Source organism: Achromobacter sp. K91 (assembly GCF_003576205.1).
GTDB classification, from domain to species: Bacteria; Pseudomonadota; Gammaproteobacteria; order Burkholderiales; family Burkholderiaceae_B; genus Achromobacter; species Achromobacter aegrifaciens.
Window position 1 is genome coordinate 1 of the sequence record NZ_QWFB01000050.1, and the last position, 55,933, is coordinate 55,933.

51 protein-coding genes and 2 tRNA genes are annotated in these 55,933 nt (G+C 65.6%); 30 read left to right on the forward strand and 23 right to left on the reverse strand.

Annotated features, from left to right (window positions below; genetic code table 11):
* The first annotated feature begins 182 nt into the window (after positions 1–182).
* Positions 183–1,076 carry a LysR family transcriptional regulator gene (locus DXK93_RS24350; RefSeq protein WP_054457583.1) on the forward strand — a complete coding sequence of 298 codons (894 nt, stop codon included), beginning with the start codon at positions 183–185 and terminating at the stop codon, positions 1,074–1,076.
* A gap of 3 nt (positions 1,077–1,079) precedes the next feature.
* On the opposite strand, the gene DXK93_RS24355 is transcribed toward DXK93_RS24350, so the two are convergent.
* Positions 1,080–2,276: a M20 aminoacylase family protein gene (locus DXK93_RS24355; RefSeq protein ID WP_119451413.1), complete on the reverse strand. Its 1,197-nt coding sequence runs from the start codon at positions 2,274–2,276 to the stop codon at positions 1,080–1,082.
* A 75-nt stretch (positions 2,277–2,351) separates the two neighbouring features.
* Between DXK93_RS24355 and DXK93_RS24360 the strand changes: the two genes are divergently transcribed.
* The gene (locus DXK93_RS24360) at positions 2,352–4,052 is read left to right on the forward strand and encodes an AMP-binding protein (RefSeq protein WP_054457581.1); all 1,701 of its coding nucleotides are present in this window, start codon (positions 2,352–2,354) and stop codon (positions 4,050–4,052) included.
* Between the two features lie 5 nt (positions 4,053–4,057).
* Here the strand turns inward: DXK93_RS24360 and DXK93_RS24365 are convergent, their stop codons facing one another.
* Positions 4,058–4,933, reverse strand: a complete 876-nt coding sequence (locus DXK93_RS24365) for an inositol monophosphatase family protein (protein WP_054457624.1) — start codon at positions 4,931–4,933, stop codon at positions 4,058–4,060.
* A gap of 142 nt (positions 4,934–5,075) precedes the next feature.
* Here DXK93_RS24365 and mnmC point away from each other — a divergent pair, with 142 nt between their 5' ends.
* The 6 genes from mnmC (at position 5,076) to DXK93_RS24395 (ending at position 12,406) form a co-directional block, all read left to right on the forward strand.
* A complete protein-coding gene (gene mnmC / locus DXK93_RS24370; protein ID WP_119451415.1) occupies positions 5,076–6,947 on the forward strand; it encodes an FAD-dependent 5-carboxymethylaminomethyl-2-thiouridine(34) oxidoreductase MnmC in 1,872 nt (623 codons plus the stop codon).
* 272 nt (positions 6,948–7,219) lie between these two features.
* The gene (locus tag DXK93_RS24375) at positions 7,220–9,445 is read left to right on the forward strand and encodes a TIM-barrel domain-containing protein (protein WP_119451416.1); all 2,226 of its coding nucleotides are present in this window, start codon (positions 7,220–7,222) and stop codon (positions 9,443–9,445) included.
* A gap of 199 nt (positions 9,446–9,644) precedes the next feature.
* The gene (locus tag DXK93_RS24380; protein ID WP_054457578.1) at positions 9,645–10,733 is read left to right on the forward strand and encodes a methionine ABC transporter ATP-binding protein; all 1,089 of its coding nucleotides are present in this window, start codon (positions 9,645–9,647) and stop codon (positions 10,731–10,733) included.
* On the forward strand, positions 10,690–11,343 hold the full coding sequence (locus tag DXK93_RS24385; RefSeq protein WP_042796433.1) for a methionine ABC transporter permease: 654 nt from the start codon (positions 10,690–10,692) through the stop codon (positions 11,341–11,343). The genes DXK93_RS24380 and DXK93_RS24385 overlap by 44 nt, the downstream gene beginning before the upstream one ends.
* A gap of 55 nt (positions 11,344–11,398) precedes the next feature.
* Positions 11,399–12,196, forward strand: coding sequence for a MetQ/NlpA family ABC transporter substrate-binding protein (locus tag DXK93_RS24390; protein WP_054457577.1), 798 nt, complete (start codon positions 11,399–11,401; stop codon positions 12,194–12,196).
* 134 nt (positions 12,197–12,330) lie between these two features.
* Positions 12,331–12,406 (forward strand) — tRNA-Lys (locus DXK93_RS24395).
* A gap of 192 nt (positions 12,407–12,598) precedes the next feature.
* On the opposite strand, the gene DXK93_RS24400 is transcribed toward DXK93_RS24395, so the two are convergent.
* The 6 genes from DXK93_RS24400 to DXK93_RS24425 all read right to left on the reverse strand — a co-directional run bounded on the left by DXK93_RS24400 (position 12,599) and on the right by DXK93_RS24425 (position 20,113).
* Entirely contained in the window at positions 12,599–14,233 is a 1,635-nt protein-coding gene (locus DXK93_RS24400; protein ID WP_119451417.1) for a methyl-accepting chemotaxis protein, read from the reverse strand.
* Positions 14,234–14,415: 182 nt separating this feature from the next.
* Positions 14,416–16,158 (reverse strand): diguanylate cyclase, encoded by a 1,743-nt coding sequence (locus DXK93_RS24405; protein WP_054457575.1) that lies wholly within the window; start codon positions 16,156–16,158, stop codon positions 14,416–14,418.
* Positions 16,159–16,229: 71 nt separating this feature from the next.
* Positions 16,230–16,496, reverse strand: a complete 267-nt coding sequence (locus DXK93_RS24410) for a transposase (protein ID WP_054457574.1) — start codon at positions 16,494–16,496, stop codon at positions 16,230–16,232.
* 88 nt (positions 16,497–16,584) lie between these two features.
* Positions 16,585–17,676 carry a M14 family metallopeptidase gene (locus DXK93_RS24415; protein ID WP_119451418.1) on the reverse strand — a complete coding sequence of 364 codons (1,092 nt, stop codon included), beginning with the start codon at positions 17,674–17,676 and terminating at the stop codon, positions 16,585–16,587.
* Positions 17,676–18,767, reverse strand: coding sequence for a M14 family metallopeptidase (locus DXK93_RS24420; protein WP_054457572.1), 1,092 nt, complete (start codon positions 18,765–18,767; stop codon positions 17,676–17,678). The genes DXK93_RS24415 and DXK93_RS24420 overlap by 1 nt, the downstream gene beginning before the upstream one ends.
* Positions 18,767–20,113, reverse strand: coding sequence for an MFS transporter (locus DXK93_RS24425; RefSeq protein ID WP_054457571.1), 1,347 nt, complete (start codon positions 20,111–20,113; stop codon positions 18,767–18,769). Before DXK93_RS24425 ends, DXK93_RS24420 begins: the two co-directional genes overlap by 1 nt.
* Positions 20,114–20,740: 627 nt before the next feature.
* Between DXK93_RS24425 and DXK93_RS24430 the strand changes: the two genes are divergently transcribed.
* Complete coding sequence (locus DXK93_RS24430) at positions 20,741–21,706, forward strand: LysR substrate-binding domain-containing protein (RefSeq protein WP_054457570.1); 966 nt, start codon at positions 20,741–20,743, stop codon at positions 21,704–21,706.
* Between the two features lie 25 nt (positions 21,707–21,731).
* On the opposite strand, the gene DXK93_RS24435 is transcribed toward DXK93_RS24430, so the two are convergent.
* Complete coding sequence (locus DXK93_RS24435; RefSeq protein ID WP_054457569.1) at positions 21,732–22,535, reverse strand: helix-turn-helix transcriptional regulator; 804 nt, start codon at positions 22,533–22,535, stop codon at positions 21,732–21,734.
* A 109-nt stretch (positions 22,536–22,644) separates the two neighbouring features.
* Here DXK93_RS24435 and DXK93_RS24440 point away from each other — a divergent pair, with 109 nt between their 5' ends.
* Genes DXK93_RS24440 through DXK93_RS24460 form a run of 5 tightly spaced genes read left to right on the forward strand, consistent with a single transcriptional unit; the run spans position 22,645 to position 27,063 of the window.
* Positions 22,645–24,288, forward strand: a complete 1,644-nt coding sequence (locus DXK93_RS24440; protein WP_054457568.1) for an FAD-dependent monooxygenase — start codon at positions 22,645–22,647, stop codon at positions 24,286–24,288.
* On the forward strand, positions 24,285–24,488 hold the full coding sequence (locus DXK93_RS24445) for a hypothetical protein (protein ID WP_054457567.1): 204 nt from the start codon (positions 24,285–24,287) through the stop codon (positions 24,486–24,488). The genes DXK93_RS24440 and DXK93_RS24445 overlap by 4 nt, the downstream gene beginning before the upstream one ends.
* Positions 24,489–24,518: 30 nt before the next feature.
* Positions 24,519–25,496: a tripartite tricarboxylate transporter substrate binding protein gene (locus DXK93_RS24450; RefSeq protein ID WP_054457566.1), complete on the forward strand. Its 978-nt coding sequence runs from the start codon at positions 24,519–24,521 to the stop codon at positions 25,494–25,496.
* A gap of 8 nt (positions 25,497–25,504) precedes the next feature.
* Positions 25,505–26,047, forward strand: a complete 543-nt coding sequence (locus DXK93_RS24455; RefSeq protein ID WP_054457565.1) for a VOC family protein — start codon at positions 25,505–25,507, stop codon at positions 26,045–26,047.
* Entirely contained in the window at positions 26,044–27,063 is a 1,020-nt protein-coding gene (locus DXK93_RS24460; protein ID WP_119451419.1) for a fumarylacetoacetate hydrolase family protein, read from the forward strand. Before DXK93_RS24455 ends, DXK93_RS24460 begins: the two co-directional genes overlap by 4 nt.
* Before the next feature lie 11 nt (positions 27,064–27,074).
* On the opposite strand, the gene DXK93_RS24465 is transcribed toward DXK93_RS24460, so the two are convergent.
* From DXK93_RS24465 to DXK93_RS24475, 3 genes are all read right to left on the reverse strand, one after another.
* Positions 27,075–27,362, reverse strand: a complete 288-nt coding sequence (locus tag DXK93_RS24465) for an MSHA biogenesis protein MshH (protein ID WP_119451420.1) — start codon at positions 27,360–27,362, stop codon at positions 27,075–27,077.
* Positions 27,363–27,472: 110 nt separating this feature from the next.
* The gene (locus DXK93_RS24470) at positions 27,473–27,892 is read right to left on the reverse strand and encodes a hypothetical protein (protein WP_054457562.1); all 420 of its coding nucleotides are present in this window, start codon (positions 27,890–27,892) and stop codon (positions 27,473–27,475) included.
* Entirely contained in the window at positions 27,889–28,329 is a 441-nt protein-coding gene (locus DXK93_RS24475; RefSeq protein ID WP_054457561.1) for a Fur family transcriptional regulator, read from the reverse strand. The genes DXK93_RS24470 and DXK93_RS24475 overlap by 4 nt, the downstream gene beginning before the upstream one ends.
* A gap of 104 nt (positions 28,330–28,433) precedes the next feature.
* Here DXK93_RS24475 and DXK93_RS24480 point away from each other — a divergent pair, with 104 nt between their 5' ends.
* Positions 28,434–29,216, forward strand: coding sequence for an AraC family transcriptional regulator (locus DXK93_RS24480; protein ID WP_119451421.1), 783 nt, complete (start codon positions 28,434–28,436; stop codon positions 29,214–29,216).
* Positions 29,217–29,404: 188 nt separating this feature from the next.
* Positions 29,405–30,268: a carboxylesterase gene (locus DXK93_RS24485; RefSeq protein ID WP_119451422.1), complete on the forward strand. Its 864-nt coding sequence runs from the start codon at positions 29,405–29,407 to the stop codon at positions 30,266–30,268.
* Positions 30,269–30,276: 8 nt separating this feature from the next.
* Here the strand turns inward: DXK93_RS24485 and DXK93_RS24490 are convergent, their stop codons facing one another.
* Positions 30,277–30,738: a YkgJ family cysteine cluster protein gene (locus DXK93_RS24490; protein WP_059373686.1), complete on the reverse strand. Its 462-nt coding sequence runs from the start codon at positions 30,736–30,738 to the stop codon at positions 30,277–30,279.
* A 239-nt stretch (positions 30,739–30,977) separates the two neighbouring features.
* Here DXK93_RS24490 and DXK93_RS24495 point away from each other — a divergent pair, with 239 nt between their 5' ends.
* Complete coding sequence (locus tag DXK93_RS24495) at positions 30,978–31,583, forward strand: DNA-3-methyladenine glycosylase I (RefSeq protein ID WP_119451423.1); 606 nt, start codon at positions 30,978–30,980, stop codon at positions 31,581–31,583.
* 19 nt (positions 31,584–31,602) lie between these two features.
* Here DXK93_RS24495 and DXK93_RS24500 read toward each other — a convergent pair whose 3' ends face one another.
* Positions 31,603–33,525, reverse strand: a complete 1,923-nt coding sequence (locus tag DXK93_RS24500) for an LTA synthase family protein (protein WP_119451424.1) — start codon at positions 33,523–33,525, stop codon at positions 31,603–31,605.
* A 346-nt stretch (positions 33,526–33,871) separates the two neighbouring features.
* On the opposite strand from DXK93_RS24500, the gene DXK93_RS24510 reads away from it, so the two are divergent.
* Positions 33,872–35,959: an AsmA family protein gene (locus DXK93_RS24510; RefSeq protein WP_119451425.1), complete on the forward strand. Its 2,088-nt coding sequence runs from the start codon at positions 33,872–33,874 to the stop codon at positions 35,957–35,959.
* A 3-nt stretch (positions 35,960–35,962) separates the two neighbouring features.
* On the opposite strand, the gene DXK93_RS24515 is transcribed toward DXK93_RS24510, so the two are convergent.
* Both DXK93_RS24515 and DXK93_RS24520 read right to left on the reverse strand, forming a co-directional pair.
* Complete coding sequence (locus DXK93_RS24515; RefSeq protein ID WP_119451426.1) at positions 35,963–37,552, reverse strand: sensor domain-containing diguanylate cyclase; 1,590 nt, start codon at positions 37,550–37,552, stop codon at positions 35,963–35,965.
* 4 nt (positions 37,553–37,556) lie between these two features.
* Entirely contained in the window at positions 37,557–38,174 is a 618-nt protein-coding gene (locus DXK93_RS24520; RefSeq protein ID WP_054457553.1) for a TetR/AcrR family transcriptional regulator, read from the reverse strand.
* A gap of 115 nt (positions 38,175–38,289) precedes the next feature.
* On the opposite strand from DXK93_RS24520, the gene DXK93_RS24525 reads away from it, so the two are divergent.
* From DXK93_RS24525 to DXK93_RS24550, 6 genes are all read left to right on the forward strand, one after another.
* Positions 38,290–39,036, forward strand: a complete 747-nt coding sequence (locus tag DXK93_RS24525) for an SDR family oxidoreductase (protein WP_119451427.1) — start codon at positions 38,290–38,292, stop codon at positions 39,034–39,036.
* A gap of 151 nt (positions 39,037–39,187) precedes the next feature.
* A tRNA-Lys gene (locus DXK93_RS24530) sits at positions 39,188–39,263 on the forward strand.
* 196 nt (positions 39,264–39,459) lie between these two features.
* Positions 39,460–39,975 (forward strand): sigma-70 family RNA polymerase sigma factor, encoded by a 516-nt coding sequence (locus DXK93_RS24535; RefSeq protein WP_054457552.1) that lies wholly within the window; start codon positions 39,460–39,462, stop codon positions 39,973–39,975.
* Complete coding sequence (locus DXK93_RS24540; RefSeq protein ID WP_125472061.1) at positions 39,972–40,940, forward strand: FecR family protein; 969 nt, start codon at positions 39,972–39,974, stop codon at positions 40,938–40,940. Before DXK93_RS24535 ends, DXK93_RS24540 begins: the two co-directional genes overlap by 4 nt.
* An 86-nt stretch (positions 40,941–41,026) precedes the next feature.
* Positions 41,027–43,459, forward strand: a complete 2,433-nt coding sequence (locus DXK93_RS24545) for a TonB-dependent siderophore receptor (RefSeq protein WP_119451429.1) — start codon at positions 41,027–41,029, stop codon at positions 43,457–43,459.
* Positions 43,460–43,559: 100 nt separating this feature from the next.
* A complete protein-coding gene (locus DXK93_RS24550; RefSeq protein ID WP_119451430.1) occupies positions 43,560–44,216 on the forward strand; it encodes an HAD family hydrolase in 657 nt (218 codons plus the stop codon).
* Positions 44,217–44,242: 26 nt separating this feature from the next.
* Here DXK93_RS24550 and DXK93_RS24555 read toward each other — a convergent pair whose 3' ends face one another.
* Positions 44,243–44,722: an Lrp/AsnC family transcriptional regulator gene (locus DXK93_RS24555; RefSeq protein WP_054457549.1), complete on the reverse strand. Its 480-nt coding sequence runs from the start codon at positions 44,720–44,722 to the stop codon at positions 44,243–44,245.
* Positions 44,723–44,887: 165 nt separating this feature from the next.
* Between DXK93_RS24555 and DXK93_RS24560 the strand changes: the two genes are divergently transcribed.
* The 6 genes from DXK93_RS24560 to DXK93_RS24585 all read left to right on the forward strand — a co-directional run bounded on the left by DXK93_RS24560 (position 44,888) and on the right by DXK93_RS24585 (position 50,771).
* Positions 44,888–45,682: an HpcH/HpaI aldolase/citrate lyase family protein gene (locus DXK93_RS24560; protein ID WP_119451431.1), complete on the forward strand. Its 795-nt coding sequence runs from the start codon at positions 44,888–44,890 to the stop codon at positions 45,680–45,682.
* A gap of 42 nt (positions 45,683–45,724) precedes the next feature.
* Positions 45,725–46,927: a pyridoxal phosphate-dependent aminotransferase gene (locus DXK93_RS24565; RefSeq protein WP_119451432.1), complete on the forward strand. Its 1,203-nt coding sequence runs from the start codon at positions 45,725–45,727 to the stop codon at positions 46,925–46,927.
* A gap of 30 nt (positions 46,928–46,957) precedes the next feature.
* Positions 46,958–48,142 carry an acetylornithine deacetylase gene (argE, locus tag DXK93_RS24570; RefSeq protein ID WP_119451433.1) on the forward strand — a complete coding sequence of 395 codons (1,185 nt, stop codon included), beginning with the start codon at positions 46,958–46,960 and terminating at the stop codon, positions 48,140–48,142.
* Positions 48,143–48,183: 41 nt separating this feature from the next.
* Positions 48,184–49,500: an MFS transporter gene (locus DXK93_RS24575; protein WP_233564608.1), complete on the forward strand. Its 1,317-nt coding sequence runs from the start codon at positions 48,184–48,186 to the stop codon at positions 49,498–49,500.
* Positions 49,501–49,733: 233 nt separating this feature from the next.
* Positions 49,734–50,381 carry an OmpA family protein gene (locus DXK93_RS24580; RefSeq protein WP_054457545.1) on the forward strand — a complete coding sequence of 216 codons (648 nt, stop codon included), beginning with the start codon at positions 49,734–49,736 and terminating at the stop codon, positions 50,379–50,381.
* Between the two features lie 69 nt (positions 50,382–50,450).
* Positions 50,451–50,771, forward strand: a complete 321-nt coding sequence (locus DXK93_RS24585) for a 4a-hydroxytetrahydrobiopterin dehydratase (protein ID WP_119451434.1) — start codon at positions 50,451–50,453, stop codon at positions 50,769–50,771.
* Here DXK93_RS24585 and DXK93_RS24590 read toward each other — a convergent pair.
* From DXK93_RS24590 to DXK93_RS24615, 6 genes are all read right to left on the reverse strand, one after another.
* Positions 50,768–51,256, reverse strand: a complete 489-nt coding sequence (locus DXK93_RS24590; protein WP_054457543.1) for a MarR family winged helix-turn-helix transcriptional regulator — start codon at positions 51,254–51,256, stop codon at positions 50,768–50,770. The two genes, DXK93_RS24585 and DXK93_RS24590, sit on opposite strands and share 4 nt — an antisense overlap.
* The gene (locus tag DXK93_RS24595) at positions 51,253–51,480 is read right to left on the reverse strand and encodes a hypothetical protein (protein ID WP_054457542.1); all 228 of its coding nucleotides are present in this window, start codon (positions 51,478–51,480) and stop codon (positions 51,253–51,255) included. Before DXK93_RS24595 ends, DXK93_RS24590 begins: the two co-directional genes overlap by 4 nt.
* A complete protein-coding gene (locus tag DXK93_RS24600; RefSeq protein WP_119451435.1) occupies positions 51,477–53,102 on the reverse strand; it encodes an FAD-dependent oxidoreductase in 1,626 nt (541 codons plus the stop codon). The genes DXK93_RS24595 and DXK93_RS24600 overlap by 4 nt, the downstream gene beginning before the upstream one ends.
* A gap of 121 nt (positions 53,103–53,223) precedes the next feature.
* Complete coding sequence (locus DXK93_RS24605; protein WP_054457540.1) at positions 53,224–53,922, reverse strand: DUF6776 family protein; 699 nt, start codon at positions 53,920–53,922, stop codon at positions 53,224–53,226.
* A 147-nt stretch (positions 53,923–54,069) separates the two neighbouring features.
* Positions 54,070–54,756, reverse strand: coding sequence for an N-acetylmuramate alpha-1-phosphate uridylyltransferase MurU (gene murU / locus DXK93_RS24610; protein WP_119451436.1), 687 nt, complete (start codon positions 54,754–54,756; stop codon positions 54,070–54,072).
* Positions 54,756–55,796, reverse strand: a complete 1,041-nt coding sequence (locus DXK93_RS24615) for an aminoglycoside phosphotransferase family protein (RefSeq protein WP_119451437.1) — start codon at positions 55,794–55,796, stop codon at positions 54,756–54,758. The genes murU and DXK93_RS24615 overlap by 1 nt, the downstream gene beginning before the upstream one ends.
* Between the last annotated feature and the right edge of the window lie 137 nt (positions 55,797–55,933).

The window sequence follows — 55,933 nt, forward strand, 5'->3', positions numbered from 1 at the left end:
AGATGTGTATAAGAGACAGGGGTGGCGGGCAGGGGGACGGCGGTGCTGGAAGAGGTACTCATGGCTGGCCTTTTGGCGGAGGCATATCTAAATAACTTCACGAAATATTAATTTCCCGCCTACTATTTGAAAAATCTTTATTTCAGATATGTAATATCAGGAATTCTGATAATTTAGCGACCATGACTCCTGACCAGCTGCTTACCTTCGCCGCCGTGGCCGACGCCGGCAATATCAGCCGCGCAGCGCAGTTGCTGAACCTGTCCCAGCCTGCCGTTTCCGGCCAGCTACGGATGCTGCAGGAATGGTTCGGCGAACCCCTGTACCGCCGCAGCGGGCACGGTATCGCGCTGACCGAAGCCGGCGAGCGCCTGGCCGAGCAGGCGCGCCAGCTGCGCCAGGTGTACCGGCAGGCCCAGGCGGTGCGCGAATCCTGGCGCGGGCTGGAAACCGGCGATCTGCGCCTGGGCGCCAGCACCACCCCCGCCAGCTACCTGCTGCCCAGCCTGGTGGCGGATTTCCGCCTGGCCTTCCCGGCGGTCAGCCTGCATCTGTCGGACGGCAACACGCGCGAAATCGTCGAGCGCCTGCCGGCCCTGGACCTGGCGTTCATCGAGGGCGACGTGCCCGCAGGACTGCCCGCCGACACGGCCGTGCATGCCTGGCGGCAGGACGAAGTGGTGGCGGTGGTGCGTGCGGACCACGCGCTGGCCGGCAAGGGGGCGGTCACGCTGCGCGATCTGGCGGCTTCAGCGCTGGTCATGCGCGAGCCCGGTTCGGGCGTGCGCCGGCTGGTGGAGCGTGCGTTTGCGGATGCGGGCCTGGCGCCGTCCGTGGGGCTGGAGCTGGCCGGCGTGGAGGGCGTGAAGCAGGCAGTGCGTGCCGGGCTGGGCGTGGGCTTCGTGTCCGTCATGTCGATGCGCCATGAGGATGGCGCGCTGGCGGCCTTGCGCCTGTTGCCCAAGCCGCTGACGCGGACCCTGAGCATCCTGGTGCCGCACGCGGACGCGGCCGCCCGCGCCGCCGAACGCTTCCTGGCGATGTGCCTGGCGGTCGGGGCGGCGGACGGCGTTTGAGGGTCAGGCCTTGGCCAGGCGCTTGAGCGCCAGCTGCACCCAGTATGTGCCGCCCAGCGGCAGCAGTTCGTCGTTGAAGTCGTAGCTGCCATTGTGCAGCATGCAGGGGCCCAGGCCGTGGCCGCTGTCGCGATGTTCGCCGGTGCCGTTGCCGATCCACACATAACAGCCCGGCAGTTCCTGCAGCATGAAGGCGAAGTCTTCCGCGCCCATGGTGGGCTGCACGTGATCGTTGACGTTGGCCTCGCCCACGATGTCGCGCAGCACGTCGGCGCAGAACGCGGCTTCCTCGGCGTGGTTGATGGTCGGCGGATAGTTGCGCTGGAACGTGAACTGCACTTCGCAGTCCATCGCTGCGCAGGTGTGGCGCGCGATCTCTTCCATACGGCGTTCGATCAGGTCCAGCACGTCCAGCGTGAAGGTGCGCACCGTGCCGCGCAATTCGGCGTGGTTGGGCACGACGTTGTCGGCGCTGCCGGCGTGGATCTGCGTGATGCTGAGCACCGCCGCGTCCAGCGGATTGCGGTTGCGCGTGATGATGGTCTGCAGCGATTGCGCCAGCTGCACGGCCGCCATGACGGGATCGATGCCCAGGTTGGGCATGCCGGCGTGGGTGCCCTTGCCCTTCACGATGATGGAGAACTCGTTGCTGGAAGCCATGATGGGGCCGGCGGTCAGGCCGAACTGGCCGGCTTTCATGCCGGGCCAGTTGTGCATGCCGAATACCGCTTCCATGGGGAAGCGCTTGAACAGGCCGTCGTCGATCATGCGCTTGGCGCCGCCGCCGCCTTCTTCCGCGGGCTGGAAGATCACGTAGACCGTGCCGGCGAAATCGCGGTGCTGCGACAGATATTGCGCAGCGGCCAGCAGCATGGCCGTGTGGCCGTCGTGGCCGCAGGCGTGCATCTTGCCGGCGTTAGTGCTGGCATGCTCGAAGGTATTGGCTTCTTGCATGGGCAGCGCGTCCATGTCGGCGCGCAGGCCCACGGCGCGGTCGCCCGGCAGATTGCCGCGGATGATGCCGACCACGCCGGTGCCGCCCAGGCCGCGGTCGATTTCGATGCCCCATTCTTCAAGCTTCGCCGCCACCACGTCGGCGGTGCGGAACTCCTCGAACGCCAGTTCGGGATGCGCGTGGATGTCGCGTCGGATCTTGGAAATGTCGTGATGCCACGCGACGATGGGTTCGAGCAGTTTCATGGGGCTCTCGGGCGAAAAAAGGGAACGCAACAAGGGTATCATCAATCAAAAACCAATTTAATGGAGACAAATACCATGACGCGTCCGTGGCTTGCCCATTATCCGCAGGGGGTTCCGGCGGAGATATCGACAGACGGTTATGCCTCCCTGACTGACTTGCTGGACCGGGCCTGCAAGCAGTACGCCTCGCGCATCGCGTGCACCGCGATGGGCAGCAACATCACTTATGCGCAACTCGATGCGCACGCGCAGGCGTTCGCCAGCTGGCTGCAAAGCGTCGGCCTTTCCAAGGGCGAGCGCGTGGCACTGATGATGCCCAACGTGCCCGCCTATCTGGTCAGCATGCTGGGCACGCTGCGTGCGGGGCTGGTGGTGGTGAACGTGAATCCGCTCTACACCGCCGAAGAGCTGCAGCGCCAATTGCTGGACAGCGGCGCGTCGGCCATCGTCATCCTGGAGAATTTTGCGCATACCTTGCAGCGCGTCACGGATCGCGGGCAGCTCAAGCATATCGTCGTGACCGGTCCGGGCGATCTGCTCGGCGGCCTGAAGGCGCCGCTGGTCAACCTGGCCGCGCGCTATGTCAAGAAGATCGTGCCCGCGTGGCAGATCGATGGCGCCCGCATGCTGCCGGATGTGCTGCGCGACGGCGCGCGCCAGCGCTTTGCGCCGCCCGCGCTGTCGATGGACGACGTGGCGGTGCTGCAATACACCGGCGGCACCACCGGCGTGCCCAAGGGCGCGATGCTGTCCCATCGCAACCTGGTGGCCAACGTGCTGCAAACGGAAGCGGTGGCGCAGCCGGTGGTGCACGACCTCGCGGACCAGCAGCTCACCATCATCAGCGCGCTGCCGCTCTACCACGTGTTCGCGATGACCGTTTGCGGGCTGTACGGCCTGCATGCGGGCATGCGCAATGTGCTCATCATCAATCCGCGCGACCAGCCTTCGCTCATCAACGCATGGCGCAAGGTGCCGATCAATGTGTTCCCCGGCGTCAATACGCTGTTTAACGCGCTGGCCCACAACGAAGACTTCGCGCGCCTGGATTTCTCCGGCTTGCGGCTGACCTTGGGCGGGGGCATGGCGGTCCAGCAGCAGGTTGCCGAACGCTGGCTGAAGATCACCGGCAGGCCGCTGATCGAAGGCTATGGCCTGTCGGAGACCTCGCCGGTGGCGACCGTGAATCCCACCAACGCCACCGCGTATTCGGGTTCCATCGGCCTGCCGCTGCCATCCACCGACGTGGCCATCCTCGATGACGAAGGCCGCGAAGTGCCGCTGGGCGAACGCGGCGAGGTGGGCATCCGCGGACCGCAGGTTATGCTGGGATACTGGCAGAAGCCCGAGGAAACCCGCCACTCCATGACCGCCGACGGCTATTTCCGCACGGGCGATATCGGCATCATGGACGAGCAGGGCTATACACGCATCGTCGACCGCAAGAAGGACATGATTGCGGTGTCGGGCTTCAAGGTCTATCCGAACGAAGTCGAGGCGGCGGTGGCCCAGCATCCGGGCGTGCTGGAGTGCGCGGCGATCGGGGTGCCGGACGAGCATTCGGGCGAAGCCGTCAAGGTGTTCGTGGTGCGGCGGGATCCGACGCTGACCGAGGCGCAGATCCAGGATTGGTGCCGGGAAAAGCTCACGGGCTACAAGCGTCCGCGCTATGTGGAGTTCCGCGATGAGCTGCCCAAGAGCAACGTGGGCAAGATATTGCGCCGGGAACTGCGTCCCGACGCAGTGGCGGGCGTACCCGCAGGCAAGGCGGCGTAGGGCCGTCAGTCCTTCTTGTCGAGGTGCGGCGCGATCATCTCGTGCAGGGCGCGTTCGATGGCCTTGTTGCCGGCCACGACGCGCCCGCCGATGGGCCAGGGATCCTGGCGGTGCATGTCGGAACATGCGCCGCCCGCTTCGCGCAGGATCAGCGTGCCGGCGGCCACGTCCCAGGGCGCCAGGCCCATTTCCCAATAGCCGTCGTAGCGGCCGCAAGCGGTCCACGCCAGGTCCAGTGCCGCCGCACCCATACGGCGCACGCCGCGCGCGCGGTTGATGGCGTCATGCAGCATGGGCATGTACTGCGCAGCGAATGAAAAGTCGCGGAACGGGAAGCCAGTGGCCAGCACCGCATCTTCGATGGTCGCCGTGCGCGAGCACTTGATGCGCCGTCCGTTGAGCCAGGCGCCCAGGCCGTGGACCGCGGTAAAGAGTTCCTCGCGGCTGGGGTCGTAGACCACGCCGACCACGGGCGTGTCCTCGGCCAGCGTGTCGGACGCCGATATGGCGGTGCCTGCGTGTGCGATCAGCGCGATCGACACGGCGTAATGCGGGATGTCGTGCAGGAAGTTGGTGGTGCCGTCCAGCGGGTCGATATACCAGGTGGCGCTGCCTTGGGGCTTGCCGCCCGTTTCTTCGGCGACGATGCCGAACTTGGGCGTGCGCGTTTGCAGCTCCTGGATAATGGCGGCCTCCGCCTCGCGGTCCGCCTGGGATACGAGATCGTTGCGCGCCTTGCGGTCGATCACGAGATCGGCGCGGTGATGCGCGTAGGATTGCAGTATGGCCGCGCCGGCATGGGCTGCCGTGACTGCCGCGTCGATCGCGGCGCACAGGTCGATGGGCGAGGTCTGCGAGCGGGGCTGATCATAGGTATCCATGAAACCAGTGTAAGCCCATGTATGCGTCAAATCCGTGGTGAAGCCCCGAAACCGCCATGCCGCGTGGCTTCCGCCCAACGCGGCCGCATCCGATAATCCGCGCTGATTTTCATTCTCTATTTCGTCTGCCGCCGCCGTTTCCATGTCCTTCTCCTATGCCCCCCTGATCCCCGCCAAGGCTGAATTCGACGCCGATGGCCGGCTCTACAGCCCCGCTTATGGCGATGTCTACCATTCGCCGTCGGGCGCGCTGGGACAGGCGGAACACGTGTTCCTGCGGGGCAATGGCCTGCCTGAGCGTTGGCGCGGACGCCGAGCATTCACCGTCTGCGAAACGGGTTTCGGACTGGGACTGAACTTCCTGGCTCTCTGGAAGGCATGGCGCGACGATCCGCAGCGCAGCGCCGCGCTGCACGTGGTGTCGCTGGAAGGGCATCCCTTTGAACGCGAGGACCTGGCGGCTCTCTTGACGCGTTATGCGCCCGAGCCCTTGGCCGGTCTGGGGCGACAACTGGCGGCAGCTTGGCCGGTCTTGTTGCCCGGACTGCATCGCCTGGAATTCGAGGGCGGCGCCGTCACGCTGACGCTGGGCTTTGGCGATGCGCAGGTCCTGGCGTCCCGTCTGCGCGTCGGCGTGGACGCGTTCTTCCTGGACGGCTTCGCGCCTGAACGCAATCCGCGGATGTGGGAATTGCCCTTGCTGCGCGACCTTGCCAAGCTTGCGGCGCCCGGCGCCACGCTGGCCACCTGGGCCTGCACCGGCGAATTGCGCCAGGCCTTGCGGACGGCGGGTTTCGAGGCGCGGCGCGCGCCCGGCTACGGCGGCAAATGGCATATGACCGTGGCCACTGCGATTGCCCCTGGAGGCGCGGCCGCGGACGTCCCGCACGCGGAGTCCCGCTACGCCGTGGTGGTGGGAGCGGGGCTGGCGGGAGCCGGCATCGCCCAGGCGCTGGCCGCGCGCGGATGGCGTGTGACCGTGATCGACGCGGGCCGGGCGCAGGGCGCGGCGGCGCACGCAGGGCATGTCGCGGCGGCCTTGACGCCGGTGGTGGCGCGAGACGACAACGCGCGGGCGCGCCTGTCGCGCGCCGGCAGCCTGCGCGCGCTGGCGCGCTGGCAGGGTTTGCCGGCAGGCGCGGCGCCCCTGGTCTGCGGCACGGTCCAGCTTGAGCGCGACGAAGGCCGGTCCGCGGCCTTGGCCGGCACCCTGGAGACCCTGGCCTTTCCCGAACACTGGGTGCGCCAGGTCAGCCGCGACGAAGCCAGCGCCTTGGCCGGCCTGCCGCTGGCGCGCGGCGGCGTGTATTTCGGACAGGGCATGCTGCTGCGGCCAGACTTGTTGATAGAGGCCCTGCTGGCGACCGAGGGCGTCACGGTGCAGCCCGGCGCGGCGGCCAGGGTCGAACGCGCCGGCGCCGGCTGGCGCGTGCGCGATGCGGAGGGCGCTGAACTGGCGCGAGCCGATACCGTCGTTCTGGCCAACGCGTTCGGCGCGCGCGCCGTGCTGGCAGACAGCGGCTTGCTGGATCCCTTGCCGCGCGTGGGCCAGATGCACGCGCTTGCGGGAGAAGTGACGCTGCTGCCTGCGCAGACGCTGCGTGGCGGTCCTCGCTGCATCGTGGGCGGCGAGGGCTATCTGCTGCCCGACGTGGGCTCTGGCTGCGTGGCCGGCAGCACCTATGTGCATGGCGCGGCCGAAGCGCGGATCGGCGCCGAGGGCCAGCGTGTCACCCTGGACAAGGCTGCGGGCCTGCTGGGCGGAGGCTTCCCCGAATTCGAATCCCTGGAGCCCGGCAGCCTGCCGGGCTGGGCCGGATGGCGGGCCGTGCTGCCCGGGCGCTTGCCCGCCGTTGGAGAACTACCCCACGCGCCGGGCCTGTGGTTGGCCATCGGCTATGCATCGCGGGGGCTGTCTTGGTCGGCGCTCATGGGAGACCTGATCGCCGCGCGTCTGGCTGGGGAGCCGTCGCCTTTGGAAACCGATCTGGCCCAACTTATTTCGCCACGATGAAAAAAAGCCGAAAGGGGCGCCGGGAGCTTGTCCCGGGTGGCGTAGAATGGCAGGAATTGCCCGGATTTGGCGCCAAATTGGCCTGAGTTGGCCGCGAACCTGGCATTTTGGCGGCTCGACGGCCGCTCCTCTTGGGGGGCGCTGGCCGAAGGCTTTAGACCCCTTTTATGGATGAGATCGCAGTCCAAATGAGGGACCGAGTTTATTTCAAAGCCCAAATCCGTCAAAATAGCGTCTTTTGATGGTTTTTGGCTTAAGCCGGGGGATGCTCTGTGCCGCCCAAGTTCGACTTTGCCCATACTACCCAGCTCGAAAACGTCGAGCTGCTGACGTCCCGCCCCAGTCGCATCGATTTCGACGCGGGCGATGGGTTGCATCTGGTAGTCGAGGCGCATGCGCCTGGCGTCTTTCGCCTGCGCTGCGGCGAGGCTAATCACCTTACCGATGACAAGCCCGGCGCGCGTGCTCGCGCCGTGGCGGAAATGCTGCTCGCGCGCCAGGAGGCCGTGGGCGAAGCCGTTATCGCTCCGCGCGACGACGGGGAGGGCTGGCGGATCACCCAGGGTGACGTCTCCCTGGAAATCCTGTCCAACCCCGTGCGCGTCGCGATCTACCGCAACGACGAACGGGTGTTCGAGTCCGAGGTATCCGCGCATACGCCCGCATTCGGGCACAACGCGCTGGACCAGGCCGACGACGCCGTCTGGACGGCGGGTTTCACGCTGCAGTCCGACGAGCGCATCTATGGCCTGGGCGAAACCCCGGGCGATCTGAACCGCCGCGAAGAATCCGTGGTGTCCGACGACCCCGAGCACCGCGCCCTGCCTTTGGCATGGAGCCCGCGCGGCTGGGGGGTCTACGTCAACACCATGCGTCGCGTCGAACATTCGGTGGGCGTGGCGCCTGCGGATTCCGCCTATGTACTGACCGTGGACGACGTCGTGCTGGACATGTTCCTGTTCGCTGGCGAACCGGGCGAGATCCTCAATCAGTACACCGCCTTGACCGGCCGCGCGGGCCAGCCTTCGCTGTGGGCGATGGGCGCGTGGCTGCAGCAGGCCCCGGGCGAAATGCCCACGGACACCGTGGCCTTGGTCGCTCGCATGCGCGAAAACCAGATTCCGGTGGATGCCGTGACGCTGGCGCAGCCTGCGGCCTGGGGCTTCCAGTCGGACAAGACGGTTTTCGAATGGGACGCCCAGCGATTCCCTGACGCCAAGCAGATGCTGGCGCTGTTCCACAAGCACCATGTGCATGTCGCCGCTTCCGGCTTCCCGGGCGTGCTGAAGACCAGCCCGCTGTTCGAGGAACTTGAAGACCGCGGCTGGCTGTTGGCCAAGGACGACGGTTCGGCCCAGGTGTTCGACGGCACCGCCGCCACCTCGGGACAGCCCTACGGCCTGCTGGACCTGACCTACCGCGACATCTACAACCTGTGGGTGGAGCGCCATCGCCAATTGGTCGAAGACGGCCTGGACGCGCCCGCGTGCGACGCCCAGATCGCCATCCCCGACGGCGTCACGGCCCGCAACGGCGAAACCGGTCCTGCGCTGCGCAGCATGTATCCGCTGCTGGTGCGCCGCGCGCTGTTCGATGCGGTCGCCGGCCTGAAGGTGCCGCCGGAAGGCGTGGTGCCCAGCTCCGATCTGTTCCCCGCCGCCCAGCGTCTGCCGTGGCAAGTGGGGCCGCAGGTTGAAAACACCTGGGAAGGGCTGCGTCACACCCTGCGCACCGCGTTGTCGATCGGCGCCAGCGGCTTGCCCGTCCAGGTGCATGGCATCGGCTCGGCCGCGCGCGACCGCGCCGGCATGACGCCCGAGCTGTACCTGCGCTGGCTGACCGCCGGCGTGTTCTCGTCGAACTTCACTTTCCAGGGCGTGGAAGGCCTGATGCCATGGGACTTCGGCGAAGAAACCCTGGCGCATGCCAAGACCTGGATGCAGTGGCGTTACCGCCTGGTGCCTTACGTGCTTGGAGCCATCGAGGACTCGGCGCGCACCGGCTTGCCGGTGCAGCGTTCCATGGCGATGTCGTTCCCGAACGATCCGCACGCGCACGACTGGGACCTGCAATACCTGCTGGGTCCGGCCCTGCTGGTGGCGCCGGTGACCGAACCCGGCAAGCAGGTGCGCGTGTACCTGCCCAAGGGCGAGGCCTGGTGGGACCTGAACACCGGGCACCGCTACGAAGGCGGCACCACCTGGACCATCGATTGCGAACTGGGCCAGTTCCCGGTTTTCGGCCGCGAAGGGCACATGCTCTGTCTTGGACCGGCGGCGCAGCATACCGGCGAGTTCAACTCGGCCCGCATCCTGGACGAGGTCTGGATGTTCGGCATGCCGGTGCATAACCCGGTCGTCATGCGCAACAAGATCCGCGTGATGCAGATGCAAGGCTCCAGCTACATCAAGGGGCTGGAAGGCCTGCGCATCTCTCCGTCCGAGGGCCTGGAAGTCAAGCGCCGCGGCGCGGAAGTCCGCATCTCGCGCGCACGCTGAAAAAGCCGGCTGCGGCCGGTCCGGCACAAAATGGGCAGTCAGGAAGGCTTTCCTTCCTGACTGCCCTTTCGGCATTATGGCGTGTGCTCCTTAGGGACATAACCGGGCGCGGGCACGGGCTCTTATATTACTTGTAGTTATAAAAAATGAAAGAAACAGTCGTTCTCTGTAGAAGAGAAAAGATACAAAATCGCTTGCCATGATTCAGATCGAGAACCTATCCAAGACCTACGCCACGCCGCACGGACAATTCCAGGCGCTGCGCGGTATCAACCTGCATATCAAGCAGGGCGAGGTCTTCGGCATCATCGGCCCCAGCGGGGCCGGCAAAAGCACGCTGGTCCAGTGCATCAACTTGCTGGAGCGGCCCAATGAAGGATCGATCGCCATCGGCGGCCAGTCCCTGACCGGCTTGAACGAGGCGCAGTTGCGCGAGCAACGCCGCCGCATCGGCATGGTGTTCCAGGGGTTCAACCTGCTGTCGCGCCGCACGGTGTACGGCAACGTTGCGCTGCCGCTGGAAATTGCCGGCGTGGCCAAGGCCGAGATTCCGGCCCGCGTCGAGCGCTTGCTGGCGCTGGTGGGCCTGGAGCATTTGCGCGACCGCTATCCCAGCCAGATCAGCGGCGGCCAGAAGCAGCGCGTCGGCATTGCCCGCGCCCTGGCCAACAACCCGGACGTGCTGCTCAGCGACGAAGCCACGTCCGCGCTGGATCCGGAAACCACGCACAACATCCTGGCCTTGCTGCGCGACATCAACCGCAAGACCGGCGTGACCGTGGTCATGATCACGCACCAGATGGAAGTCGTGCGCGAGGTCTGCGATCGCGTCGCCGTGCTGTCGCAGGGCGAAGTCGTCGAAATGGGCAGCACGCGCGAAGTGTTCGCGCAGCCGCGCCACGAAGTGACCCGCGCCATGGTGTCGGCCGCCACCGCGTCCGACCTGACCGACGCCACGCTGGCCGCGGTCAAGGAGCGCATCCAGGCGCTTGCCGCCGCCAAGCCGGGCCAGGCCGTGCGTCTGCTGCGCCTGTCGCTGACCGGCACCGACGCGTCGGGCTCCTTCCTGTCCGACCTGTACAAGCAGTATTCGCTGGACGTGGGCCTGATCCAGGCGCGCGTGGAAGACATCCAGGGCGTGGCCGTGGGCACGATGTTCGTGCTGGCCCAAGGCGCGCCCGCATCGGTCAAGGACGCGATTGCCGCGCTGGCCGCCCGTGACATTACCGTTGAAGAAATAGCTCATGAGTCCGCAACTGATCGACCTGCTTATTACGTCGCTGCTTGACACCCTGCTGATGGTGGGCGTGGCCAGCGCCATCGCGGTGGTGATCGGCATTCCGCTGGGCGTGATCCTGACGGTGACGGCCCGCGGCAACATGCTCGAGAACCAGTCCGTCAACCATGTGCTGGGCGCGGTGATCAACGCCACGCGTTCGGTGCCGTTCGTCATCCTGATGGTAGCGATCATCCCGTTCACGCGCCTGGTGGCCCAGACCTCCATCGGCACCACCGCCGCCATCGTGCCCTTGTCGGTCGCCGCGATTCCGTTCATGGCCCGCATCGCCGAAAACGCCATGCGCGAAGTCGACCCGGGGCTGATTACCGCGGCGCGCGCCATGGGCGCGTCGCCCATGCAGATCATCATGAAGGTGCTGCTGCCCGAATCCTTGCCCGGCCTCATCGCAGCCACGGTCGTCACTGTCGTCAGCCTGATCGGTTATTCGGCCATGGCCGGGGCCATCGGCGGAGGCGGCCTGGGCGACCTGGCCATCCGCTACGGCTATCAGCGTTTCCAGTCCGACGTGATGGCCGCAGTCGTCATCGTGCTGATCGTCCTGGTCCAGGTGATCCAGAGCCTGGGCGACCGTTACGTGCGCCGCATCTCGCATCGCTGATCCTGCCGGCGCCGCATCCATTTCTCCTCACTTCCGACATTCGGGATACTGCAACATGAGCATCAAGGTTTTGAAGTCGCTGGCCGCGTTCGCACTCGGCGCCGCCGTTTTCGCCCAGCCCGCGCTGGCCCAGGACAAGCCGCTGAAGATCGGCGTGACCGCCGGCCCGCACGCCCAGATCTTTGATGTGGTGAAGCAGGAAGCCGCCAAGCAGGGCCTGAACATCCAGGTCATCGAATTCACCGACTACGTGCAGCCCAACGTCGCGCTGTCCTCGGGCGACCTGGACGCCAACAGCTACCAGCACCAACCCTATCTGGACAACGCCAACGCCGACCGCGGCTACAAGCTGGTCAGCATCGCCAAGACGGTGATTTTCCCCATCGGCATCTACAGCAAGAAGATCAAGTCGCTGTCCGAGCTGAAGGAAGGCGCCCGCATTGCGCTGCCGAACGATCCGACCAATGGCGGCCGCGCCCTGCTGTTGCTGCAGGCCAACGGCTTGATCAAGCTGCGTCCTGATGTCGGCCTGAAGGCGACCCCGATCGACGTGGTCGAGAACCCCAAGAAACTGCGCTTCATCGAACTCGACGCTGCTCAGTTGCCGCGCTCGCTGGATGACACCGATGCGTCGGCCGTGAATACCAACTTTGCGCTGGAAGCCGGCCTGAATCCCGCCAAGGACGCCATCGCCCAGGAATCGCCCGACTCGCCGTACGCCAATGTGCTGGTCGTGCGTGAAAAGGACAAGGACCGTCCCGAGTTCGCCAAGCTGATCGCCATCTATCACAGCCCGGCCGTGAAGCAGTTCATCGAGACCAAGTACAAGGGCGCGGTGGTGGCCGCCTGGTAAGCCCAGCACCGCCAGCTCCAGGAACGGCCGCCGCGAGCGGCCGTTTTTTGTTGCTCGGTGGAAGTTATGGGCTGGGGCCTTGCATGGAATTTTGACAAACGGCGCCAAATCGGCCATAATTTCTGGCTTCGGTCGGGTTGTTAGCTCAGTCGGTAGAGCAGCGGACTTTTAATCCGTTGGTCGCGAGTTCGAGTCTCGCACAACCCACCACCCCAATTCTCGTACAAAGCAATGGCTGTCCAAGCATTGCTGTACTCAAGAAAAACGCCGCTATTTCTAGCGGCGTTTTTTTCGCTTCTTGATCATTGTGGTTCATGACCTGGCTATGGACTCGGCTTGTGGCCGGGTTGAAGCCGCTGCTGGACCGGCGCGCGTTGCAGCCGGTCCATTCGTGTTGCTCTCTTACGTAGAGGCCGCAAACGCGATGAGGGTCGGCTCCGCCATCGGCACATGCCGCGGGGGCTGGGACGATGCCGTCTTGAACACTTCGACCGCATGCAGCAGGTCGCGCGCCTGTTCCGCCATGGAATGCGCCGCGGCAGCGGATTCCTCGACCAATGCCGCGTTCTGCTGCGTCACGGAGTCCAGTTGGGCGATGGCGACGTTGACCTGTTCGATACCGATGGCTTGTTCGCGCGACGCGGTGGCGATCTCTCCGGTTATTGTCTTCATGCGCATCACCGAGGTCACGACTTCCTCCATGTCCCGGCCAGCCCGCGCGGCGAGATCCCGTCCGGCCTGGACCACGGAAGTGGAGGTCTCGATCAGGTCTTTGATTTCCCTTGCGGATGTGGCGCTGCGTTGAGCCAGCGCCCGGACCTCGCCGGCGACCACGGCGAAGCCGCGGCCTTGATCCCCGGCCCTGGCGGCTTCCACCGCAGCGTTCAACGCAAGTATGTTCGTCTGAAATGCAATGCTCTCGATCAGCGACACGATCTGAGCGACCTTTTCGGAGTTGGCGGAAATCTCTGTCATGGCTGCGAGCATCTCGGACACTACGCTGCCAGCTTTCTCGGCTGCCTTGGCTCCTTCAATGGCTACTTCGTCTCCGCTTGCCGCGTTGTCTTGATTCAGTCGCACGGTGGACGTCAGCTGTTCGATGCTGGCGGCGGTTTCTTCCAGAGAGGCGGCCTGCTCCTCGGTACGGTGCGACAGGTCTGCATTGCCTTGGGCAATCTGACCAGCAGCCGTCGAAATCGACGAAGCCGACGATTTGATTGCATCGACGATTCTGGATAGACGGGATCGCATGGATTCCAGACCATGCATCAAGCTGTGGTCATAGCGGGAATCGAGCTGCAGTCGGCTGGTCAGATCGCCATCCGCGATGCTTACCGCCAGGACTTGTGCATCGCCGGGATCGCCACCCAGCTGGCGCAGGATGCTGCGCGCCGTGAGACAGCCAGCAAGCACCCCAAGCAGCAGCGCGATCATGACGGTCGTTCCTACAGCCCATTGCAACTGGTTCGCGAACGTTCGGGTATCCGCCGCGCGTGCGTCGTTGATCTGCGTTTCGAGCGCCGCGAGTGTGGAAAGCGTTTCCTGGAGCACGCGTTGCTTGGGCCGCAGTTCCTCTTCCAGCAGATGTTGCGCGTTCTGGCGGTCGCCGTTCAATCCTTCTTCCATGACACGCACGAACTGCGAACGCATGTCTTGTTGTGCAACGCCGGCGGCGGCGAACAGACGCCTTTCCTCGTTGGTGGTGCCAGAGCGGCTGGAGAACATGCCGCCCAGCTTGTCTCGAGATTCGTTGTAGAGTTTCTCCGCTTCATTTGCCCGCAGTAATTCGGCCTTCAGCACCGACGGATCCGTGAGGAGCAGAATGTTGCGGATCGCGATGGCCTGTTCCTGGACTTGGTAGCGCATGTCGATCGCCAGGCGCCGCTGTTCGTTGTTGATCGAGGTGATCTGATAGACATCCTGCTCCAACGCCCGGATGCCAAACGCGCCGAGAACGCCGGACACCAGCAGCGCCACCATGATCATCGCAAAACCCATGGCAAGGCGAGTACGCATCTTCAGCTTTGATGGCTTCATTTCAATTTCGCTTTCAAAAATGGAATCTCTGTATTCGGTTCACGCTGTCCGGACTATACGGACGCGCTGCGCGCGACAAAAGACAGAAATTTTGTTCCGCCAAGCACTTTTTCCTATTTTGTAGGCGACCGTAGATCACGCCGCGCAAGCCCGCGCGGCGCAGGTGAAAGCCATCCATCGATTTATCGCGCCGGGTTGTCGGACTGCGTGATGACGCAGTTGCGGCCAGAGGCCTTGGCGCGATAGAGCAGTGCGTCCGCTTGCTTCAGCAACGCGTCGATATCCCTGATTTCATCTGCCCGCGCGCAGACCACGCCAAAGCTGCTGGTGATCGACGTTATGGTCCTGCCGTCGGCAGGGACCGTCAGGCGTTCGATGCGGCGGCGCATGCTCTGCGCCATTGCGCTTGCTTGCGCCATGCTGGGAACCGTGCATAGCACCGCGAATTCTTCGCCGCCGATGCGCGCAACGATGTCGGTGCGCCGCCATGTCTGATGGCATGCCTGGGCCACCGCCACCAGCACGTTGTCGCCGCCGGCGTGGCCGTAGGAATCGTTGATCCGCTTGAAATGATCGATGTCGAAGACGATCAAAGTCAGCATCTGTTCCGGCTCATGCAGGCTTGCGCACAAGGCTACGGCGCGGACGTGAAATGCGCGACGGTTGAGCAGCCCCGTGAGGAAGTCTGTCTCCGCCAAGGTCGCCAGATCGGCGATGAGCCGCTCGCGTTCATGCTCTGTCCGGGACTTGGCGATGGCGTCCTCCTTCAATCTCTGAATGGCGTCGAACAGGCCGCGGACTTCCTTCCGATAGCCGGCGCCGGAGATTGGCGCGGGGGCGTTGTCATTGATGGAGTTGATGATTTCGGTGGCCACGACGAATGGTCGTATCAGACGCCAGCGGAACTTGGTGAATCCCCAGGTGGCGGCCAGCAACAGCACGATGGCGACCGCTGTGGTCGTGACCAGTTCCGTCACCGCGTTGACGCGTTGCCGTTCCAGGAGCTTTTCCAATACGCTCAGCACTTCATCGCGGAAGTCGACGATGGATTGCATCAGCGGAACATAACGCTCCTGCGTGCCCGCCTGCGGACTGGGCGAGTCAGCGCTTGAAGGCGGCGTGTGGCGCAAGGTTTCGATGTACTCCAGGCCTGCGCCAAAGTACTCAAACTGAACTCGGGGATAAGCGCGCGTCTCGAGGTCCGCATGGGTGGAAAGCTGTACTTCAAGCAACGCACGCAATTGCGAAACGCGTCCAAGCTGCTGTTCGATGCGTTGCGTTTCCAAGTCACTGAGGGGGCGACGCTGAACCTGTGCGGGCATGAAGGAGGATCCCAGCAGGCCGGCTTGTTCGCGCAGGCCTGCTGCAAGCATGGCAATGGTCATGAGGCCGGGGCTTTCGACTTCATGTCGGATCACGACGGCCGAGTTGTCGAGCGCGGTTTCCTCGAGAGCGGGAATGAGCCCGGCCATGATGACCACCACGTCATTCAGCTCTTGCGCGCTGATCAGCGCACGCGGCCTGGCGATGAGCCGATCTGCGGCGGCGCGGTGTTGGACCAGGGTCCGCGCGATGTGCTGGACGGTGGCTCGGACATCCCTGCAACTGTCGCAGCTGCGGGTTCGGTGCAGTTCCAGCAGCTCGGCAATTCTGTTGTCGCTGGCGTTGCGCGCGAGTTGTAGTTCTTGCTGTCTGGCCTCGGATACCGGCTGGCCTTCAATCAGCGCCGCATTCATCGAACCGCGTTCCATCAGGACGGTAGCCATCGCCTCCAGCGTGCCCTGGACGACGCCCAGGCTCGACATGGCATCGCGCGCCGCCGCGTGGGCCCGCCAGCTATGCGTAAGTTGAATGCCTATCAGCGCGCTGACCGGGATGAGCACGCCGATGACATAGGCCACCGTGTAGCGGTTCAGGGATTTCAAAAGAACGGTGCGGACGAAGAGGTTTCAACAGGCGGGAGGGGTAGCGGCAGACTTGCCGCGTCGCGCGCGATTCACTCCTTGGCTCCGAGCGTGTCCTGCAGTATCACTTTGTTGAGCGCCAGGATGGCGATAAGGCGTTCAAGCCGGTTGCACTCGCTTTCCAGCTTGTTCAGCAACTTCAGTTCAGAGGACGCAAGCCCGTCGTAATGCGTCTTCCACTCGTGGAAAATCGCTACGCTCACGCCCATGCGCTTGCAGATGTCAGACATCGGCGTGCCAAGCGTCGCCTGTCTCAACACATGCCTGATCTGTTCTTCCGTAAAGCCCAATCGATCCATGTTATGCACCCCCCGTATCCTGAGACGAAGTCAATTCCTTTCAAACCATGAGCGCGTACACCCCGAGCAATCGCTTTGACTCATTGCGTCAAGCTACCTGCAAGCCGCGTAGCGCCTGTAGCACTGCAACCCGGGTTTGTCCCAGCACCATGCCGTGCCAATTCGCCTCGTTGCAATAGAACGCGTCCAGCGTGGTCTGCAGGATGGTCCGCCGCAATTCGTCCGGCGCTTCGGGGTGCGCGTGCAGCCAGTTCCTGCCGCACAACGCATGCACCATGGCGTCGAAACGGACAGCCCCGAAAACAATGGCCATGGACGTCGGCAGCGACAAAGGACAGGCCTGATAAATCAGATCGGCAAGCTGGCCGGAGATATCTACCGACACCGAGTTGCCTTGATAGGGAACGGTAATGTCGCTTCCCCACCACTGGCGTGCGCGCGCCACTTCGGCGTCGTCGTGGCGGCCGGCGTAGAGTTTTTCGCCGTGGCCGCGCGGTCCCCAGCCGGTGTGCACGTCGATCCAGCCGATATGGGTACGCGTACGCGCATGCTCGTGCAGGATACGGCGCAGGTTTTGCAGCGATGCCGCCGGACGGTCACCGCCATAGAACAGGCCGTTGGCGTGCGAATACTGGCCCCGCGAGACCGCTTGCGCGAATGTGGACTGGCCGTGTTCGGCGATGTACTGGGCGATCAGTTGCTGGTTGGATTCTGTGGGGGGCCATTCCTCGGGCAGCAGCAGGTCGTGCAGCCTTGCGTATTCGGGGTTTGCCGGTAGCGGTCGTCCGTCGAAGGGCAGTCCGTTGCGGTTCAGGTCGATGTTGTACTCGTCCGTCCGGGCGATCCAGGAATAGCCGTAAGGATTGACCGCATGCACCAGCAGCAAGGCCACGCCGGCCTCTCGTGCGCGGGCCAGCATGACGGTATCGTCGAGCAGCGCGAGCTGGCACCCGGAGCCGCAGAATCCTTCCACTCCCAGCACGGCGGATGTCATGATGAGAATCCGATCGGCGTCGGGGTCGCCGATGTAGGCGACATCGGTGCTCAATGCCTCGCCTTCGCTGCCGGTCTGGTCGATGCCATAGGAGTGGAACGAATCGGCGAGCGGCCTGGCCGCCTGCGCAAAACGCTCGCGCGCCTGGGCGTAGCTGCGGGAAAAGTAGCTCGCGCTGGTTAGCATCAGGCCTCCTGTAAGCCGGACAGGGCTTGCAGAACGGCCACGCGGCTTTGGCCCAGGATCATGCCGTGCCAATCGGCGGCGTTGCAGTAGAACGCATCCAGCGTGGCGCTCAGGATGGCGTCGCGCTTGGCGTCGTCGGCCTCTGGATGGGCAAGCAGCCAGTTGCGGCCGCGCAGCGCTTCGATCATGGCGTCAAGGGGAACGGTGCCGAATTCCAGCGCCATCGGCGTGTGCAAGGCGTCCGGACAAGTCTGGTAGATCAGGCCCGCCAACTGGCCGGTAATGTCCACCGATGCGGAACTGCCTTCGTAGGGAACGGCGATATCGCTGCCCCACCATTGGCGGGCCCTGGCGACCGCGGCAGCGTCGCGGCGGCCCGCGTAGATTTTCTCGCCGTGACCGCGAGGCCCCAATCCTGTATGCACGTCGATCCAGCCGATATGCTTGCTGCGACTGCCGTGCTGTTGCAGGATATGGCGCAGATTCAGTAGCGACGCAGTGGTGTGGTTGCCGCCGTAGAACAGGCCGTCGGCGTGCGTGTACTGTCCGCGGGTCACGACCTGGGCAAAAGCCGCCCGGCCGTGCTCGGCGATGTAGGCTTCGATTCGCGCGATGTTCGACGGGGCGGGCGGCCATTCCTTGGGCAGCAGCAGATCATGTACTTCGGCATATCCAGGGTTCTGCGGCAGGGGGCGACCGTCGAAGATCTGGTCATTGCGATTCAGGTCGACATTGTCTTCGTTCGTACGCGCCAGCCAGGAAAACCCGTAAGGGTTGATTGCGTGCACGAGCAGCAACGCCACACCGGCCCTGCGGGCGCGTTCCAGCATGGCGGCGTCGTCCAGCAGGGCCAATTGGCAGCCCGAGCCGCAAAAGCCTTCCACGCCATGCGTGGCGGAGGTCATGATCAACAGCCGTTCCGCGTCCGGTGGGCCGATCAACGCGACATCGGTTGCCAACGCTTCGCCTGCGCGGCCCGCGGGTTCGATGACGTAGGAGTGAAAGTGCGTGGCCAGTGGTTTGGCCGCGAGCACGAAACGGTGGCGAGCCTCTTCGTAGCTGCGCGAGAAGTAGCTGGAACCGAGCTGCATCAGGCCTCCTGAGCGTCGATGTCGTCGTGGGTGCGGTCGTCGATCCAGAACAGCACCACTGTTGAAAGAGCTATCGCCACCATCAGGAACCACGCCGGCGCCATGGAGTTGCCGGTAACGTGCAGCAGCCAGGTCACGAAGAACTGCGCGAAGCCGCCGAACACGGAGATGCCCAGTCCGTACACGACCGACATGCCCGTCGTGCGTACGGCCTTGGGGAAGAGTTCGGGAAGCATAGTGAATGCCGGCGCCGACTGCAGCGCCACCAGTACCGCAAACAGGGCGACGAGCAACATCAGCCGTTCGGTGCTGGGTGCGGTCATCAGCCACTGGAAGCAGGGCAGCAGGACGATCAGGGTCGCCAGGCGCGACCAGAAGATCACGCGCTTGCGGCCATAGCGGTCCGCAAGCATGCCGACAAATGGCGCAATCAGGAAACCGACAGCGCCGAACACGACGCTTGCCGACAGCGTGGACGTCGCCGGCAAGCCCAATTCCCGGTTGGCATACGCTGGCATGTAGAAGCTGAGGATCTGCGTGCTGACCATGCCGCCGATGAGCAACAGGATGCCCTTGAGTATGGTGACCTTGTAGTCGGCGAAGACGCGGCGCAAAGGTTGGTGAGTGGTGGCGCGGTGCGCGGTCGCGAGTTGCGGTTTGCCGGTGTTTTGAGGCGAGCTGGTCAGCGTTTCTTCGAGGTTGCGGCGGATGTAGGCGCCCACGGGCACGGTCAGGATGCCGATCACGAATGGCACGCGCCAGCCCCAGGCCTGCATCTGTTCCGTTGTCAGTCCCATGGTCAGCAGCGTCACGACCAGTGCGCCAAGCATTACGCCCAGCGACTGGCTGCCGAACTGCCAACTGGAATAGAAGGCGCGCTTGCCTCGTGGCGCATGTTCAACCAGCAGGGTGGTGGAGGCGCCGACCTCGCCGCCCGCGGCGAAGCCCTGGATCAGTCGGGCCAGCACCATCATGACCGGGCCGACCATGCCCATTTGCGCATACGTGGGGGCCACGGCGATCAAGGCACAGCCCAGGCCCATCATCCACAGCGTCAGCGTCATGGCCGCACGGCGGCCGTGGCGGTCGGCATAGGAGCCGATGAGCATGCCGCCCACGGGGCGCATCAGGAATCCGACGCCGAAGGTGGCGGTGGTCAAGAGCAATTGGCCGTAGCCCGAGGCGGCCGGGAAGAACAGCGGGCCGAGCACCAGCATCAGAAAGGTGAAAACGGTGAAATCGAAGAATTCAAGTGCGTTGCCGATGGTGGTGCCAGCGATGACGCGCCGGCGCATGGACGGCGTGTGGAGCGCGTTGGACGCGGTCGCTGCGATTGCGATAGACATGGTTTCCCCTGGTGTCTGGTGAGAGGTGCGCCGATCCGTGGTCCCGGGCCTTGGGCTCGCCTCTCGAAGGGCACTATACGGATGCCCTTGGATAAGAAAAAGAAAGAAAATTCGATTTGGTGAACACTTTTTTATATAGAGCAGCCTCCCTTTCCCCCAGTGTTTTGATCTGGTCGCCAACATGGAATGGCGATTCAGATTCGGGGTGTCACGCCACAGGCGCGTCAGTGTCGTCATGGGGCGGCCATGCCGATCGGCAGGCATGGTTTTCCCTGGTGTCTCTCGGGGGGCGCGGTCTGTGCATCCGGGTCTCGGCCCCCCCCTTCTTTGAGAGGCACTATAAGGACGCCTTGAAATAAGAAAAAGACAGGATTTGCGTTCTAATGAATACTTTTCCTTATAGGGCGGGTGACCTGGAAAGTCCTGCGCATATACCCCGGGGGCGAATCGTGCCTTGCATGAATGGTGGCCGCGCCGGTGGCGGCGTTCCTGCCGCAGGCTGCCGGTGAATTCCGCGCGAGCACATCTGTGCGCCGCTGGTATATGGTTGCCATAGAATGAAAAACCGAAGTTGCGCGCAGTGATCTGTCCTTTTGTATTCCGCAAAAGTCCGCCGGAGCCGAACGCATGAACCTACGCCAATTGCGCGCCTTCGCGTTGATCGCCGAGCATGGCAGCATCCGCGCCGCGGCGCGAGCGCTCTCCGTGACGCAGCCCGCCGCGACCCGCAGCTTGCGCGAACTCGAACAGACCGTGGGGGTCGATCTCGTGCGCCGCAGCGTCAAGGGTGTGGAGCTGACTACCTACGGCGAGGCGCTGTACAAACGGGCCATCGTCATCCTGCAGGAGACCCGCCGCGCGCGTGAGGAAATCGGTCAGATGCGCGATGGTGAAGGCGGTACGTTGAACCTGGCCGTGAGTTCGGCGGCGCTGGTCGTCGTGCCGGACGCACTGGTTGCATTCCGCGCGCGCATGCCGCGCGTGGCGGTTTCGTTCAATGAAGTGGCGCCGCCTTACAGCCATGAGCAGCTGGAGTCCGGACGCTACGATTTTCTGGTGCAAACCGAGTACGACGGCGAGATCATCGACGGTTTCGCGCATCGTCCGCTGTTCACGCTGCCGCTCGCGGTCGGCGCGCGTCTGGGGCATCCGCTGCGCAAGGCGCGCAGCCTGGCTGAGTTGCATGACGCGCCCTGGCTCGTGCCGGGCAACCCGGAAGCCCCCACAAACCTGCTGAGGCTGGCTTTCGCCGCGCACGGCCTGTCTTTGCCGCGCGACACCATTTCCTGCCATTCGGTGGCAGTGGCGTTGGCCATCATGGCAAAAAGCGATGCGCTGGGCATTTTCGTACGCCCTTTGTTCGAGCATGACCTCCTGCCGGCGAACATGCGCATGATGCCGTTGGCGCATGAGTTGCCTTCTGCCCGCATTTCGATCCTGGCAAAAAAGGAGTCGCCGCCCACGCCGGCCGCCGAGTGCTTCATCGATTGCCTGATCGCCACACGGGACTCCATGTTCGCTGCCTCCAAGGAAGGGCGGTCCAGCGCGCAAAAATCCGGTCTCATGGACTCCGCGGGACTGGCCCTGCCGTGATGCCGGCTGTCGCCCGGAATTTGGGTCAGCGCGCCGGCCTGCCGCGCTTGGGAAGGCTCGCGCCCAGCAGCGCCATGAGCTCCCGATGGTTGCGCACGCCCAGATGCTGGAAGGCCCGGTAGCGATAGGTCAGGGCAGTGGTCTCGGACACGCCCATTTCCAGGGCTGCTTCCTTGGTGGTCAGTCCGTCGAGCACATGTGTGATCAGTTGCCGTTCGCGGCCCGATAGCTTGGTCAAGAGTTGTACCTGCAGCGGCTGGTCCGCGGGCGCGCGCCGGGTCACCTGGACATGGCGCATGACTGCCGCCGCGATCAGCGACGCGTGTTGCGACATGCGCTCGAAGTCCTTGGGACCGTAGTCCGGATACGAAAAGTTCCGGTGCAGACTGACCGCCACCCGGTAGCCGTCAGGGAACACGGCCAGCAGCGACATGCGTTCGCGTATGCCGGGCTCGTCATAGCAGACGCGGCGGTAGTGGGCATCGGCGACCTCTTCGGCGAATTGATGCCCGATCCAGAGTTGGCGCGCTTTGGCGGGTTTGCGCCGGGACAGCCAGATCATGTTGGAGTCCTGCTTGTCGAAGCCCAGGCGCATGTATTCGATGGCGGTCAGCGTTGCGACTTCACCGATGGCGCTGGCGCTCGAAACGGCTTCCACACGCCCGCTGCTGCGCAGCGCAAACACCGTGCAATGACTGGCGGGCAAGGTGGTGCCCAGCGCGTCCAGCACCCCGGCGGCGAAGTTTTCGGCGCCGATTGCATTCATCAGTGCAATGCTCAGCGCCTGGCCGGGAGGAAGGGGCCGCGGCGGCAGCGGCAGCAATTTCATAGCGGGTTAGTCTGTCCTGATTAATTAGGACATATTAACCAGTCCGGCCCCGCAGAATATGACGCAAGCCAATACGGCCTTTTTTTGATGACACGTTCAGGACTTGCGCATGCCCTTGGAAAGAATCGGACCCTTCGAGTACCGGCGCTACCCGCCGTCGCTGCCCCGGCTCAACGCGGAAGGCGGTGAGGCCCGGCATCATCGCGTGCTGATTGCGGGCGGCGGTCCGGTGGGGCTGGCGGCCGCGCTGGGTCTGGCCCGACTGGGCCTGGACAGCGTGGTGATCGAGGCCGACGACTCGGTCTGCGAGGGCAGCCGCGCGGCCTGTATTTCGCGGCGCAGCCTGGAAATCCTGGACCGCCTGGGCGTGGCGCCGGCCTTCATGGAAAAAGGCCTGGCCTGGACTCGGGGCCGCAGCTTTTACGGCACCGAGGAGGTGCTGGTGTTCGACATGCCGTCGACGCCGGGCGACAAGTACCCGCCGATGATCAATCTGCAGCAGTACTACATCGAACAGTTCCTGCTGGACGCCATCGACGACATCAATGGCCGCTTCCCGGGGCGGGTGGATATTCGCTGGGCCAGCAAGGTGGTCGAATGCCGTCCCGACGCCGGGGGCGTGAGCGTGCGGGTCGAAAATCCGCTTGGCAGCTACGAGACGCGCGCCGACTGGCTGCTGGCCTGCGATGGTGGCCAGAGCTTCATACGCTCCAGCCTGGGTCTGGAACTGAAGGGTACGGGCTATCAAGGCCGCTACGCGATCGTCGATATCGAGCTCGCCAGCGACCATCCTGCGGAGCGCCGCGCCTGGTTCGACCCGCCCTGGGCGCGCGGGACCACCATCCTGATGCATCGCCAGCCGGACAACATCTGGCGGGTGGACTATCAACTGGCGGCCGGCGCGGATGCCGCGCAAGCCTTGCAGCCGGATCAGGTGCAGGCATTCGTGCAGACGCATCTGGACGCCATCGGCGAAGGACATCTGCCCTGGACGCCGGTGTGGACTTCGGTGTACCGCGCGGGCGCGATGACGCTGGATGCCTATCGGCATGGCCGCATCCTGTTCGCTGGCAACGCCGCGCATGCCATGCCGATTTTCGGCGTGCGCGGCTTGAATTCAGGTTTCGACGATGCCGACAACCTGGTCTGGAAGCTGGCGGCCGTGCTGCAAGGCAAGGGCGCGGATGCTCTGCTGGACAGCTATTGCGGCGAACGGCGGCAGGCGTTCCACATCAATGCCGAGAACGCCATGCGCAGTACCGAGTTCATGTCGCCGCCGCATCGCGGCTTCGATCTGATGCGCGAGGCCTGCCTGTCGCTGGCGGGCCGGCATCCGGGCATCGCGCGCTTGGTCAATCCGCGGCAGACGCGAGCCATCGCCTATGCGGGATCGCCCTTGTCGACGGATGACGAGGGCGGGGGCGATTGGGCGCCAGGCGCGCCGCTGGCGGATGGCGGGACGGCGGGCGGCGGGCACCTGACCGATCTGCTGACGCCTGGCAGTTTCACTTTGTTGGCGTTCGGCGGCTGGCCGGAACAGGAGGCGCTGGAAGCGCTGACGGCTTCGCCTGCGTGGCGGTTTCTGCCTTGCCGTTGTGCCGCGCCTGCGGCGCACGCGGAGTCGCCGCAGGCCGGCATGGCCTATCTGTTGCGGCCCGACGGCCATGTCTGCGGCCGGTGGCGTTCGCCATCGCTGGATACCGTGCTGTCCGCCATCGAACGCGCCTGCGGGGCGCAAGGAGCCATTCAATGATTGTCGACGCCGCGGTCCAGGACCGTATCTATGCCCGCTGCAGCAACGCCATCGCGACCGCTGGGCGCGGGCGTGAGTCCTTGTTTCTGGCGCGCCTGGCCCTGCTGTTGTTCGAGCAGGTCCAGGACGAGCAGCGTTGCCTGGACGCCATCGAGCACGCCTTGCTTGACCTGCCCAATCCCTCGCTTTCAGCCGACTGACCGGCGACGACCATTCCAAAGGAGATAGACTTGAACCGACGCCATTTCCTCGCGGCGCTGGGGGCCTCGGCCCTGGCCGCCGCCACGCCGCTGGCCCGCGCCCAGGGCAAGTATCCCGACCAACTGATCAAGTGGGTGGTGCCGTATCCCGCGGGCGGAGGCACCGACAACCTCGCGCGCACGCTGGCCGAGTCCATGCGCGCCGCGCTGGGCCAGCAGATCATCATCGACAACCGGCCGGGGGCCGCGACCAATATCGGCGCGGAGCAGGTCGCCAACGCCAAGCCCGACGGCTACACCGTCATGTCGGCGGACAACGGCGTGCTGGCCTTTAACGAGCACCTCTTCCGCAAGCTGGCCTTCAGTCCGGAAAAGGACTTCACCTATATCGGGGCCATCGGCAAGTTTCCGCTGGTGCTGGTGGTGAATCCGGCGTTTCCGGCTGCGGACTTCAAGACGTTCATGGCGCGCGTGCAGGCCGAGCCGGGCAAGGTGGACTACGCCTCGGTCGGCAACGGCTCGCCGCATCATCTGGCCATGGAGCTGTTCCAGAGCCGGACCGGCGCCCGTCTAACCCACGTGCCTTACCGCGGCGCTGCGCCCGCCATGCAGGACGTGATGGGCGGGCAGGTGCCGGTAATGTTCCTGGACCTGGCTTCGGGCGCGTCCATCATCAAGGCCGGCAAGGTGCGGCCGCTGGCCATTGGCTCGCAGGCCCGTTCGCCGCTGCTGCCCGATGTGCCGACGCTGGCCGAACTGGGCGTGCCGGACGCCGAGGTGTTCGCGTTCCAGGGCATGCTCGGCCCCAAGGGCATGCCGGCGCCAGCGGTCGCGCGCCTGAACCAGGAGCTGAATGCGGCGCTGGCCAATCCCGCCGTGGTGAAACGCTTTGCCGAGTTCGGCTTCGAGCCGCTGCCCGGAACGCCTGATGAATTCAGGACTCTGGCGCGCGCCGAATCGGCGCGCTGGGGCGAAGTCATCCGCGCCAACAAGATCTCGCTCGATTGAGGAATCGCATGGACCATACCGCCGCTCGTCCCGTGCAGGGACTGCATCACTTCGCCTGGCGCTGCCGGGATGCCGAGGAGACCCGACGCTTCTACGAAGACCTGTTGGGCTTGCCGCTGGTGCATGTCATCAAGAAGGACTCCGTGCCCAGCACCGGTGAATTCTGCCCCTATGTGCATATTTTTTTCCGCATGCGGGACGGCTCCTGCATCGCGTTTTTCGACCTGGGCGACCAGACCGCGGCGCTGCCATCGCCGAACACGCCCGGGTGGGTCAATCACATAGCCCTGCGGGTGCCGCAGCGCGACGATCTGCTTGCCATGAAGGCGCGGCTGGAGGCCCATGGCGTGGAAGTGGTCGGCGTTACGGACCACGACAGCTACATCGAATCGATCTATTTCTTCGATCCCAACGGCCTGCGGCTGGAGCTGACGGTCGAAGTGGCCGCGCCCGAAGTCGTCGAGGGCTATGTGCGGGAGGCCCGCGCGGCGCTGGACCGCTGGACCGAGGACAAGCGGGGCGCCGCGGCGGCGCCGGGGAGACTGGCATGACCAAGCCTGCCTTGCCATTGCGCGTGGCGACGCGCAGGAACGGCACGCGTGACGGCGAGCTGATGCTGGTGAGCCCGTCGGGCCTGCGATGGATATCCGCGGGGAGCTGCGCCGCTACGCTGCAAACCCTGCTGGATGATTGGGATGCGCTGGCGCCGCAGCTCGCCCGCCACGCGCAGGAGCTCGACGCCGCCGAGTGGGCGGGAGCGGGCGCGTTCGACGCCAGCCAGTGCATGGCCCCGTTGCCACGGGCCTATCAGTGGGCGGATGCCTCCGTCTACCGCAATCATGCGCGCTTGATCTACCAGTGGCGCCGGGAGCCCATCCCGCCGCGCTACGAAGAGGAGCCGCTGGTGTACCAGGGCGGGTCGGACGTGATGATCGGGCCGCAGGACGCCATCGTGGCGATCGACGAGGCCCATCAGGTCGACCTGGAAGCCGAGGTCGCCGTGATCACCAAGGATGTGCCCATGGGCACCGATGCCGCCCGGGCCGCCGATTTGATCGCGCTGGTGGTCCTGCTCAACGACGTGTCACTGCGCGGGCTGATTCCGGGTGAGCTCTCCAAGGGCTTTGGGTTCTACCAGAGCAAGCCGGCGACCAGCTTTGCGCCCATCGCGGTGACGCCGGACGCGCTGGGCGCCGCCTGGAAGGATTGCATGCTGGACCTGCCCGTGCGCATCGAGATCAACGGCGAGCGCTTCGGCGAGCCTCACGCCAATAGCGAGATCGTCTTCAACTTCGCACAGATCATCGCGCACCTTGCCAGGACGCGCAGCCTGGCGGCAGGCAGCATCATCGGCGCGGGGACCATCAGCAATGCGGATCCGGGCGCGGGCAGCGCCTGCATTACCGAAGCGCGGGTTCGCGCGCAGCTCGACGGAGTGCCGGAAGCGCGGCTGCCGCCCTACCTGCGGCATGGCGATCGCGTGCGCATCCTGGCGCGCGGACCGGATGGCGATGCGCCGTTCGGCGCCATCGACCAACGTGTGCAAATCGCAGGAGGAGGGCGCTGACGGCGGGGATTTCAGGACAGGGTGCGCGCCGGCATGGCCGACAGATCGTGCAGGTTCAGGCCGCAGCTGCGGGCGCGCTCGGCCATCAATTCGCTATGGGCCAGGGCGCGCCGGCTTTCGTCCAGCAGCACGTCGAGCTGTTCCTGCAGGCTGGCCGCCATGGTCCAGGCGCGTTCGGAGAACCGGGCCGAGAAGCTGTCGGCACAGGTCTTGCAGATGGCTGCACCGTTCTGTTCGAGCAGCGGGGCGCCTTGCGCAAGCGTCGATTGGCAAAAAATGCAGGCGAGTGCGCGATTCATGCTGGGCGGCCGGTCCTGGGGTTGAAGGGGCGCGCAACCCGGCGGGTACCAGCGCCCTGACATCAATGGACAACGGCGCTGGCGGCCAACTCTTAAATCGACGGGCCCTTCTAGTCGACGATAAAGCCCCCCGGACCCGACTGGCCCAGCAGTTCGCGGGCGCATTGCGCCGCCTGGCCGACGGTGGCCACGGCCAGGAATGGCACGCCGAAGGCGCGGGTCATCTTTTCGCCGCGCTTGCGGATCTTGTCCAACGCTTCGGCATTGCCCTCCACGGCGATGAATGCCCGGCAGCGGGCCTTCAGGCGCGGCATGTTGGCGGTCTGCCATTCGATCATGGCCTTGCGGTCGGCCTGGCCGGCTTCCTGCCGCATGTCGGGCACGACCATGACGAAGCTCTGGGGGTTGTTTACCAGCATTTCCATTTCGCGTATCCAGCTGGCGGAATAGCCGTCGGGCGCGCCGCCATGCCTGGACGTGACGATGGGAAACTGGGACAGGTCGTGGAAGAAAAACTGTTCGTGGTTCATTCGAATTCTCCGTGAGGAAGGGCGGCGGCGTTCTTGCCGCAGCCGCAGTGGCCGTAAAGCACCAGGCTGTAGGAGTCCAGCAGGAAGCCGCTGCGCTTGGCGATCTTCCTGACCAGCTGGCCCATGGCCGGGTCGCTGGACTCAAGGATCCGTCCGCAATCGGTGCAGACCAGATGATCGTGGTGTCCTTTGTCGTTGAGCTCGTACACGGTGGTGTGAGCGTCGAGCTGAGTTCGTTTGAGCAGGCCGGCGCCTTCAAGTTGCGTGATGACGCGATAAACGGTGGCCAGTCCGATGTTGCTGCTGTCCGAGAGCAGGTTGCGGTAGATGTCGGCCGGGCTCATGTGCAGGCCGGCGTGCTGATAGAAGAGATCCAGGATCTTCATGCGCGGGAAGGTGGCCTTGATGCCGGCATGGCGCAGTCTTGAGTGGTCCATGGGAGGTTTTCCTTGCGTGGCTGATATCCAGGTGAGAATGATGTACATTTCCAACTGGATCCGCTCACCGGAAACCGTCAACCTGTAGCTCAAACCTGCCAACCATGCTTCACGTGGCCGTTGCGCCTCCCCTGCCGGACGTATTGCTGACGCCGTTCAGCGTCCAGGGACGGCGTGAATCCAAAGGCATTGCCGTACCCTCTCATGTCCATGACGAGGGCATGCTGGTGCTCGTGCACGAGGGGCTGGTACTGGTGCAGGCGGGCGCCCAGGTTTGGACGGTGATGCCGGGCAGTTTGGGCTGGATTCCGCCCGGCGTGCAGCACGGCGCGCGCTGGTTCGGCGAGGCGCGCGGGTCCTTCCTGTACGTGCGCCGCGATGCCTGCGGGCGCCTGCCGGACCGCTGCCGCTCCTGGCCCGCGTCCAGGCTGATCGAAGCCCTGATGGACCGCTTCACGTCGGTCCAGCCGAACACGACCTTGTCTCCCGCCTACCAGGAACAGTTGTTCGACGTGCTGCTGGAAGAGCTCAAGCAGCGCGAGCATGAACCCGTGCTGTTGCCCATGCCTGTCGATCCGCGTTTGCAGGATCTGGCCAATACGCTGCTGGACCGGCCAGACGACACCGCCGGCATCGATGAGTGGGCGCAGCGCCTGAGCATGTCCTCGCGCACGCTGATGCGCCGCTTCCGCCAGGAAACGGGCGTCACGCTGGGGCAATGGCGCCAGCAGGCGCGCCTGTTGCGCGCCCTGGAGCTGCTTTGCCGCGGCGGCTCGGTCACCGAGGCCGGCCTCTCGGTGGGTTACGAGAGCACCAGCGCCTTCATCGGCAGCTTCCGCGCCGCTTTCGGCGTGACGCCTACGCGCTACCTGGCCGAACGCGAGTAGTTCAGCCCCCCGGCCGTGGGCTTTACGGATTTTCACGGTTCTCCGACAGTTTTGCCGATCTTCCCGGACACCCCCTGCCTAGTATGACGCCAGGGTCGGACAGGCCTTTTCGTCCTGCCCGCCATGCTTCAGGGGTGTTTCATGAATGACTTGTTTTTATTGGCGTTGCCGCCGGCCGGGAGTGCGCCGTGAGCCAGCAACGCGTCGGCGCGCTGCTTATCCACGGCTTGGGCGGCACCGAATTCGACATGGGCGCCATGCACAAGGTGCTGGCGCGCGCCGGGGTCGAACCCCACGGCGTGACCTTGCCCGGCCATGCCGGTTGTCCGGAAGACCTGCTTGATGTGACGGTCGAGGACTGGATGGCGGTGGTCACGCAGCGCTATCGCGAACTTTGTGCGCAATACGAGGTACTGCATGTCATCGGCATGTGCCTGGGGGCGCTGCTGGCGGTGGAGCTATGCAAGCGCGAATCGCACACGCGCGGCGCGTTGGTGTCGCTGTCCGCGCCGGTGTTCCTGGATGGATGGAGCACGCCCTGGTACCGGGCCGTGCGCTATCTGGTGTATCGCCTGCCGGGCCTGCGGCGGCGGATTCGCGTGCGCGAGGAAGATCCATATGGAGTCAAGAGCGAACTGGTGCGCGCCTTCATCAAGGCGGGGTTCGCGCGCGGCGACGGTTTCCATTACCAGTGGGTGCCGCTGGCTTGCGTGCGCCAGGTGGACCGGTTGCGCGGCATGGTGCGGCGCGGGCTGGAGCGCATGCGCTGCCCGACTTTGATCATGCATGCGGAAGAGGACGAGCTGACCAGTCCGCGCTCAGCCCGCTTCCTGGAGCGGCGCATATCCCAGTCGACGGTGGTGATGCTGGAGGACAGCTATCACATGATCTGCGTGGACCAGGAGCGCGAACGCGTGATGCGCAATGTGCTGGGCTTCCTGGGCAAGGACCCCGACATCGTCCGAATGCGCAAGCGGGTTCGGGCCCCCGCGGCCGATGTCTGCTCGAGGCAGGCGATGCTGGCGCAGGCCGGCCATTCCTGCGCCGGCTGAAACCCGACTCAGGCCGCGGCGGGCTGGTTGGGGTGCAGCGGGCCTTGCGGGTCGTTCTCGGCGTCCGGCCGGGGCGGCACCGGGGCCAATCCCAGCGCCAGGCGTAGGCGCTGGCAATCCGGATTGGGCGAGCCGTCCGGCATCCAGATGTCGAATTCCCGGCACGGCGTGGGGCGGTTTTCGTAGATGGCGCAATGGATGCCGGGCTGGCCGAGTTCGCCGCGCAGCGAGATGCAGCGGCCGCCGCCGGTTTCCGTGCCCTTCATGCACGCGCGCAGCGGGCTCATCTGGGTGACCAGTTCCACCGGCACATGGCCGCCGTTCTCGCCTGCCAGTTCGCCGCAATAGAACGACACCCTGAAATGCGCACAGCACGCCCCGCAGTCCAGACAGGGGTTGGCGGCCGGGTCGTCGCCTGCCAGGACGGCGGGAGAGACGAAGGAAATGAGAGAGGACTCTAGCAGGGACATGGCGCGCGGAAGGCTGAAAACCTGTCCAGGCCCCGGCTGGCTCGCAAAACGGGCTGCATGATGCAGACCCCCCGTGCAGCGCCGGGATGCGCGCGGACAGGGCCGGCGCGGGATCAGGGCTGCAAATAGTAGCGGGATATGATCGGCGGCCGCCATGCTTTTTTTGCGCATGGGCGGACTTTTATCGGGGACGTTGCTGCGGTAGCATCGGTAGCCCCGATAGCGCCCAGGAGCCTGCCTTGAACGCCAACATCGAATCCCCCGACGGTCTGATCCGTTGCGGCTGGGTGGACACGTCCGCCGAGTACATGGCCTACCACGACACTGAATGGGGCTACCCCGAGGGCGACGACCGGGCGCTGTTCGAGCAGCTTTGCCTGGAAGGATTCCAGTCGGGGTTGAGCTGGCGCACCATCCTGTCCAAGCGCGACGCCTTCCGCCGCGGCTTCGCCAACTTCGAGCCCGCCAAGGTGGCGCGCTTCGGCGAAAAAGAGGTGTTGAGGCTGCTGGACGACGCCGGCATCGTGCGCCATCGCGGCAAGATCGAAGCCGTCATCAACAATGCCGCCCGTGCGCTGGAAATGATCGAGCGCGAAGGCTCGCTGGGCGCCTACCTGTGGCGTTTCGAAGCCCCGAAGGGGGCGCCGTCGACCCGCGGCGCTTCGACCTCGGCGCAATCCGAGGCCTTGTCCAAGGCGCTGAAGAAACTGGGCTGGAAATTTGTCGGGCCCACCACCGTCTACGCTTTCATGCAGTCGGTGGGCATGGTGAATGACCACAGCCCTGATTGCCATTGCCACGCCGCCAGCGAGAAAGCCCGCAAAGCGTTCAAGCGGCCGGCGTAGCGGCCGCGGGGCAGGGAACTCACAGGGCCGGCTTGTCGCCGGAGGCGGAGGATGCGCCAGCCTGTTCCGGCAGGCTGTAGCGGCCTTCGCGATAGGCCCAGCTGGGCCACAGCGCATGCGCCAGCGCCTCGGCCGCCAACTCGGGATCCAGCGGCACGGGTGCGTATTCCTCGGGCGCCGTGTAGCGATATTGCAGCGGCGTCTTGTTGGGCGCCATCACCAGCAGATCGTCTTCCTTCAGATAGCCGTAGGTGTTGTCGTACTGCATGATCGCCCGGCCTGGCGTGCTGCGGGTAAGGTCGTGGCCGATCATCGGGTGCTCGGTGTCCACGCCTATCAGCGACAGCAGGGTCGGCGCCAGGTCGATCTGGCTGATCAGGCGGTCGTCGCGGCGCGGCTCGATGCCGGCGCCCAGGATCACGGCCGGAATATGGAAGTGGCGCACGGGCACCAGGCTGGCGCCGAAGACGCGGGAATCGTGGTCCGCCGCTATCAGGAACACGGTGTTTTCCCAGTACGGCGAGGCTTTGGCGCGTTCAAAGAAGCGGCCCAGCGCCCAGTCGGCGTAGCGCACGGTGTTTTCCACGGTGGCCGGGTTGCCGTCGGTCTGGATGCGGCCTGCCGGGTACTCCCAGGGCGAATGGTTGGACACGCTGAAGGCCAGCGTGAAGGTGGGCTGGTCGCCGTCTTCGCGCAGCAGCCGGTCCAGCTGTTTGAACATGTCTTCGTCCGACGCGCCCCAGGTGCCGACGAAGGCCGGGTCCACGAAATCGGGCCGGTCCACGATCTGCTTGAAACCGTTGCCCAGGAAGAAGCCCTTCATGTTGTCGAAGTGCGATTCGCCGCCGTAGATGAAGCGCGAATGGTAGCCATGGCGTCCGAGCAGGTCGGCCAGCGAGAAGAAGCCGCGCTGCGAGCGCGGCAGCTTCAGCACCGCCTGCGCCGGAGTGGGCAGAAAGCCCGTGACCACCGCTTCCAGCCCGCGCACCGAGCGGGTGCCGGTGGCATAGGCGCGGGTGAAGGTCCAGGCTTCGCGCGCCAGGGCGTCCAGTTCCGGCGTCAGGTCGGCTCCGCCCAGGCCGGCGCAATACTGCGCGCCCAGGCTTTCTTCCAGGATGATCACGAGGTTCAGCGGCCGCGCCGTTTTGCGGGTGGCCACCTGGCGGTGCAGGCTGGGGTAGTCGGGGTTGGCGGGCGGGTTGGGCAGGCCGGCCTGGGCCAGCACCCTCGCGTGCATCTTGTCGTCGTCCATGCCGCCGTACACGGCGGAGGCGGACTTTTCGTTCTTCATGCTGTAGACGGCATAGAACACGTTATAGAGCGAGTTCAACGCCAGCGTGTTGAGCATGCCGTCCGAGCTATAGGCGACCGAGGACGGGTTGATCGGGCGGTGGCCCAGCGTGCCGCGGATGGCCAGGATGACGATGGCCAGGATCGCCAGACTGGCTAGCGGCATCTGCCACCAGCTCAGTTGCGCATCGGGCAGGGCGTGGCCGAACAGGCCGTAGGCGCCCCACCCAATGAGGGCCACGACGGCCAGACCGCCCACCAGTGCGCCCTTGTAGCCGCGCCAGAGCATGCCGGAGACTTCGCGCGGATGCTTCAGGTATTCGACGAACAGGCGGTTGGGGCGGGAGTCGTATTCCAGGATGAAGGGCGGGGTGGCAACTTCCAGGAAGGCCAGCAGGATGAAGGCGACCAAATACCAGTAGCCGGCCAGCGTGGCGGCCAGCGGGATGTGTCCGAACAAGGGCGACAGCACGGCCGGCAGCGCCGCCAGCACGGCGATCTGGTGCGCGTCGATGCGCAGCCCGCCGAGCAGCAGGGGGAGGAGCCCCCCGGCATCGCGCACGCGCTTGGACTGCCAGGCGGCCAGCGCCAGGCGGCTGAGCGTCAGCAGCGCAAATGCCGCTACCACGAAAATCAAGGTCGAATGCCGCATCGGGCCTCCAGGTTGTTCTGCTGCCCGGTCAGAGGGGCCGGGGTCTGTCGTTCAGGCATTTGAGCGTGACCGGCGTCGAAAATTCGGTAGGCGCCGACGTCTGGGTCACATTTCGCCGTAGGAAGCCATTTCGGTTTGTAACCGACCGTCCCAGGGCTGGGCACGCGCCATGCTGCGCAAACCCCGGCTGGCACGCGCCGGGCGCCACCGCCTGGAGAGCCGGGCGAGGAAAAATCCGCACACATTATGGGGCCGGAAAGCCTGGCTGGCCCTGCGGGCCGCGATACCCTTAAAGGTAACGAGGGCCGGTAGCGGTGCGCCGGCCGCAATGCCAAGGATAATAACCATGACGCGCTCAGGAAAAATAGCGATCGGGATTGTAGGGGGAGCGGCGCTCCTCGTGGCGATTTTGGTGGCGGTGATCGCCACCTTCGACTGGAACCGCGCCAAGCCCTTCATCAACGAACGGGCCAGCGCCGCGATCGGACGCCCCTTTGCCATCAACGGCGATCTCAGCGTCAAATGGACTCGCGAGCCCGATGAAGGCAGCTGGCGGGCCTGGGTGCCATGGCCGCATGTGATTGCCAACGATATCTCGGTGGCCAATGTGCCCTGGGCCAAGGCCCCCCAGTTCGCAACCCTCAAGCGCGGCGAGTTCAGCCTGGCGCTCCTGCCGCTGTTGCGCCAGCGCGTGGTCATCCGCCGCATCCAGCTGACCGAACCCGCCGCCGATTTGCAGCGCCTGGCTGACGGCCGCGCCAACTGGGAATTTGCGTTGCCAGAAACCGGCGAGCCTTCGCCCTGGGTGCTGGACATCAACGAGATCGGCTTTGACAAGGGCCGCGCGGCGCTGGTGGACGAAGTCCTCAAGGCGGACCTGACCGTGATGGTGGATCCGCTGGGCAAGCCAGTGCCGTTCGCGGACGTAGCCGGGGCGGCCTTCGCGGCACCGGAGGGTGGCGCCGCGACGTCGCCGCGCGACTACGTATTCGGCTGGAAGCTGGACGGCAAGTTCAAGGGCCTGGCCACCAAGGGCGAAGGCAAGGTTGGCGGCATGCTTGCCCTGCAGGACGCCAGCCAGCCTTTTCCTGTGCAGGCGGACGTGACCATCGGCGGTACCCGGGCGTCAGTCGCGGGGACCTTGACCGATCCGGTCAATCTTGGCTCGCTGGATCTGCGTTTGAAGCTGTCGGGCGCGTCCATGGCGCAGCTGTATCCGCTGACGGGTGTCACCCTGCCGGACACGCCGCCGTATTCCACTGACGGCCATCTGGTGGCCAAGCTGCGCAATCCCGGCGGGGCGGTGTTCGACTACAAGGATTTCAACGGCAAGGTAGGCAACAGCGATCTGCATGGCGACATCAGCTTCGCACTGGGTATGCCCCGGCCCAAGCTGACCGGCAAGCTTTCCTCCAAACAATTGCGCATGGAGGACCTGGGGCCGCTGATCGGCGTGCCGTCGGGCAAGGTGGCGGGCGCCGCAACGGACAAGGCCAAGGACGCGCCGGCCAAGCCCAAGGGCGGCAAGGTGCTGCCCACGCAGGCATTCCGCACCGACCGCTGGCGTGACATGGATGCGGACGTTGCGCTGGACGCCGGCCGCATCGTGCACGACAGCAAGCTGCCGCTGTCGGACCTGTCCGTGCACCTGGTGCTGCAGGACGGCAAGCTGACGCTCGACCCCCTGCGCTTCGGCATGGCCGGCGGCAACATCAATTCCACCATACGGCTGGACGGCTCCGGCTCGACCCTGACCGGGCGCGTGGACATCAGCGCGCGCCGCCTGCGGCTCAAGCAGCTGTTTCCCGCCACAGCCGCCATGCAGAAAACGCTGGGCGAGCTGAATGGCGACATGGCGGTGAGCGGCGCGGGGAATTCGGTGGCCGCCTTGCTGGGCACGGCGACGGGCGATGTGAAAATGCTGGTCAACGATGGCGTCATCAGCCGCAGCCTGATGGAGATCGCGGGGCTCAACGTGGGCAACTACGTCGTCTCCAAGCTGTTCGGCGACGACGAGGTGAAGATCAATTGCGGCGCGGCCGATCTGGAAATGAAGAACGGCGTCATGACGCCGCGCGTGTTCGTGTTCGACACCGAGAACGCGCTGATCAGCATTACCGGCACGGCTGACTTCAAGAACGAGAAGATGGACCTGGACATCACCCCGGACAGCAAGGGCTTCCGCATCTTCTCGCTGCGCTCTCCCTTGTATGTGCGGGGTACGTTCGGATCGCCGGACGTAGGCGTGCATGTGTTGCCGCTGGCGGCGCGTGGCGCGGGCATGGTGGCCCTGGGCGTACTGCTGACGCCGGCCGCCGGGCTGTTGGCGCTGGTTGCGCCCAGCACCACCGACGACAATGCCTGCGGTCCCTTGCTGAAGGAGATGCGCGTGCCGCCCAAGGCCCCGCCGCCCGCTCAGCCCAAAGGCAAATAGGACTCAGGCCGGGGAGGCCCGGCGCGCTCCGGCCTGGGCATCGTCGTCCGCGACGCAGACGGCGTTGCGGCCATGGTTCTTGGCGTAGTAGAGCGCCTGGTCGGCGCGCTGTAGTACGGCGTCGAGCGTCGCGCCATGTGCGGGGTAGGCCGCCACGCCTGCCGAAATGGTGAGGGGCGTGGCGACGGCGCCCGGCTCCGTGGCAATGCGCTGGCGCAGCCGCTCGACCAGCGCGATGGCGGCTTCCAGGGGTGCGCCGGGCAGCAGCATGACGAATTCTTCGCCGCCGGCGCGCGCCACGGTGTCGCCGCTGCGCGAACCTTCGCCCATCAGCTTGGCCAGGGACTGCAGTGCGCGGTCTCCCACCGCGTGGCCGTAGTGGTCATTGATGTGCTTGAAGTGGTCAATGTCGATGACCACGGCGGCCACCGGTTGCTTCTCGGCTTGCAGCAGCGCCAGCGCCTCGTCCATTCCTCGCCGGTTCAAGAGGCCCGTCAAGGTATCCGTGGTGGTTTCACGGCGCAGGTCGCGGATCTTGTGATGGATCGAGGACAGGCCCGCCAGCAGCGCGCGCTTGAGTTGCGCGGCTTCAAAGTACCAGGAGCGCACGTCGCGGATGCGATCCGCCGAATCCGCGTTCTGCATGTGCTTGGCGATGCCGGCCAGTTCGCCTAGCGGCCGGGCGATCCAGCGCGACAGCAGCCAGATGGAGGCCACGGAAAGCAGCAGCAGGGGCAAGGTATGGAGAGCCGTGGTCAGAAGCAGATCGCCCAGGGGCTGCAACGTGGCGTCGACGTGGCGTTGCGCGATGATGCTCCAGCCCATGCCGGGCACTGGCGCATAGCCCGTCAGCAAGGCGTGGCCGTCGTCGTCGGTGAAGCGCATTTCACCGGTTTCGCCCCGCAAGGCGGGGGCGAACGCGTCGGATTTGGAGACGCTTTGTCCCAACCGGCCGCGGTCGGGGTGATAGATCAGGGTGCCGTTGCGATCGATGACGTAAAGAGAGGAGTCGCCGCGGTAGAAGTGCTGGCTCAGCAGGTGATCCAGCATGTTGTGCTCATGCAGGTAGAGAGTGCCGCCGAGAAACCCCAGATAGCGGTGGTCGGCCGAGAAAATAGGGTGGGTGTACAGGATCAGCCAGCGGTTCTTGAGGTCCAGGAACGGAGGGCTGACCGTGGGGAGCAAGGTTGCCTGCGCGCGCCTGACGGCCTCGCTGTTCAGCTGCTGGCCCAGTAACGCGCGGTCTGATGTCGATGCCGCCAGTACCTTGCCTTGCGGCGACACGACAAACGTGGAGTTGAATTGGCCGAGTTGCCGTTCCTGCCGCTGCGTCTCGGCCACCATGTGTTCGGGGTGCACTTCCATGTCGGCCAGCATTTCCGCGCTATACGACAGATAGTTTCTGAGGTCGGTCAGGAACACGTCGGTCACGGAAGCCAGCTTGGACGCGTAGGCCTGATTGAGTTCCAGCGCGGTGCGCAGCAGAAGGTCGCGCTGCACCAGGTAGCTGGCATGCAGGCTGCCCATCAGCGCGAGCACAACCGACAGCAAGCTGATCCACAGGATGAGATGCCGCAGATTGATCCGGAACATGACGTTATCCGTTGGGTATGCTTTCGGTCAGCGCGTCCCAGGCTCTCATTGCCTGTCTGGCCACGGCTTGCAAGGTCTTGCGGCTGGCGCCGTCGCGCGCCTGGATCGACATGCCGTGCAGCACGGTGGTGTAGAAGGCGGCCAGGCTCTTGAGGTCGGCGCCGGCCGGCAGTTCGCCATGCGAGGCGCCGGCATTGAGGCGGGCCAGGATGCGGCTTTGCATGTCGCGGCGGTTGTCGCCCAGGAAGTCGCCCACGCCGGCCGGATTTACGCAGCCTGCCGGCGCGCTCAGCACGATCATGCAGCCCGAGGGCGTGCCGGGAGCGGTGAAGCGTTCGGCGGACGCCAGCAGCATGGACTGGATGGCTTCGCGCGCCGTGGGCGCTTCTTGCAGCGCACGCCGGGCCGAGCCACCCTCGGTCTCGCGGTAGAGCTCCACCGCTTCGCGGAATAGTCCTTCCTTTGAGCCGAATGCGCCATAGAGGCTGGGCGAGTTGATGCCCATCGCCGCCGTGAGGTCGGTCAGCGATGCTCCGTCATATCCCTTCGACCAGAAGACGTCCATGGCCTTGCGCAAGGCCTGGGCACGGTCGAAGTTCCTGGGGCGCCCACGTTCTGCCATAGGCGTGATTTTACCCGGCAGGGATTTTTGTGGTGATTGATAAAAAAATAGTTGACGGGCGATGGAGGGCTCGGCGAATATATTTGTACTGATCACTACAAATATGGGTATCGCAATGCCGAATCTGACTGGAAAAATTGCCTTCGTCACCGGCGGCAGCCGGGGTATCGGGGCCGCCATCGTGCGCCGCCTTGCAGCCGATGGCGCCGACGTGGCGTTCACTTACGTGAGCGCCTCCTCGGCCGCCGGTGCGCAGGCGCTGGCGCGTGAACTGTCGGTGGACGGGCGCCGCGCGCTCGCCATCCAGGCAGATGCGGCAGACGCGTCCGCAGTCCGCGGCGCGGTCGACCGGGCCATCGCCGAGCTGGGCCCTATCGACGTGCTGGTCAACAACGCCGGCATCTTCCTGACCGGCGCGATAGGCGAGACCAGCCTCGACGACTACGAACGCACCATGGACATCAACGTGCGCGCGCCCTTCGTCGCCATCCAGGCGGTACAGGCGTCCATGCCGGACGGCGGACGCATCATCAACATCGGCAGCTGCCTGGCAGGCCGCGCGGGCCGCGCCGGTGTCGCGCTGTATGCCGCCAGCAAGTCCGCGCTGGTCGGCCTGACCCAGGGCCTGGCGCGCGACCTGGGCGCACGTGGCATCACCGCCAACGTAGTGCACCCCGGCCCGATCGACACCGACATGAATCCCGCCGACGGCGCGCATGCGGCGGATCTGGTGGCGGTGCTGTCCTTGCCGCACTACGGCGAAGCGCGCGACATCGCCGGCATGGTGGCGTTCCTGGCCGGGCCGGAAGGGCGCTACGTCACGGGTGCGAGCCTGGCGGTGGACGGCGGATTTGCGGCTTGAGGCCGGTCTGGAAAAAGTTTTTTCCACCTGACTTGCACAAACCAAAAAAGCTGCATATAATCTTTCTTCTTCGCACTACACACATAACGAAACGCAGCGGCAGCGGACTAAACAACGCGCAGCAAAGCGGACGAGACTGAGTGAAGTTGCAGGGCTGTTAGCTCAGTTGGTAGAGCAGCGGACTCTTAATCCGTAGGTCGAGTGTTCGAGCCACTCACAGCCCACCAGAATTTCAAAGGCCGTTGACGTCATCGTCAACGGCCTTTTGTTTTTGCCGCGTCAAGCTGATGTCAGGGCAGGCTGCGTGAATCGCCGGGTGTAGGGAAAACGCATCCGCGCAGCGGTGGAAAAAGCGCGATGGCGGGGCATGGACTTTGATATGATTGCTAATCATTCTTATTCCAGTATTTCCTCGCGCGCACCATGTCCGCTCCCGATACCGCCCGCCACGCGGCCTTGTTGACCTGGTACAGCGATCATCATGGCTGGCTGGTCGGGTGGCTGCGCCGCAAGCTGGGCTCGTCCTGCGACGCGGCTGATTTCGCGCAGGACACCTTTGTGCGGTTGATCGGCCGCGACGATCTGGCGGCGATCAGGACGCCGCGCGCCTACCTCACGACGACCGCCACCCGGCTGGTGATCGACGACGCACGGCGGCGCAAGCTTGAGGCGGTTTGCCTGGAAAGCTGGGCCATCCTGCATGGTGGCGAGACCTCGCCCGCTCCCGAACAGTTGCTTGAAACCGTCGAGATCCTGGCGGAACTGGCGCGCATGCTCGATGCCTTGCCCGCCAAGCCGCGCAGCGCCTTTCTGCTGCATCGGCTGGAGGGATGGAACTACGGCGAGATCGCGGTCGAACTGGGCGTCTCTTCCAGCATGGTGAAGCAGTATGTCGCGCGCGCGCTTGCCCATTGCTACTTGGTGATGGAGGCGGCGTGAAGGCAGAGGCTATCCCTTGCGTCGTGGCGGACGCGGCCCAATGGATGGCCACCTTGCGCGATGAGTGCGCGAGCGACGCCGACCGCGAAGCCTGTCTGCGGTGGCGGGCCGCGGATCCCGAGCACGAACGGGTCTATCGCCGGCTTGAGGATCTTTGGGGAAGTTTCGACCGGGCCGCGGCCTTCGATTCGCCTGCGGCAGCCCGCCGCATCCTGGAGCAGGCCGACCGCAAGCCGCGTACCGGCCGCCGCGCACTGGGAGCGGCCGCGCTGGCATTGCTGGTGTGTGGGGCCGGCCTGTGGCGCATGGCGCCGCCGGCCTGGCTGCTGGCCGATCACCGCAGCGGAGTCGGCGAGTGGCGCGTCATCGAACTGGACGACCACAGCCGCATTACCTTGAACAGCGATTCGGCGATCGACGTGCGCTTCGATGCCCGGCAACGGCTGATCACCTTGCGGCAAGGAGAGATCCTCGTCGACGTGGCGCACGAGGACGCGGGACGGCCCTTCGTGGTGCAGACGCCGGACGGCACGGCGCAGGCGCTGGGCACGCGTTATGCGGTGCGGCGCGGCGACGGCCATACGGATGTGGTCGTGCAGGAATCCCGTGTGCGGGCCTGCGCTCAGGCTCCCGCGCCGGTGTGCGCCGATCTGGCGGCGGGGCAGCGCGTGCGCATGGGCGCGGGCCAAGTCGGCGAGGTTGAACCAGTAGACGCAGAACAGGCGCTAGCCTGGACACGGCACAGCCTGGTGGTGGATAACCAGCCACTGGCCGATGTACTGGCGGAGCTGAGCCGCTACCGCAAGGGGCGCCTGCAGTACGACGCGGGTTCTCTGGATGGCCTGCGCGTGTCGGGCGTATTCCCGCTGGAAGCGCCCGATCAGGCCCTGGCATCGCTGGCGGCCAGCCTCCCCATCACGGTCAACCGATACACGTCCTGGCTGGTGCTGGTGCAGCGTCGTTGAAAAAAATCTGCATTCCGCTGTCCCTGTCGCGGTTTGCTTCGTCATGACTCATGAGTAGCCATCAATCTGGAGAGGGTCGTCCGCTCATGAGTCATTCCAAGTTCACAGTGCGTATCTTGCGCGCGCTGTCCGCCGCGGCCGCGCTGGCCGCAGTTCATCCCGTCTGGGGGCAGTCGTCGAATGCGTCCGTTGCGGCAGTTGCCCGCACGGTCAACGTGGCGCCCGGTCCTCTGGCTCCCGCGCTGAATCGCTACGCCGAGCAGGCCGGCCTGATCCTGTCGTTCGATCCGGCGTTGACTGCCGGGCTGCAAAGCCCGGGCCTGTCAGGCACGGTGGCGCCCAGGGAGGCGTTCGCCGGCTTGTTGGCAGGCACCGGGCTGGAGGCGATTGCGCGCGGCGAGGCAGGCTATACGATTCGGCGCGCGTCCGGCGCTGCCGCCAGCACGCTGGAGCCGATCACGGTGCACGGCAGCGGCGAGCAGGCCTGGGGACCGGTCGACGGCTATGTCGCGCGTAACAGCGCGACCGCCACCAAGACCGACACGCCGCTGATCGAGACACCGCAGTCGATCAGCGTCATCACCCAGGCGCAGATGGCGGCGCAGGGCGTCAGCCGCGTGGACGAGGCCTTGCGCTATAGCGCAGGGGTGCGCACCGAACCCATCTACGACACGCGCCGCGGCACCTACTATGTGCGCGGCTTCAACGTCGCTAACAACGGCCAGTATCTGGACGGCCTGAAGCTGGCCTACTCGGGCGGCTACGGCGGCTGGGAGGTCGACCCCTACACGCTGGAACGTCTGGAAGTCCTGCGCGGCCCTTCGTCCGTGCTGTACGGGCAGACCGTGCCAGGCGGGCTGGTCAACCAGGTCAGCAAGCGTCCGCTGGATACGCGCAGCGGCGAACTGGCGGTGCAGTACGGCAGCTTCGACCGCAAGCAGCTCTCCGGCGACTTCACCGGTCCCCTGGACGATGCGGGCCAGTGGCTTTATCGCCTGACGGCGGTGGGGCGCGAGGGCGGCACGCAGACCAATCATGTCGATGACGACCGCGTCCTGCTGGCGCCGTCGCTGACCTGGAAGCCCAGCGCGGCGACCTCGATCACGCTGCTCGCGCAGTACCAGCACGATCGCACGGGCAATACGGCCAACTTCCTGCCCGCTGCGGGCACGCTCTGGCCGGTCGCCAACGGCCATATTCCGGTGGACTTTTTCACGGGTGACCCGACCTTCGACCAGACCGACCGGCGCAAGGCGCAGGTCGGCTACCTGGCCGAGCATCGGGTCAACGACCAGCTGACGCTGCGCCAGAACCTGCGCTATTCCACGCTGGACGTCGATTACCGCAGCCTGGGGGCGAACGGAGGCTGGGTGCAGACGCGTGAACCCTACACCGACCTGCGCCGCATTTCGCTGGTCAGCAAAGAGGGCTTCCACCTGTTCACGCTGGACAACCAGGCGCAGTTCAATCTTGCGCATGGGCCGGTGGCGCACACGCTGTTGCTGGGCGCGGATTATCAGGAATCGCGCTTTGACCGGCTCTACGGCTTGCGCACGGCCGCGGTGGATCCGATCAATGTGTGGGACCCGGTGTATGGGCGGCCGTTCCCCGGCGCGACGCCGCAGGCGTCCAACGATACCAATCAGGCGCGCCGGCAGTTCGGCCTGTATGCGCAGGACCAGATCAAGTTCTACGACAAATGGGTGCTGCAACTGGCCGGCCGCTACGATTGGGCGCGTTCCACCACGGGCGAGACGATCCTGCGCACCGGCGTGGAAACCACGACCCGCAGCAACGACGAACAATTCAGCGGCAAGGTCGGGCTGGTTTACCTGGCCGACAACGGCCTGGCGCCTTACGCGTCGTATACCGAGTCTTTCGAGCCGGTGGCGGGCGCGGGCTACGGCGGCACGCCATTCGAGCCCACGCGCGGCAAGCAGTATGAGATCGGCCTGAAGTATCAGCCGGCGGGCGCCCGCAGCTTCGCGCAGGTCTCGCTCTTCGACCTGCGGCAGACCAATGTGTCGACCGCGGACCTGGCCCATCCCGGCTTCAGCGTGCAGACCGGCGAAATCCGTTCGCGCGGCATCGAGCTGGAAGGCACCTGGGAAGTCACGCCGCAGTTGAACGTGCTGGCGTCCTACACCTACAACGACGTCAAGGTGACCAAGGCGGCGCGGACGGCGGTCAACCTGGGCAAGCGTCCGCCCTACATTCCCGATCACATGGCGTCGCTGTGGGCCGATTACCGCCTGTCGGCGACGGGGCCGCTGGCCGGCCTATGGTTCGGCGCGGGCGTGCGCTACATGGGGTCGACCAATGACATTCCGGACGCGGTGCATGTGCCTGCCTACACGCTGGTGGACGCGGCGCTGCGCTACGACATGGGGAGCTACCAGTTCTCGCTGAACGCCAGCAACCTGTTCGACAAGCGCTATGTGGCGGCGTGCGACAGCGTGACCAACTGCTATTACGGTCTGGAGCGGACCATCATGGCGCGGGTGGCGTATCGCTGGTAGCGCGATTAAGTTCAGGCTTAATTCTGGGTAAACGCAGGTTGAACCACAGCGGCTGCGTTGCTCTTTATAGTGGGTCCGTACCCACCCGAGAGAGCCGCGCATGTCCAGTCCCGCCGCAGTACCCGCCTATCCCCGGGCCGTGTTGTTCGACCTGCTGACGGCCTTGCTCGATTCCTGGACCCTATGGAACCGCGCCGCCGGCTCCGAGGCCGCCGGACGCGCCTGGCGCGCGGAGTACCTGCGCCGCACCTATGGTTGCGGCGCCTATCAACCCTATGAGCGTCTGGTGCAGGAAGCCGCGTCCGCGGTCGGCCTGCCGGCATCCGCACCCGCCGCGTTGGAGGCGGGCTGGGACGAGCTGCCCGCCTGGGATGGCGCCCGTGAATTGCTGCAGGCCTTGCGGCCGCATTGCCGCCTGGCCGTGGTCACCAACTGTTCCGCCCGTCTGGGGCAGCGCGCCGCCGGTTTGCTGGGCGTGGACTGGGACGTGGTGGTGACGTCGGAGGAGGCGGGCTACTACAAGCCCGACCCGCGCCCCTATGAGCTGGCCTTGGCCCGATTGCAGGTGCAGCCGTCCGAGGCCGCGTTCGTCGCGGGCTCCGGCTACGACATGTTCGGCACCAGCAAGGTGGGCCTGCGCACGTATTGGCACAACCGGGTGGGGCTGACGCTGCCTGAAGGCGCGGCGCAGCCGGAGCTGGAGTCCCCCCGGCTGGAAGCGGCGTTGCCGTGGCTTGCGCGGTTCAACGCGGCCTGATGGCTGGCCGCCGTGGATGCCGTGCGTCAGTCCGCCGGCAATGAAATCGCATCCCCCAACCCCTTGACCTCTTTCAGCACGAAGGAGGTGTAGACCTCCTTCACGCCGGGCAGGGCGCCAAGCACATAGCGCGCCAGATCGCCGAACGCGTCGAGGTCGCGGGCGATGACCGTTAGCTGATGGTCGTAGCGGCCCGACACGCAATGGCAGGTCAGCACCTCCGGCACGTCCTTGATGGCGTCCTCGAACGCCTTGACGTGCTCGGCGCCCTTCATGTCCAGCGAAATCCAGACGAACGCGGTTACGCCGAAGCCAAGCTTCTTGACGTCGACCTCGGCCCGGTAGCCGCGGATCACGCCCTCGTCCTCCAGGCGCTTGACGCGTCGCCAGCAGGGGGAGGGGGTGAGCGAAACGCGCTCGGCCAGATCGGCGCTGGAAAGCCGCCCGTCGACCTGCAAGGCGGCCAGGATCTGCAGGTCCGTGGGATCGAAATTCTTGCTTTGCACGATTTTTCCAAGAAATTGAATATTTCGCTAATTTCAATCCAAAATATTACACATTCGCGTCGAAAATTCGGAAATATTCGCGATTCCGCTCCGGTATCTTTGTTCGATTGCTGAAGGGGGCGTCGACGTCATGAATGCTCCCCGTTTGAACACTATGGAGCAGACATGAAAGATCCGAATCCGATACGCAAGAAGCTGTTGGCCCTGGAGCCTTCCGAGGGGTGCTGGCTGACCCTGGCGAGCCCGGCCGTGGCCGAGGCGATTGCGCATTGCGGCTTCGACTGGCTGGTCGTTGACATGGAGCATGCGCCCAACGACATGGCGGGCCTGACGGCGCAATTGCAGGCCATCGACGCGGCACGCGCGCATGGCGCCGCCGCGTATCCGGTCGTGCGCGTGACGGTGAACGACGCCGCGCTGGTGAAGCGCGTGATGGATTGCGGCGCCCAGACGATCATTTTCCCGAACATCGACACGGCCGAGGACGCGGGCCGCGCCATCGCGGCCATGCGCTTTCCGTGCGAAGGCAATGGCGGCGTGCGCGGCGTGGCGGGGCTGGTGCGGGCCGGCATGTACGGGCAGGACCCTTCCTACGTCAGGCGGGCCAATGAGCAGGCCTGCGCGATCCTGCAGATCGAATCGGCGCAGGCGGTACGCAACGTGGCAGCCATTGCCGCGCTGCCTGGGGCGGACTGCCTGTTCGTCGGCACCGCCGACCTGGCCGCCAGCCTGGGCCGGCTGGGCGACATGGCCCACGCCGAGGTGCGCGAGGCCGTGGGCCGCGTGATCGACGCCGGCCGCACGGCGGGCAAGGCGGTCGGCATTTTCGCCAACGATCCCGAAGAGGCCGCGCGTTACCGCAAGCTGGGCGTGCAATTCATTGCGCTGCACTCCGATGTGGCCTGGCTGGCCCGCGGCGCCCGCCAGGCGCGCGCACAGTTCAGCGAGGCATGCCGCTGAGTGGCGGCGCGATCTCAATCTACTGGCAAGTCAGGAACAGGCATGAATACAGCAGTATCTACCGGCGGCGTCACGGCGAATGCGCGCGCCAGCGTGCAGAGCTTGCGTTCGTCGCAAATCCGCGAAGTCGCCAATGCGGGCATGGGCCGCGCCGACGTGCTGCCCTTCTGGTTCGGCGAACCCGACGAGCAGACGCCGCCCGCGTTCCGCGACGCGGCCATCGCCCACATCGCTTCCGGGCAGACCTTCTATGTACAGACCCTGGGCGTGCCTGCGTTGCGCGAACGCCTGGCCGGGTATGTGAGCGGGCTGCACGGCCAACGTGATGTGGACAACATCGCAGTCACCAGCTCGGGCACGTCGGCGCTGATGACGGCCGTGCAGGCCATCGTGGGCGCGGGCGATCACGTGGTCGCCGTGACGCCCTTGTGGCCCAACCTGGTGGAAATGCCCAAGGTGCTGGGGGCGCGCGTGACGACGGTTGCGCTGTCGTTCTCCGAGAGCGGCTGGCGCCTGGACCTGGACGCCTTGCTCAGCGCCCTGACGCCGGACGTGCGCGCGCTTCTGGTGAATTCGCCGAACAACCCGACGGGCTGGGTGATGACCGCCGAGCAGCAGCGCGCGGTGCTGGAGCACTGCCGCAAGCACGGCATCTGGATCATTTCCGACGACGTGTATGAACGCTACTACTACGAAGGCGCGGTGGCGCCCACCTTCCTGGACATTGCTGCGCCGGACGACCGGGTGGTCAGCTGCAATTCGTTCTCCAAGGCCTGGCTGATGACCGGCTGGCGCGTGGGCTGGGTCGTGGTGCCGCGCGGGCTGCTGCCGGAAATCGGCAAGCTGATCGAATACAGCAACACCTGCACGCCGGGTTTCGTGCAGACCGCCGCGCTTTGCGCGCTTGAACAGGGCGAGCCCGTCATCGCGCGTACCGTGCAGCGGCTGCGGCTGGCGCGCGACCATCTGGCGTCGAAGCTGTCGCAGGTGCCCGGGGTTGAACTCGCGGGTGCGGCGCCGGGGGCGATGTACACCTTCTTCCGCATTCGGGGCGTGTCGGACAGCCTGGCGTTCTGCAAGGATCTGGTCGTGCGCGGCGGGCTGGGCCTGGCGCCGGGCATGGCGTTCGGTCCCGAGGGCGAGGGCTATCTGCGCTGGTGCTATGCCAGCGCGCACGAGCGCCTGGATGAAGGCGTGGCTAGACTGGCGCGCTTTCTGGACGCGGCGCGGAGCAAGGCTGCCTGAGCGCCAGGCCTCAACCTTAGGGTACGACCCATGAATACTGCAGAGCTTCCCCGTTCCCTGGAATGGATAGAACGGCTGGTGCGTTTCGACACGACCAGCCGCCTGTCCAATCTGGGCTTGATCGAAACGGTGCGCGACCACCTGGCCGCGACCGGTCTGGCGCCCCGATTGATCTACAACGCCGACGGCAAGAAGGCGAATCTTTTCGTGACCGTGCCTGCCGCGGACGGCGGCACCCAGGGCGGGGTGGTGCTGTCCGGCCATACCGACGTCGTGCCGGTGGACGGCCAGGCCTGGAGCAGCGATCCGTTCGCGCCCGAGGTGCGCGATGGCCGCCTATATGGCCGCGGCACTTGCGACATGAAGGGCTTCATCGGAACCGCGCTGGCCATGCTGCCGTCGTTCACGTCGCGGCGTTTGCGCGTGCCGCTGCATCTGGCGCTGAGCTATGACGAGGAGGTCGGCTGCCTGGGGGCGGACATCATGCTGCGTGAATTGGCCAAGCTGGATATCCGCCCCGATAGCTGCATCGTGGGCGAGCCCACCGAGATGCGCGTCATTTCCGCCCACAAGAGCAGCAATCTGTATCGCTGCACTGTGCATGGGCACGCCGCGCATTCTTCGTTGACGCCGCGCGGCGTCAACGCGATCGAATATGCGGCGCGCGCCATCTGCCACATCCGCGACATGGCCGACGCCCATCGCCAGAACGGCCCCTTCGACCATGACTTCGAGGTGCCGTACACCACCGCCAACACCGGCACGATCTCGGGCGGCTTGTCCGTCAACACGATCCCGGACCGTTGCCAGTTCGAGTTCGAGTTTCGCACCATCCCGGGCGTGCTGGCGCCAGATGTGATCGGCGGTTTGCGCCGCTACATCACTGGCGAGCTGCGCGACCGCATCAAGGCGGAGAACCCGCAGGCCGACATCGAGCTGGAAGCGCTGGCCGAGGTGCCCGGTTTCGATACCGCCGCCACCGCCGAGATTGCGCGGTTGGCGCAGGCGCTGACTGGCGCGCGGGGCACCGAGAAGGTGGCGTATTGCACGGAGGCCGGCCTGTTCCAGCGGGCCGGCATGACGGCGGTCATTTGCGGTCCCGGCAATCTGCAGCAGGCGCACCGGCCGGACGAGTATGTCGCGCTGTCGCAGATCGGCCTGTGCGAACAGTTCATGGAAAAGCTGGCGGGCCATCTTGCGATGACCGGCCAATGAGTTGATCGATCGTTAATTTTTAGAAAATAACAGAGGGAAAAATGGCTTATTCGGAGAAGACAACGTGGAATGCGGCCGCCGCCGGCCGCAGCAAGGCGGCGCCGGCAGGCGACCGGCGCGCCCAGGCGCGGCGCGCGGTGATCGCCGCGTCCATCGGCAATGCGCTGGAGTGGTTCGACATGATCGCGTACGGCACCTTCGCGCTGATCATCGCCAAGCTGTACTTTCCGTCCGCCAGCGAGAGCTCCTCGCTGTTGCTGGCGCTGGCCACCTTCGGCGTGTCGTTCCTGATGCGGCCGCTGGGCGCCATCATGTTGGGCAGCTATGCCGACCGGGCGGGCCGCAAGGCGGCGCTGACGGCGTCCATTTTCCTGATGATGATAGGCACGCTGATCATCGTGGTGGTCCCCACGCATGCGCAGATCGGCGTGGCCGCATCGATCATCATCCTGGTCGCCCGGCTGATCCAGGGCTTTTCGGCGGGCGGGGAATTCGGCAGCGCCACGGCCTTCCTCATAGAATATGCGCCGGACCGGCGCGCCTATTACGCCAGCTGGCAGGTCGCCAGCCAGGGCGCGGCGATCCTGCTGGCCGCCTTGTTCGGCGCGGTGCTCAACGCGACGCTGACCCAGGCCCAGCTGGAAAGCTGGGGCTGGCGCATTCCGTTCGTGTTCGGCCTGCTGATCGCGCCGGTGGGCTACTACATCCGCCATCACATGGATGAAACGCCGGAGTTCAGCGCGGCAGAGGCATCGGCTTCACCGCTGAGCGACATGTTCGCGGGGCAGAAGCTGCGGCTGCTGGTTACCGTTGGCTTCGTGGCGCTGGGCTCGGTGGGCAACTACCTGGCCCTGTACATGCCTACGTACTCGATCCGCCAGTTGGGTCTGCCGCCTACCATCGGTTTTCTGGCGACGCTGGTCACGGGCGTCATCATGACGGTAGGCGCGCCCTTCGTCGGCGCGCTGGCCGACCGCATCGGACCCGCGCGCATCATGATGGCCGCGGCCCTTTCGACCGCGCTGCTGTGCTATCCCTTGTTCTATCTGCTGGTGTCGTATCCGACGGTGGGCGTTTTGATGATCGTCCAGGTCATCCTGGGCATCCTGGCGACGGCGTACTTCGCGCCCATGCCGGCGCTGATGTCCGCCATCTTCCCCGTGCAGGTGCGCACCACTGGCCTGTCCCTGGGCTACAACATTGCAGTGACGATCTTCGGCGGCTTCGCGCCATTCATCCTGACCTGGCTGATCGCGACCACCGACTCCAAGCTGTCGCCCAGCTATTACCTGCTGGCCATTGCGCTCATGGCGATGGTGTCGCTGAACGTGGCGCGCCGGACGTTCCAGCAGCGTTAGGCGCCGGGCGCCGGCCTTCGCATCGGAGGCCGGCCGGCGGCGGGTGGAATGTAGCCCATTGTTGCGGGCCTGAGCGTTTTTCCGCCCAGGCTGCGGCCGTGTTCCACAGCGCGGCCGCACTATCTTCAGGACCTTCCTGATAGTACAAAATGTTGCCTGCCTCCCTTCGTGTGCTTGCTAGCATGGTCTGGCCGGAATGATCCGGCACACCGACGGAATAAGTGGAGGTTGCCATGAGCTCAAGAACAATATTCAACCGGATCGCAGTCGTTGCGGCGGCGGGTGCATTGCTGGCGGGATGCGCCACGCAGCAGCAGACCAATACCGCCGTGGGCACGGGCGCGGGGGCGGCGATCGGCGCCGGCATCGGCGCCTTGATCGGCCACGGCAAGGGCGCGGCCATCGGCGCCGGCATCGGCGCGGTGGCGGGCGGCCTGGTTGGCTACAACTGGAAGGTCGTCAAGGAAGACGTGCAGAAGTCTGGCGCTTCGTCGCTGGGCATCGACGTGGTCGAAATGCCCGACGGCAGCCTCAAGGTCAACATTCCCAGCGGCGTGTCGTTCGATACCGACAAGACGCAGCTCAAACCCGCGCTGTTGCCGGTGCTGGACAGCGTGGCGCGCTCGCTCAACCAGCATCCTGAACTGCGGGCCAAGGTGGTCGGCCACACGGACAGCACGGGCGCCCTGGCGCATAACCAGACCTTGTCGGTCAACCGCGCCAAGAGCGTGACCGACTACCTCAGCAAGCAGGGCGTGGCAGCGGGCCGCCTGACGGTCGAGGGCCGCGGGCCGAACGATCCGATCGGCGACAATGCGACCGCCGAAGGCCGCGCGCTGAACCGCCGGGTGGAGATCTACCTGTACGCGGTCCAGCAGTAAACCTGGGCCAGCCCAGTGTCCGAGGCGGCTGGCGCAACGCGCCGCCGCCTGTTTTTTTTTGAGTCCGTCATGAGCATGTTCCCTCCCGCCCGCATCGGCACCGATACCGCCGTGGCCGCCCTGTCTGGCTGGCAGGCCGTGGCGATGCGCGACGCCATCGAAAAGCGTTTCCGCTTTCCCAATTTCAATGCGGCATTCGGCTTCATGACGCGCGTCGCCATGTTTGCGGAGAAGCTGAATCATCATCCGGAATGGACCAACGTCTACAACCGCGTGGACGTGACCTTGACCACCCACGACGCCGGCGGCGTGACCGAGCTGGATGTGCGCATGGCGCAGTTCATGGACGAGGCGGCAGCGCAATTGGGCGCCACCGCGCCCAAGGCTTAGGGCGCGTTTCCTGGCGGCGTGGGCGGGAGCGGCTCTTCCGAGCCGTCCGCGTCGGGCTGCAAATGGCTGTTCACGCGGTCCAGCATGTCGCCCAGCAGGCGCTGCTCGTCGGCGCTGAGGCAGCCGAAGATCTCTTCATTGCGGCGGGCGATCAGGTCGATGACGCGCTGGTATTGCACCAGGCCTTCCGGGGTGGGCGCCAGCACCACGCCGCGTCCATCCGAGGCGGACATGGTCTTTTCCACCAGGCCGCGGTCCACCAGCGCCTGTGCTGAGCGGCTGGCCTGGCCCTTGTTCAGATTGGCCGCCAGCGCCAGATCGTTGACCGACAAGGGCGCGTAGCGGCCGATGGCCGCCAGGCAGCGCGCCTCGCCCAGAGGAATCCCGCATTCTTCCAGATAGGCGCGATTCGTGTCCCTGTCCGTGATCTTGTTGAGCACGTGCAGGCGGTAGGTCAGGAATCGTTCCAGGGCGGGCTGTTTCACGTCGGGCGGGCAGGGGCGGAGGCGGGATAGTGTGCCACAGGGCCGTTGGCCAGGCAGGCGGCTTCCGCCTGGGCCAGCAGCGCGGCGGCGTCGCGTGCATCGCTCACGCGGGCCAGCAGCGACAGGCTCAGGATCGACAGGAAGAGCGACGCCTGTTCTTCGCCGACGCGCGTCAGGGTCTGCGCCATGGCGGTATAGACCTGGTCCAGTTCATCGTTGTTCATGCTAGCTCTTCCTTGTGCGCGTCCAGTGCGATCGAGGGGTAGTAGGGCTTGAGCGCGGCGCGCAGGGTGGCGGCCGAGGGGGCAATCCAGCGTCCCAGAACGTAGCCGTCGGGCCGCAGCAGGTAGACGGCGCCGGCTTGCGCGCCGTAGCGCTGGCGTAGCTGCCCGTGCGGGTCCTGCAAGGCATCATCGCCCGTCTTCAGCACGCGCAGCGGCTGGGGCGAGTTGCGGGTGGCGGCGGCCAGGGCGTCCAGTTCGGCCGCCAGAGCGGTGTCGGGAGCCAGCGCCAGCGCGACGAAGCCGGCGCCAAAGCACGCGCTGAGATGCAGCGGCGCCCCGCGATCATGCAGCAGCGCTTCGGGCGCGGGCTGGCCGGGCGCGGCGGTTACGCCGGCCTGCGGCGCGCCATCATCAAGGTTCAGCGGCGAGGCATCGTAGGAGATGGGCGCCGATTGCCGCGGGTTGATCAGCTGGCGCACCCGCTCATCCGTCAGCGCCAAGCGCAGGGCGGCCTCGCGCATCAGGCGGAATCCGAAGTCCGGCGGGGCCATGAATTCGGTGCTCTTGGCGCCATAGGCCAGGTTCTGGCGGGTGGCGTGGACGCGCTCCACGCTGTAGCTGTCCAGCAGGCTGTCGGGAGCCTGGCCTCGCAGCACCCAGGCCAGCTTCCAGGCCAGGTTGCCGGCATCGTCCAGTCCCGAGTTCAGGCCCCGCACGCCGAAGATCGGCACCAGGTGGGCGGCGTCGCCGGCGAACAGCACGCGTCCGTGGCGGTAGTTTTCCAAGGTCAGGCACTTGGCGTTGTAGATGGAGATCCACAGCGGCTTCCAAGGCGCGGTTTCGCCGATCATGTCCAGATGGCTTTGCACGCGGGGCAGCACGTTCTCGGGCTTTACGGCCTCTTCGGGGTCCTCGTCGTCGCGGATCTGGTAGTCCACCCGCCACACGTTGCCGGGCTGGCGGTGCATGAGCAGGGTGGAGCCGGGATTGGAAGGCGGATCGAACCAGGCCAGGCGCTCCACGGGGCGGCTGGACTCCTGTTCGATGTCCACGATCACGTAGCGTCCTTCGTACTGCATGCCTTCCAGCTTCAGGCCCATGGCCTCGCGTACGGTGCTGCGGCCGCCGTCGCAGGCGATCAGCCAATCGGCGCGCACGGTCTGGCGGCCGCCTTCGATGTCCACTTCAGCCGTGACGCCGTCCGCGTCGGCGCTCAGGCCGGCAAGCCGCGCCGACCAGCGCAGCTCGGCCAGCGCCGGATGGCGCTGCATGGCCTGATGGGCGTACTCCTCGACGGCGTATTGCTGGATGTTGACCATGGGCGCGTAGCGCTGCAGCGGATCGTGCGGCATCTCGAAATGCAGGACTTCGCTGTTGCGGAAGTAGCTGCGGCCGCCGGTCCAGGCCAGACCGGTGGCGGTCAGGGGCCGGTCGGCGCCGACCCAGCCCATGATTTCCTGCGACCGCCGCGAGATGCAGATGGCGCGGCTGCCGCTGCAATAGTCGTCGTCGGCCTCCAGGGTCAGCGAGGGGATGCCGTATTCGGCAAGCAGGGCGGCCAGCGTCAGGCCGACGGGGCCGCCGCCGACGATGAGGACGGGAACGTGCGCGGGGAGCGGCATGCTGTCTCCAGAAATTGGTTGTTTGCGCAACTATATGCTTAAGAGGTTGCGCGCGCAACTATATTTTTGGGGCAAAAAAAACCCGCCGGATCAGGGCGGGTCTTCGGGCGCGGCGTATCTATCAGTTGCGCACGTAATAGATGCGCATCGCCTGCTGCTTCTGGGCGCCGTCCAGCACGCGCAGCACCACGACCTTGGCAGTGAAACCGTCGGGCAGCTTCAGTTGGCCCAGGGCGTAGTCGTAACGGTCGACGTTCAGGGCGGGGCCTTCCGGCGTGACGGTGGCGGCGCGGCCGTTGGGGTAGGTGCCGTCGATGGAGAAGGTCAGGGTGCCCTTGAACGGCGCGCCCTGGCGATCCTCGCGCATGACCAGCACCTGGTAGTCCAGCAGACCGGGCGCGCGCTTGAAGGTGGCCGAGCGGATGCCCAGGTTGCCGCCGCGCGGGTCGGCGGGCATGGCGTCCTGGAACAGCACCAGTTCCTTGTTCAGCGTGTCAATCTTGCTGCGGGCTTCAGAAAGGTCGGCGGTCAGCTTTTCATGGCCGGACTTGTTGGCGTCGCGTTGTTGGGTGGCTTCCTCAAGCTGGCTTTGCAGGCGCTGGCGCTCCAGGTTGGCGGTGCTCAGTTCGCTGTGCAGCTGCTCGGATTGCTCCACGGTCAGGCGTTGCGGGCCGTAGTTGGTCTGCAGGAAGAGCACGCCGCCGGCGCCCAGGGCGATGCCCACCAGCAGCAGGACCAGCCAGCGCGGCATGCGGCGCGTGCGTTGACCGGGCTGGTATACGGAAGGCTTGAATACAGCCCGTTGCGATCTTCCAAACATCCCCATTCCTAGAAAACTTCCTGTGTGTTTGCTCGCCCGCGCGCTGCGCGCGCAGGTCAAAGCGCTAGAGAATACCCCGTTAGCCGGGACCGTTGGGTGCGCGGACAAGCCTGGTTGCGCACCTTGATATTGTGAAATATGTGGACATCAGCGTGCTTGGCCGGTGAGCTCGGCATCCAGGTCGGCGAGCCGCTGCGGCGTGCCGACATCCGTCCATTTGCCCTGGTGGCGCGCGCCGCGCACCAGGCCGCGGGCCATGGCTTGCCGGAGCAGAGGCGCCAGGGGCGCTGCCGCGCCCCGGGGGACGTCGGCGAACAACGAGGGATGGTAGACGCCGATGCCCGCAAAGGTCAAACGAGGTTCGCCCTGGGCATGGACGCTGCCGTCGGCATCCAGGCGGAAATCGCCAGCCGGATGCTGGGGCGGGTTGTCCGCCAGCAGCAGCCAGGCGCCGCCTTCAGGCAATGTGCGCGCCAAGCCTGCGGCCGCGGCGGGGTCCCAGTCGCACCAGACGTCGCCGTTGACGACGAGGAAGGGCTCGTCGCCCAGCAACGGCAGCGCCTGGACGATGCCGCCGGCGGTTTCCAGCGCGGAGGTTTCGGCCGAATAGCGGATCTGTACGCCGTATGTGCTGCCGTCGCCCAGCGCCCTCTCGATTTCGTGGCCGAGCCAGGCATGGTTGATGACCACGTCTCGGATGCCGGCGGCCGCCAGCCGCCGCAGGTGCCAGACGATGAGCGGCTGGCCGCCCACGGACAACAGGGGCTTGGGCAGGCGGTCGGTGAGGGGGCGCATCCGTTCGCCGCGGCCCGCCGCGAGGATCATGGCCCGCATCAGAAGGTGTATCCGACGCTGACCTGGCGGTCGTCGAGCTTGTCCAGCAGGCGCAGCAGCGGCGTGAAGACGCCGTAGCGCTGGGCCACCTGGCGCACATAGCCGTTCATGCGCGGAATGTGGGCCAGGTAATGCGCCTTGCCATCGCGGTGATTCAGGCGGGCGAACACGCCCAGGATGCGCAGGTTGCGTTGCAGGCCCATCCATTCATAGGCGCGGTGGAACTCCGCGAAATCCGAGTCCACCGGCAGGCCAGCCGCCCGCGCCATTTCCCAATAGCGGATGGCCCAGTCCAATTGCTGGGGTTCTTCCCAGGTCGTGCGGGCATCCGTCACCAGGGAGGCCAGGTCATAGGTGATGGGGCCGGCCAGCGCATCCTGGAAGTCGATGATGCCCGGGTTCGGTCCGTACTTCGGCTGGTCGCAGACCATCAGGTTGGGCGAATGGTAGTCGCGATGCACCAGCACCTGGGCCTGTCCGCCATTGCTTGCGGACAGTAATGCGAAGATCTTTTCCAGCGCGTTTGCGGTCTTGTCGTCCAGCGTCACGCCGTGATGCTTCTGCACGTACCACTCGGGGAAGAGCTTGAGTTCGTCAGCCAGGCGGGCGGTGTCATAAGTGCCCAGGCCGGCAGTGGAGGCCTGTTGCAGGCGGACCAGGGCGGCCAGGGCCTCTCGATACAGCGTCTGCAGTTCGCTGTCCGGCAGTCCGGCCTGAATGCGCTGGTAGTAGGTCTGCTCGCCCAGGTCGGACAACAGCAGCAAGCCCTGGTCCAGATCCTGCTCCAGCACTGCAGGCACGTTCAGGCCGACGTCCGCCAGCAGACGGTCCACGTGCAGGAAGGGCCGGCAATCCTCGTGTGCGGGCGGGGCGTCCATGACTATCAAGGTGCGCTCGCCGGCGTCCAGCCTGAAATAGCGGCGGAAGCTGGCGTCGGCCGACGCCGGACGCAGCGTGTCGATGGCCAGGTTCAGGCTGGCGGGCAGGCCGCCCAGCCAGTGGCGGATCTGCTCCAGGCGGGGGTCGTGATCGTTTTTCAAGGAAGATCCGTGTCAGAAAGGCAATATTGCTGAGAATTGTGTCCCGAGCACATAAGTCTGGGCCTATGGCGCGGCTTCTCTATAATACCGGCTCGTTTCCGTTAGCATTGGCCCTCCGTGGGTGCCGGTGTCGCGTT

What these genes read in the sequence shown, in the direction of transcription:
- DXK93_RS24575 (WP_233564608.1), top strand. Translation starts at nt 48,184, where the DNA reads ATGGCTTATTCGGAGAAGACAACGTGGAATGCGGCCGCCGCCGGCCGC.
- DXK93_RS24605 (WP_054457540.1), bottom strand. Translation starts at nt 53,922, where the DNA reads ATGTTTGGAAGATCGCAACGGGCTGTATTCAAGCCTTCCGTATACCAG.
- DXK93_RS24460 (WP_119451419.1), top strand. Translation starts at nt 26,044, where the DNA reads ATGACCAAGCCTGCCTTGCCATTGCGCGTGGCGACGCGCAGGAACGGC.
- DXK93_RS24480 (WP_119451421.1), top strand. Translation starts at nt 28,434, where the DNA reads ATGCTTCACGTGGCCGTTGCGCCTCCCCTGCCGGACGTATTGCTGACG.
- DXK93_RS24550 (WP_119451430.1), top strand. Translation starts at nt 43,560, where the DNA reads ATGTCCAGTCCCGCCGCAGTACCCGCCTATCCCCGGGCCGTGTTGTTC.
- DXK93_RS24445 (WP_054457567.1), top strand. Translation starts at nt 24,285, where the DNA reads ATGATTGTCGACGCCGCGGTCCAGGACCGTATCTATGCCCGCTGCAGC.
- argE (WP_119451433.1), top strand. Translation starts at nt 46,958, where the DNA reads ATGAATACTGCAGAGCTTCCCCGTTCCCTGGAATGGATAGAACGGCTG.
- DXK93_RS24365 (WP_054457624.1), bottom strand. Translation starts at nt 4,933, where the DNA reads ATGGATACCTATGATCAGCCCCGCTCGCAGACCTCGCCCATCGACCTG.
- DXK93_RS24525 (WP_119451427.1), top strand. Translation starts at nt 38,290, where the DNA reads ATGCCGAATCTGACTGGAAAAATTGCCTTCGTCACCGGCGGCAGCCGG.
- DXK93_RS24470 (WP_054457562.1), bottom strand. Translation starts at nt 27,892, where the DNA reads ATGAACCACGAACAGTTTTTCTTCCACGACCTGTCCCAGTTTCCCATC.
- DXK93_RS24520 (WP_054457553.1), bottom strand. Translation starts at nt 38,174, where the DNA reads ATGGCAGAACGTGGGCGCCCCAGGAACTTCGACCGTGCCCAGGCCTTG.
- DXK93_RS24425 (WP_054457571.1), bottom strand. Translation starts at nt 20,113, where the DNA reads ATGTCTATCGCAATCGCAGCGACCGCGTCCAACGCGCTCCACACGCCG.
- DXK93_RS24385 (WP_042796433.1), top strand. Translation starts at nt 10,690, where the DNA reads ATGAGTCCGCAACTGATCGACCTGCTTATTACGTCGCTGCTTGACACC.
- DXK93_RS24435 (WP_054457569.1), bottom strand. Translation starts at nt 22,535, where the DNA reads ATGAAATTGCTGCCGCTGCCGCCGCGGCCCCTTCCTCCCGGCCAGGCG.
- DXK93_RS24565 (WP_119451432.1), top strand. Translation starts at nt 45,725, where the DNA reads ATGAATACAGCAGTATCTACCGGCGGCGTCACGGCGAATGCGCGCGCC.
- DXK93_RS24410 (WP_054457574.1), bottom strand. Translation starts at nt 16,496, where the DNA reads ATGGATCGATTGGGCTTTACGGAAGAACAGATCAGGCATGTGTTGAGA.
- mnmC (WP_119451415.1), top strand. Translation starts at nt 5,076, where the DNA reads ATGTCCTTCTCCTATGCCCCCCTGATCCCCGCCAAGGCTGAATTCGAC.
- DXK93_RS24390 (WP_054457577.1), top strand. Translation starts at nt 11,399, where the DNA reads ATGAGCATCAAGGTTTTGAAGTCGCTGGCCGCGTTCGCACTCGGCGCC.
- DXK93_RS24490 (WP_059373686.1), bottom strand. Translation starts at nt 30,738, where the DNA reads ATGTCCCTGCTAGAGTCCTCTCTCATTTCCTTCGTCTCTCCCGCCGTC.
- murU (WP_119451436.1), bottom strand. Translation starts at nt 54,756, where the DNA reads ATGCGGGCCATGATCCTCGCGGCGGGCCGCGGCGAACGGATGCGCCCC.
- DXK93_RS24455 (WP_054457565.1), top strand. Translation starts at nt 25,505, where the DNA reads ATGGACCATACCGCCGCTCGTCCCGTGCAGGGACTGCATCACTTCGCC.
- DXK93_RS24475 (WP_054457561.1), bottom strand. Translation starts at nt 28,329, where the DNA reads ATGGACCACTCAAGACTGCGCCATGCCGGCATCAAGGCCACCTTCCCG.
- DXK93_RS24595 (WP_054457542.1), bottom strand. Translation starts at nt 51,480, where the DNA reads ATGAACAACGATGAACTGGACCAGGTCTATACCGCCATGGCGCAGACC.
- DXK93_RS24400 (WP_119451417.1), bottom strand. Translation starts at nt 14,233, where the DNA reads ATGAAGCCATCAAAGCTGAAGATGCGTACTCGCCTTGCCATGGGTTTT.
- DXK93_RS24510 (WP_119451425.1), top strand. Translation starts at nt 33,872, where the DNA reads ATGACGCGCTCAGGAAAAATAGCGATCGGGATTGTAGGGGGAGCGGCG.
- DXK93_RS24600 (WP_119451435.1), bottom strand. Translation starts at nt 53,102, where the DNA reads ATGCCGCTCCCCGCGCACGTTCCCGTCCTCATCGTCGGCGGCGGCCCC.
- DXK93_RS24465 (WP_119451420.1), bottom strand. Translation starts at nt 27,362, where the DNA reads ATGAATCGCGCACTCGCCTGCATTTTTTGCCAATCGACGCTTGCGCAA.
- DXK93_RS24350 (WP_054457583.1), top strand. Translation starts at nt 183, where the DNA reads ATGACTCCTGACCAGCTGCTTACCTTCGCCGCCGTGGCCGACGCCGGC.
- DXK93_RS24420 (WP_054457572.1), bottom strand. Translation starts at nt 18,767, where the DNA reads ATGCAGCTCGGTTCCAGCTACTTCTCGCGCAGCTACGAAGAGGCTCGC.
- DXK93_RS24580 (WP_054457545.1), top strand. Translation starts at nt 49,734, where the DNA reads ATGAGCTCAAGAACAATATTCAACCGGATCGCAGTCGTTGCGGCGGCG.
- DXK93_RS24500 (WP_119451424.1), bottom strand. Translation starts at nt 33,525, where the DNA reads ATGCGGCATTCGACCTTGATTTTCGTGGTAGCGGCATTTGCGCTGCTG.
- DXK93_RS24545 (WP_119451429.1), top strand. Translation starts at nt 41,027, where the DNA reads ATGAGTCATTCCAAGTTCACAGTGCGTATCTTGCGCGCGCTGTCCGCC.
- DXK93_RS24440 (WP_054457568.1), top strand. Translation starts at nt 22,645, where the DNA reads ATGCCCTTGGAAAGAATCGGACCCTTCGAGTACCGGCGCTACCCGCCG.
- DXK93_RS24430 (WP_054457570.1), top strand. Translation starts at nt 20,741, where the DNA reads ATGAACCTACGCCAATTGCGCGCCTTCGCGTTGATCGCCGAGCATGGC.
- DXK93_RS24585 (WP_119451434.1), top strand. Translation starts at nt 50,451, where the DNA reads ATGAGCATGTTCCCTCCCGCCCGCATCGGCACCGATACCGCCGTGGCC.
- DXK93_RS24560 (WP_119451431.1), top strand. Translation starts at nt 44,888, where the DNA reads ATGAAAGATCCGAATCCGATACGCAAGAAGCTGTTGGCCCTGGAGCCT.
- DXK93_RS24415 (WP_119451418.1), bottom strand. Translation starts at nt 17,676, where the DNA reads ATGCTAACCAGCGCGAGCTACTTTTCCCGCAGCTACGCCCAGGCGCGC.
- DXK93_RS24535 (WP_054457552.1), top strand. Translation starts at nt 39,460, where the DNA reads ATGTCCGCTCCCGATACCGCCCGCCACGCGGCCTTGTTGACCTGGTAC.
- DXK93_RS24355 (WP_119451413.1), bottom strand. Translation starts at nt 2,276, where the DNA reads ATGAAACTGCTCGAACCCATCGTCGCGTGGCATCACGACATTTCCAAG.
- DXK93_RS24515 (WP_119451426.1), bottom strand. Translation starts at nt 37,552, where the DNA reads ATGTTCCGGATCAATCTGCGGCATCTCATCCTGTGGATCAGCTTGCTG.
- DXK93_RS24380 (WP_054457578.1), top strand. Translation starts at nt 9,645, where the DNA reads ATGATTCAGATCGAGAACCTATCCAAGACCTACGCCACGCCGCACGGA.
- DXK93_RS24360 (WP_054457581.1), top strand. Translation starts at nt 2,352, where the DNA reads ATGACGCGTCCGTGGCTTGCCCATTATCCGCAGGGGGTTCCGGCGGAG.